Genomic DNA, 54,347 nt, shown 5'->3' with positions numbered 1-54,347 from the left:
AGGGTTGGGGAGGGGTGAATTTATACGAATCCACATTTTGCCCCAGCAAAGTAACCTCGCGGTAGCCTTCGTTAAACAGGTCGGTACATTCTTTTACAATAGATATGGCATCGCGGCTACGTTCGCGGCCACGGGTAAACGGCACCACGCAAAACGAACACATATTATCGCAACCGCGCATAATTGATACAAAGGCATTAATACCGTTTGTATTTAGCCTTACCGGGCTAATATCGGCGTAAGTTTCCTCGCGGGATAGCAATACATTAACCGAACGCTGTCCTCCATCAGCTTGCTCTATCAGGTTTGGTAAATCGCGGTAGGCATCGGGGCCTACTACCAGGTCTACCAGTTTTTCTTCTTCTAAAAATTTTGCTTTCAGGCGTTCGGCCATACAGCCTAATACCCCTACCACCATACCGGGGTTACGCTGCTTGGCAACTTTAAACTCTTTAAGGCGGTTACGCACGCGCACCTCCGCATTTTCGCGGATAGAGCAGGTGTTAATAAAAATGGCATCAGCAATTGTATAATCATTGGTAGTTTCGAAACCCTGATCTAATAAAATAGATGCTACGATCTCGCTATCAGAGAAATTCATGGCACAGCCATAGCTTTCAATGTATAGTTTACGTCCGTTTTTTGTAACAGCAGTCTCCAGCATTAAAGCCTCGCCCTGCCTGCCCTCATCATGCGCTTTATCCGGAAGTACCAAATCCATCATCAGTATTATCAATTAAAAATGTTTGCAAAAATACATAAAAAACAAATACACAATGACAGTTTGTCAGCTTTTAACAAAATGATGATTATACAGTTGCCTACAAAGCTGATTGATAAATTAATAAAAGATATTTATGAGTGTGATTGCTATTTACCTACAAACAAACGTTATTAGTAAACAAGCCGTTAATAATAAACCAGTATTACCAATGTAAGGGATAAATTTCCTAAGTTTAAAGAGGCGCGAACAGGCATCGCGGAAAATGTAAAAAAGTAAAAAGATAAGCCGCTAAAACGGGCTAACAAAAAAGTAAACCAGGAATAATTAATGGCGTTAAAGTTTTTAAAGTGCACATGGCACAAAGTATTATTTTTCTCGCTGCTCGTCATTACAATTTTGGTTTTAATAGCCGCCATGCTGGTCAACAGGTATTGGTCGCCCATATTGTCAGACAAGTTAAAGAGTACTGTTACCAACAGTACCGATAGCCTGTACCAGGTTAACTTTGATGATGCGCAGTTACACGTATTAAAAGGCCAGATTGTTATCTATAATATTACCCTAAAGCCCGACACTGCCGTATACCTGGCCCTTAAAAAAGCGCACCTGGCACCTAATAACCTGTATGAGCTGCATGTAAAAAAACTAATCTTAAAGCAGATCCACCCATTCAGCCTTTATTTTAAGCACAAGTTAGATATTGGCGAAATTGTACTGAGCGCACCCTCACTGCGGGTATCTTACCAGCTTAACCACGCCAAAGACACTGTAATTAAAGATAAGCGCACGCTGTATCAGCAGATATCAAAATCGTTAAAAATGATCCACATTGGCAAGGTGATGCTTAACGATGTAAAGCTGCGGTACGAAAACCACAAGGGGCCAAAGGTTGCCGTATCTGAACTGAATGACCTCAACTTAAATGCAATTGACCTGCTGATTGATTCGGCTACGCAGTTTGATAAAAGCCGCTTTTTATATTGCCGCGAAATGAATGCCGAGCTTAATAACTATATCGGGCAATCTGCAAATGGGCTGTATAAGTACAAGGCCAAACAGCTTACTTTCTCTACCCGTACATCGCAGCTTAATGCCTACGATTGTTCGTTAATAGCCACCCGCGATCCCGACGAGTTTTTTGAACACACCTACAGAGACCGGTTTGTATCGCACCTCGACTCGTTGCAACTCAATAATTTCGATTTCGAAATTTATAATAAATATCACACGGTAAACGCTTCGAATCTCATTTTAACCAACGGCGCTATCAATATCTTCGGCAACCCACGCACTGACCCCAGAGGTTTAAAAACTGACAAGATCCGCACATTCCCTAATGTTGCTATTTTCTTTTTGCCCGATATTAAAATTGATACCGTTAGCCTGCACGGTATAAACGCGAGCTACGAAGAGTATAACCTTAAAACTAAACGAGCAGGCATCATAAAGTTTAACCGGGTAAAAGGGCATCTTTATAATGTTACCAATGATTCTGCAGCATTGGTAAAAAACAACATTTGTAAAATACAGCTCAATACCTTGTTTATGAACAAGGGAAGCCTGGATGTTGATTTTAACTTTAACCTTACTGATAAATTACACTCGTATAGCTACAATGGCAAACTGGGCAGCATGAACCTGCCTGCTATTAACCCTGCTGCTAAACCACTGGCATCAGTACTCATTACATCGGGCAGGCTAAACAGTTTATCTTTTGACATGCATGGCAACAGTGATGGTGCCACCGGCAAGGTTACCTTATTGTATCACGATTTAAAAGTACAACTACTAAAGGCCGATACCACTAAACTTAAAATGCGGCACATGACCATTGCCTCGTTTTTTGCCAATGCGCTTATTATTAAACACAACAATCCCGATAATGACAATGCCCAGCCACGGTCAATCCCGGTAGTTTATCAGCGCCCTGTTGAATATCCATTCTTTAAAACCGCATGGCATACCTTGCTAGCCGGCATTAAACCAAGTTTTGGGCTTGATGATGCTTCGCAAAAAAACATGAAAGCCCGTTTAGACCAACACAAACAAAATGTGATTGAACGCAAACAGAAAAAGGCAATCCGCATGCAAAAAAAGGAAATGAAGCGCCAATTAAAAGAAGCTTCTAAAAAGGCAAATAATTAATTGCTGAGTAAAACGCTTCCCCTCAATCCAAAAAAGCAGTTAACCAACGCAACTGTTTATCATTTTTTACGTCTTATATAAAATTACGAATATCGCATTATGAAAAAATTTGCTTTTACTTTATTATCAGCCATAGCATTTATGGCTTCAGCACTACATGTTTCGGCCCAGGCTGTAACCGAGCAAACACGCGATGTTGCCGGCTATAGCGGTGTTTCAATTGCAGGCCCGTTTAAGGTACGTGTTATATTGGGCAATAAAGAAGGTGTTAAACTAAGCGTTGATGCCGAATATATTGACAAGGTAGAAACCGTAGTTGATAACGGCTCATTAACGGTGCGTTTTAAAAGGCCCGGCTTTAGTTTAAAAAGAGAAGACTATCATGTTAAAACAGCCGACGTTACTATTTATGCCCGCACATTGTCTTCGATAGCCAACGCCGGTTCCGGCAATACAACTGTTGAAGGTACCGTTACCGCCAGCGATTTTAAAGCTATCCTAAGCGGTTCTGGCACGATTACTATCCCTACTGCAAAGGTTAGCAACGAACTTACTACCAGGTTAAGCGGTTCGGGCAGTATTGATATCAGCGGAAGCGCTGCTTCGGTAAGTGCTTTTATCAGCGGCTCGGGAGAAATTAAAGCCAAGAACTTCAGTACACAAACTGCTTCAATTACTATTAGTGGTTCTGGCAATGTTTATATCAAAGCCGACAAGTCTATTAACGCAACCTTAGTGGGTGCAGGTAATGTGTATTATAGCGGCAATGCCGAAGTTACTAAACACAAAGTAGGCTCTGGCAGCGTACAAAAAATGTAATCAGCTTAAAATTCAAATCAAAGCATCGCCGGTAACGGCGGTGCTTTTTTATTGCAGCAATAGTTTTAGGTTGATACCAAAGTTGCTAAAAGCGGTATTAAATGACTGCGATGTATAAGGCTTGGTAATATTAGAATCGTAAAAGATGCTCATATTAAACCGCTGATTGATCACATAATCAATAGACGGCCTGTAGGTAATATTCTGCGCACCCGACGATATTTCGGCACTTACAATATCGGCGCGGTATATCAGCGTTTTGTTATCGCGCACTGCAATATCCAGCTTAAAGTTAACATCATTATTGGGCTTCATATTACTAAACAAACCAAACGGGAACCTGAAATTACGGGTACGGTAGCCAAAGCCAAACACCACAATATTTTCGTTTTGCTGGGCCAGCTGGCTGTTAAGCAGGCTTAGGCTTAAGGTACGGCTTTTACGGTATTCGAAATTGGTGGTTACATTGTTTTTAAACCTGATATCGACCCCCAGCAAAGGCACAAACTGTTCAAATATAGTAACCTGCGAAAATTGGTAGAACGGTAAAAAGTCGTTGTTTACATCGCGGGCAAAAGAAGCGCCATTTTGCTCTTTGTATTGCAGTAACGTGTTATAACTGTTTACGGTAAATGTGGCCCTGTAGCCGTTTCGCAGATCGAACGAATCAAACAGTTCCTGGAAAAAAGGCAATCGGCTTAAGCCATTATAGGTGATCTGCCAGTTGGGTATCGGTATGGCCGGGAAATTATTAAGGCTCACGCTGGATGCATTTTTACCCCCGTAAGCCGCAAGGAATGCCGGGATCAGTACATTTTGCTGGGTAGCGCTATAGCCATCGGCATACCCGTTTGTTTGCCCCTTAGAGTTTGGATTTGCCTGGGCAAGCCGCTGTGAAATAATAGCCCGGTTATCCAGCATTTTTTGGTATGGCTTTGATGTATTATCAACCCCGGATACCTTGGAGAATGCGGTAGCTATGGTCATGTATGATATGCTGTAATCGCCAGATGTAATTGGGCTTTGATTTTGAAAGCTATTGGTGGTTACATCGTATTTAAAATTACTTTGGTAAGTCCTATCCTGTGTTTTTAGAGCGGTAAGTTCTATCCGCAGATCTTTAAATGGCTCTATTACTGCCCTAAAGTGCATATCCTCATTAAGTGTGGTTACATAAAGCTGATTTTGTAACGTATCTGTAGAGATCCACCCGTTGGCTATTGCTTTGGTGCGCAAATCGGCCTGGCTGCCCAGCAAGAAACCGATGCCCGGCGCATTATAATTAAGATCCTGCCCTGCCAGGTTTGATTGCGGCAGATAGCCCGGTAAAAATGTACCTTCTGTACGGGTATAGGTACCGCTTATGTTTTTAATACTGGTTAAAACACCTATAAAGAAATCTGCTGCCGAACCGCCGCCCTTTTTATCCAGCTGATTATTGCCCGATTTGCGGATAAAACCAAACTTGTTATACAGCGTCATGAGGTTCAACGTTGGGTTAAACTGCACCGTACGCGAGTTTTGGATACTGTTACCCACATCATATGCCGAGCTGTTGAGCGCAAACTCGGGCTGGCTTTGCCAGTTAAAGTGTGTGCTGTAACGTGCCACCATGGTCATAAAATCTAAACCGGGTATTTTGTTAAACGGCACGTTGTAATTAAAGTTGAGCGTGTGGTTATAATTGGTGGTGCGCCCCAGTTTCAATAGGTTGTCCCATAGGGTATCGCGCTTAAGGCCGTTAACACGGCCGGCAGGTTCATCAACTACAGACAGGTTGGTAGCATCAATATCCATCTGCAGGTTTTTGGTCAGGTTCCAGCCTATGCCATATACGCGAGTTATCAGGAAGTTTTTATTAAACGTTGTAGGTATCGGGATATAATTATTCGGGTCGTTATTCCGCAGGGTATTCTCCGAGTAAAAACGATCGAAATTAATGGCAAGGTTTAATCTCGATGGCAGGATGCTAAAGTTAATATCCCTGAAAAGCGCCAGCATATTATTTTTGATCACCTTATCAAAAGGGCTGTAATATTTAGGCTGATTATTGTAATTATAGGCAAACGCTACGTGGTAAGTTTTTTCCAGGTCGTTTTGCGTGGTAAAATCATGATGCTCATATTGGCTGTATGATAACGTAGTATTAAAATTCTCAATGTCCCATAAATGGTTGGGTGCAGATGCTGTAGTTTTAGATTTATGTACATTGGTCAGGTTGATGCTTTTCCGTATGGTGTAATCCTGGCTCACACTTTTTATCGAGTCTCGTTCTTTCTGACTCGTTGCTGCGTCGAGCGAAGTTTTCAGTAAGATATCAGGCTGCGATGGGTCGTACTGCGGCATACTCATCTGTGAAGATACGTTTACGAAAACCGGGATATGGATCCCGCTCTTATCCGGAAAAAACTTGCCAAGCTCCATATTTGTGGCCACATCGTAAGCCTGGTTGTCACTCCTGCTCCTGTCGCTCACGCCTTGGTCTATTGTACCAAAGCCAACAGTACTCTTACTTCCGGCTACGGTAACATCAGCAAAATCGGCCAGCTTTGCATTTACCCTGGCTGTTGCTGCCCAACCGCCCCGCTGATCAAAATTGGTAAGCCTTAATTCATCAAACCATACAATGCCGGTTTTATCCATCCCATCGTCTGTAGTATTGGTATTACTTCCTTTATAGGGGTTCCGCACCCCAAGCATAATCGTTACCAGCCTGCTCAGATCCGGCTGGCCTTTAATAGTTACTTTATTTTTGCCGTCCATTAAGGTATAGGGCACTGTAAGTGGCCATGGCTGCCCGTTAAGCCTGGCATGGTTACGCGCCAGCTTAGCATTGGTTAAAAGGTCGAGCGCTATGTTCAAGCTGTTTACATCCGGCCATATCGCGTTGGGGTCGCTGGTATTGGCCAGTGTTACCTTTAGCGGAATTTCATATTCGTAATAGTTATCCTGGTAATCCACCCCCAGGCGGATAAAGGCGCTTAGGTCATTATCTTTAACCGAAGTGCCTTCGGCATGGATAAACATGTTAATGTTTTTGTACGATCGCAGGTCGGTACTAAACAATTTGTAGGCTGCCCGCGAGTAGCCATCCCGCAGGTTGGTTACCCCAACCGAAAGCGATTGCTCATTTAGCTGTGTATTGGTTTGCAAATTGTTGTAATCGCGCTGGCGGGTAATACCCGGCGGCACAACGTATGGTATAGGCGAGCGTGTACCGTTTTGTTCAATACTTACGGTAGTTACATCTAAATTCGAATTATCCAGCGGTGGGTTTACGATAGCCGGATCGGCAATTACATTTACATTGCTATTCTCAGAGTTAAAACTACGCCATTCGCCCCGTTCAAACTGTAAGCTGGCAAAACGTAAAACGGCAGTATCGGCAAAGTTGGTCATAAACATCCGCACAAAACGGATACTTTTAAAATCTTCGATATTACCGGTTTTAGAAGTGTAATTAGCAATAGGGATTTTAAACTGATACCAGGTAACAGCTTGTGTAGTACCATTAGCCAGCTTTACCTGCGATGTAATTTTGTCATTAATAAAGTTTTGCCCAACCGTTAAATCCTGCGGGCGCATGGATACTTTGTACTGAAAGTATTCATCATCCTGGCTCATGTCATTATCCCGGTTAATGTCCTCACCGTCTGGCAGTGAAGTAGAAGCCGATGTTTCCAGGCCCAGATCGGCCTTTGATTGCTCTGCCGTTTTAGAGTTACCCTCTGTATTATTGTACTTGCTGTAACGCTGCAATATCCCCGCATTGGTTTGGTCGAGCTGCGGGCCGCGATAATATACATAATTATCAGACGATGGATCGGCGGTTACAGCCGCAGCCGCTGTGGCTGTTAAAGCACCTTTTACCTGTTGTACAAATGGCGCAAACTTTCTTTGCTCATCAACGTCATTCATACCATCCAAACCCACATCCTGCAACTTTCGCGAATTTGGGTCGTTATCAAAAGCATTGATAACCGGCTGTAAACGTGGTACACGGCCCCAGGTGGTTTCGTCAACTGTACTTAGATCGCCGTTTACAGGCAAGCCGTTTTCTAAACCTTTACGGCCATCCTTCAAAATATCTTCAGATATACTACCCAGGTTAAAATACAGATCGCCACCGGCAGAGTGCGGTTTGTAAATAAAAGGATCCATCACCCAAAATGAAATATAGGCTACGTTAAGCGATTCAAAATCATTGGTCTCTATTTTGCGGAACATGCCCCCCCAGCGACTCTGCGGGTTTTGCAAAGTACCATTGCTGTTTATCCCTGTTGTGGTATAGTTATACGGGCCACGTATGGTAGGATAAAAGGCAAGATCGAGCGTTGGCAAAATAAGCGGGGTGCCGGTTACCGATTGTTTGTAAGGAAAAACCTCTGTTTGCAATACCTCACGTACATAATGGTTTGATAGTTCGGCCCTGGTATTGCCTGTTAATACTGTGCTGGTATTGGTATAAAATATAGGGTCTATATTATAAAACGCGAGCAAGGCGCGGTTATAACCATAACTTAAATCATTGAAGCTTTGCGACTCGGGAAACATTTGCGGCGTTCCCGAAATTTGCCAGCTAATTGCACTTTTAATATCAATAACCGAGGTGCTGTTTTCAAAATCATCCAGATAGGATGTCCCCTTTTTTGAACCTGCAAAGTTTAGTGCGCTCGGGCTACCGGGTAATAATTGGGCAAATTCGCCGTTAAATGTAACAGATGATGGCGCCTTGGTATTAATGCCGGGTATTTTATCTACCAGCCGCGTTAACATCCGCGAGGCCGAACTATAATTAGCATCCATACCCCAAATGGTATTAGATATCGACTCCTGGCCAACAATCTCCTTTTGTGTAATGGGCTGCTCTGTAAGGTGCATAATAGTACCGCCTAGCCTCAGGTTATTATTCATTTTATAATCCAGGCGGGTACCGTACAGGGTTTTTTGCTGCACCCCAAACAGCTCATTGTTTTCTACCGTTACATTGATGGGTTGCCCCGATTGCAGCAATGCCGTATTAATAATACGGATCCGGCCGCTGTTATAATCTACGCTAAAGTCGGTTCCTTCTGTCAGCTTTAAACTACCGGCTGTTACAATTACCGAGCCCTGCGGAATATTTAAGGCATTAAGCTGATACTCTGAACCACCCTGCGATGAGTAAGTACCCTGGATAACATACCTGTTTAAATTGGGAAAAAACTGTTGTGCAATGGTTTTGGTAGAGTCATATATAGGCTGATAGGTATACCGGCTGATGAGATCTGTTTCACCCGGCGCAAACTGCCTGGCCAGGTCAGAACCAAAAGGCTCTACTACCGGGAACATGATCCGCCCGTTTTGCGAATCGATAGTGATGCCCTCTAAAAAATCGAAATAGCCATCGGGTACCTTATCATTTTGCTGGTTTAAGTTATCAAGCCCGGCAAGCTGAATCCAGAGTTTGCTTTTGGTTTTGGTTCCCTCGTCCATTATTGGCTTTGCGATACCCGATTTTTCATCCAGGCGGGAAATCGTCACCTTAAAATTCTGAGGGCTGATCTGGTATGCACCAAGCGAATAGATGTTTTTCATCATCAGTTTCCAGGTGGGTAAACCCGTTTTTAACACTGTATTTTTTAACAACTTTACATATAGTGTTTTGGGGTTAACCGGGTCTACAGGCACATCTGTAGAAAACTCACCAACCTGGTACTCAACCCCGTTATAGGTGTAGCGATATGCTACAGCCAGTACCTCATCATTATTTAAGGGATAATTTAAGGAAATGTATCCCAACTGCGGATGCAGCGTAAATTCCTTATCTGTCAACTTCCGGGCATAAGTAAGCTTGGCGTAGTTATCTGTAGCCCCGCTCGACTGAAAGTACTGTGCAATGGCGCTAGAACTGGTGTATTTTGGGTTACCCGGTAAAGTGCTTATATTTTTTAACAGGTTATTAGATTGCTGCGTAAAATTATTGCTCAGGAAACCGGCCGGTAAACCCGAGCCGCCCGCCCCGCTTACTAAATTAGTATTATACGGCTTGTTTTCGGCCAAATCCAGGAAAGCCATGATATCGCGCGAGTCTGTTGTGGTACTGCTGCGATTTGTTGTCCACACCTCAATTTTAGTAATGTTTACGTTAGAGCTGATAATGGGAATATTAGCCAGCGCCTTGTTATAATTATCTCTAAAAAACTGGGCTAAAAAGTAGTGCTTGTTCGCCTCATAATCTGCGGGGGTAAGTTTAAAATTACCCTGTTGCGCCCCATTGGTTATGGTAATGGTTTTTGATTGCGACCGTTGTTGTGAAAAAATACTGGTTACATCGAGGTTACCAAACTTCAGTTTAGTTTTTACACCAAACAGGGCCTGCGTACCTGTAATAAGCGAGGTATTTAGCGGCATGCTTACCGTACCCGCCTCAATTTTCTGAATGATCTCATCGGCATGGCCGGTATAGTCTAGCTTAACCTGGTTATCAAACTGAAACTGAGCATCGGTATTGTAATTGGTAGAGATTTTTAATTTATCGCCAATATTACCCACCACGTTCATCTGGATCTTTTGATCGAAATTAAAATTGAACACACTGCGCTGCTTGGTATTAAGCAGCGGGTTCTGGTTACTGTTAACCTGGCCTGCAAAAATCATTTCGGCCGATCCCTGCGGGCGGATATCAATTACTGAACTGCCAAATATTTGCTCAAAGGTTCTGCTCCGGATGTTTATTTGCGGTATAAAACCCGGCTGCTGTGAAGCATAGGCATAGTTATCAGACAACTGCTGGAAATACTGCCGCTGGTTTTGCCGCTGCATTAAGTCGAGGTATTGTGTGAAGGTTAGGTATTGCGGCGCTCTATAATACAGGTTACCAACCTTTTCAATCAATATATATCGGTTGGTTGCAGCGTCATAAGTAATGGTGCGCACCAGGTTTGGAGGGTCGGGTTCTAATACCCCCTCCAGCATACGGCTGTTGCGTGTACCTAATGGATACAATGATTGTTGTACGGTAACAGAATCTTTTCTGCGGGCCGGCGGGCGGGCAGGTTGTTTTGCAGCAGTGGTGTCTTTGAGGTTTACCGCTTGATTTTGCTGGGCAAAGGAGTTACTTGTGCCGCCAAAAGCAGCAATCAGAATAAAAAAAACTACAGCTTTGAGTGTAAGGTTTTTAATCAAGCGGTTAGTAAAAAGTTTCTTCTATAAATCTATAAATTTTTGAGGGCTGCTTTTATAAGCTGCTCCACATTTAGGTCTCCGGTTTGTTTTCTTATCTCACTGTCCAGTACTTTATCGGCTATATTACGTGCAAAACCCAGCATAATCAGTGCACTTAAGGCCTCATCTTTAACAGTATAATTTATCGGCACGTTTATCAAAGTATCCGGGCCGTCTTTTTTCAATTTATCCTGTAATTCCAATATCAGCCTTTGTGCCGATTTGGGCCCGATACCCTTTATACGTTGTATGGTTGATACATTGCCTTTTACAATAGCATCTTGTATCTCTTCGGGCGTAATGGATGATAACATCATCCTTGCTGTATTTGGCCCGATACCCGAAACCGAGATCAGGTGCAAAAACAACCTTCGCTCGCCTTCGTCGGCAAAACCATACAGGGTGTGCGCATCCTCTTTTACGTGCAACCATGTATAAAGTTTAAAGCTGTTCAGAGCTCCAAGTTTTGCGTACGTATTAACCGAAATATTGATGTGGTAGCCTATACCACCCACATCAATAATTGCATACGCCGGCGATTTAAACACCATTTTACCTTCAATGTAATCAAACATTTATCTACAGCTAATATAAATTAAAAAGCAATCTGGCTTATTGTTCATTTTGTTCTTTTTGCTGCGCATCCAATACGGCAATAGTAACCATGTTTACTATTTCGCGTACCGAACTGCCCAACTGCAGCACATGTACCGGCTTGCTTAAGCCCAGCAAGATGGGGCCAACCGCCTCGGCTCCGCCAAGCTCCTGCAATAATTTATAGGCAATATTACCCGACTCGAGATTAGGGAATATTAATGTATTGGCCGGTGTACCGTTAAGGGTTGAAAAAGGGAAGTTATCGCTTAATAATGCCGAGTTGATAGCAAAGTTGGCCTGCATCTCGCCATCCACTATCATATCGGGATATTTCTCGTGTAAGATCTTTACCGCTTCGCGTGATTTTTCTGGAATGATGCCATCATTTGAGCCAAAGTTGGAGTATGATAAAAGCGCAACCCGCGGCTGAATATTAAACTGTTTTACAGACCGCTCTACCAGTACCGTTATATCCACCAGCTCTTCAACAGTTGGGTTTACGTTTACTGTAGTATCGCCAAAAAACACAGGGCCTTTTGGGGTTATCATCATATACATACCAGCCACACGGCTTACACCGGGCTCGGTACCTATAATTTGCAGGGCAGGTTTAACGGTGCTGCCGTAACTCTTTGTTAAACCGGAGATCAGCGCATCCGCTTCGCCAAATTGCACCATGCAGGCACCATAATAGTTACGGTCCCACATCATTTTGCGGGCTTCGTATAGCGTAATACCCCGGCGCTGGCGCTTGTTGTATAAGTAATTGGCATACTCCTCCACACAAGGCGCATTTTCCTTACGCGGATCAATCATGCGAACGTCGCCCAGTTCAAGCTCCGTCTCCTCCATAATCTTTTTAATCTTGTCGATGTTACCCAACAATATCGGCGTAGCTATACCCTCATCTTTAACAATTTGGGCGGCCTTTAGTATTTTATAATTATCGGCCTCGGCAAACACCACACGTTTAGGATGTTCTTTGGCTTTAATAGATATGTTACGTAATATACGGTCGTCTTTACCAATTCGGCTTCTTAGTTCTTCGGCATAAGCATCCCAATCGGTAATCACTTTACGAGCCACACCGGATGCTACTGCTGCTTTGGCAACTGCAATAGATACCTCGGTGATCAGGCGCTGATCCATCGGTTTAGGAATAATATAATCCCTGCCAAATTTTAAGTTTTTGGCATTATAAGCCAGGTTTACCGCTTCGGGTACCGGTTTTTTAGTCAGCTCGGCAATGGCAATGGCCGCCGCCTGCTTCATCTCCTCGTTAATGGCAGTAGCCCTTACATCTAACGCACCACGGAAAATGTATGGGAAACCCAGTACGTTATTTACCTGGTTAGGAAAATCGGAGCGGCCGGTTGCCATAATCAAATCATCGCGAGTGGCAATGGCACTTTCGTAATCAATTTCGGGCTCGGGATTGGCCATGGCAAACACAATAGGGTTTGGTGCCATGCTACGCACCATATCCGGCTTAACCACATTACCGGCAGAAAGGCCTACAAATACGTCGGCGTCTTTCATGGCATCGGCAAGCGTTTTAACATCGGTACGGCTGGTGGCAAACTGCTGGCGCATCGCGTCCAGGTCGGTACGGCTTTGGTCTAATACCCCATTGATATCAAACATTACCATATTCTCTGGCTTAACACCCAGCGACAGGTACATTTTTGAGCAGCTAACCGCGGCAGCACCTGCCCCGTTAACTACCATTTTAATTTCGCTTAGCTTTTTTCCCTGCAATTCGCAGGCATTCATTAAGGCTGCGCCAGAAATAATGGCTGTACCGTGCTGATCATCGTGCATTACCGGGATGTTCATCTCGGCTTTTAAACGGCGCTCTATTTCAAAACAGGTTGGCGCCGAAATATCTTCGAGGTTAATACCGCCGAAGGTTGGCTCCAGGGCCTTTACAATATTTACAAATTCATCTACAGTGGTAGCATTGATCTCCAAATCGAACACATCGATATCGGCATAGATTTTAAACAGCAGGCCTTTACCTTCCATTACCGGCTTACTGGCCTCGGGGCCAATATTGCCTAAACCCAATACCGCAGTACCGTTGCTTATTACAGCTACAAGGTTACCCTTGGCAGTATATTTATAAACATCGTCAACGTTTTTAGCAATTTCTAAACAGGGTTGCGCAACACCCGGCGAGTAAGCCATGGTTAAATCCCGTTGCGAATTGGTTGGTTTGGTAGGCACTACCTGTATTTTGCCAGGGCGCCCTTTAGAGTGATAATTTAGGGCGTCGAGGTTTCTGTTCGTTTTATTCATCTTCTCAAATTCAGGTCGTAAAATTACAATTCTTTTTCAACTGTAAGCTACAATACCAACACGCAATACAAGGATAATGCGCCTTGGTATTTAATGAATTACAAAGAAAATTTAAGACTATAAACCCGCGGCTATGGCTGGTTTAGAAACTTTTGAAGCCATGGCAGCGCCGGCAGCACCGTCCTGGTTCAGCTTTAAAGTTTGGCCGGGTACCGCTTTGTTAATATGCAGGTGATTCCATGCTTTAAGATCGCTCAGGTCGACCCCAAATTTATCGGCAATACCGGCTAAGGTTTCTCCTTTTCTAACAGTATGAAAGGCAGGTATCGCATCTATGGCACCGGCATCTACCTCTTGCGTGGCAAATACAGGGGTAGCCGGCACAGTAAGCGAGTTACCGTTTAGCGCATCATAAAAAGCGCTGAATTTTTCTTTAGGGATTTGCGGAATAATAAGCCTGCGGGGCACAGCTGCAGTACCGTTAATTACCAGTTTACGGTATGACGGATTTAACAGTGCCAATTGCTCTGTACTGATATCCAGCACGCGCGACACATTACCCAGCGACACAAACTTGTTGACCATAACAGTATCGGTTTGCATAGGCATGGTGCATACTTGCGGCGTTATTTTATGCTGTTCGTAATAATTCATTACATAGGCCACGGCAATATAAGCCGGTACATAGCCACGGGTTTCTACAGGCAGGTACTGGCGGATAGACCAATAATCCATCGCGTTGGCTTTTTGTATGGCACGCTCTACGCTACCTTTACCGCAGTTGTAAGCCGCAATAGCCAACAGCCAATCGCCAAACTCCTGGTAGGCATCCTTGATGTAGGCAGCAGCAGCATAGCTGGCCTGGATAGGGTCGCGGCGATCGTCGACATAGTTGTTGATGCTTAAACCATAAGTACGCGCCGTGGTAGACATAAACTGCCAAGGGCCGGTTGCACCCACACGGGATACCGCATTAGGATTCAATGCCGACTCGACAATGGAAAGGAATTTAATTTCTTCGGGGATTCCCGCGTCGCGGAAAGCTTTTTCGTAAATAGGGAAATAATATTTAGCCAGGCCCATAATCCGGCCCATCTCTTCGCGGCGGTTTGGGCCGGTATAATTATCTATATAGGTTTGTACAAATTCGTTATAATCCAGCGGCACTTCTTTTTGTATGGCACCTAAACGGTTTTTCATAAAGCCGCCCTGGCTGCTGGCAAGCTGACTAGCAGGAAGCAGCGCCACTAAAGTATCGCGCCTAAACTGACTAACCTGAAACGTTTTAGAAACGATAGAGGAATCTGAATGCAGGCGCGGACCTGGTGCAGCAAGCGTTAATCTTGATAATAATAGGAGCGCAACAACAGTATAAAATCTCATCATTAAAATTGTTTAAATACCTGTGTGCTAAGGCTAAAATTGGATTTACTAAATTAATAACTTTAACTTATATTTAAAAGTTTTTTGAGAAATTTAACAATTCCTGCTCATCAAACCTTTTGGCTACCAGTTGCAAACCAAATGGTAAGCCGGTAGTGTTTTTTACCGGTAACGAAATAGCCGGCATGCCCGAAAGCGATGCCTGTACGGTAAATATATCGGCCAGGTAAGATACCACAGGGTCTTTCTCTTCTCTGCCTATCTTAAACGCTGGTTCGGGCGCAGTAGGTGTTAATATAAAGTCATACTTGTTCAGTATCTCTTCCGTTTTTTCCCTAATAAGCCTGCGCATTTTCTGTGCCTTGGTATAATAAGCATCATAATAGCCCGCGCTTAATATAAATGTGCCCAGCATAATGCGCCTTTTTACCTCGACACCAAAACCCTCTGAACGCGAAAGTTTATAGGTCGACATCATATCTACCGCCTTTGGGCTGCGATAACCATAATGCACCCCATCATACCGGGCCAGGTTTGATGAAGCCTCGGCCATTGTAAGGATGTAATAAGTTGGCACCACATAATCCAGGTATTCAAAAGAAACCGGCTCTACAATATTGCCTGCCGCCTTTAAATCGGCTATGGTTTTTAATAAGGCGTCTTTAATCTGCGGGTCTAGCCCCGGCCGCTCCACTGCTTCGCGCAGGTAAGCTACTTTTTTGGGTGATGTTGTGGTTTTAAGTTCGGTACTGTATGCGGGTATAGCTTGCTTGGAAAGTGTGCTGTCGTAAGCATCTGTACCTGCCATTATTTCTAACAACAGGGCTGCATCTTCTACAGAATGGGTAATACTGCCCACCTGGTCAAAAGATGAGGCATAGGCAATAATACCATGGCGTGAAATACGGCCATAAGTAGGTTTAAAACCTATCATACCGCAAAACGAAGCCGGTTGCCTAACCGAGCCGCCCGTATCCGTACCGATGGCCGCATGGCACATGCCGGCCTGCACACTTACTGCCGAGCCGCCTGATGACCCACCCGGAACACGGCTTTCGTCGGCATGGTTTTTTACCACACCGTAGTAAGAGCTTTCGTTTGATGCCCCCATGGCAAACTCATCGCAGTTGCAACGGCCTATAATAATGGCATCTTCTGCCAACAAGCGTTCTACAATGGTTGAGGAGTATATGGCCGTATAATTATCCAGTATTTTGGATGATGCGGTTGCTTTATGGCCTTTATAAAGAATATTATCTTTAATACTGATTACCATGCCGGCTAATTTACCGGCGGTACCTGCTTTTAGTTTCGCGTCCGTTTCAACAGCGCGCGCAAGTGCTTCGTCTGCAAAAACTTCATTAAACGCGTTTAAATGTGTATTGATCTCTATTTGTGCCAGGTAGTTTTTTACCAGGCCTTCTACAGTGATATCCCCATTCAGCAGTCCGTTCTTTATTTCACTTAAAGAAGTATAAGTTTTAGCCATGGGCTAAAAATAAAAAAACTTATTAGTTGAAAGCATATTTCAACCAATAAGTTTACTAAACCGGTATACAAACCAGCGGTTATTGAAGAATACGAACGTAATTAAACGTTGGTTTTTTCTTCAGGTCTGCTGCTGGTAGTAGATGTCGGTTCTGAATGATCGCCGTTTGTAGCGTCTTTAAATTCTCTTACGCCTTTACCTAAACCTTTCATAAGTTCAGGAATTTTCTTTCCACCGAAAAGAATCAAAACTACGATGATAATCAGAATGATTTCTGGTGCGCCTAATCCACCCATGATAATTTAATTTATATGATTAATGTTATATTCTAGTACCTTAACTTTTTTTCTCTTCAGCCTTTGGTTCTTCACTTACGTGCGAAAGGTTGATATGGTTTTCTGCAACATGTGTAACTTCTGTGTGTGCTGGAGTTACCAGGTGCGACAGGTCTGCATAGCTTTCGCTTACAGGCACTGCATCGTTGTGCTGATTAATTGTAGCAAGTGCGCCCTCATGATGCTCTTCTAACTGATGTACTTCATCCGGATGTGTATCTCCGTGCACTGCAGGTGCAGCAAACGGATCCAAAAGCGGTGCGGTATTAGCCACAACCGGCAAATCTTTATCAGGTTCTGGAGCTACAGCAGGTGTATTCTTTTCTTCAAAGTTATTGATCTGGTTATGCAGCTCACGTTTAACGCCTTCAGAGGCATCTTTAAAATCGCGGATACCTTTACCCAATCCCCTGGCAATTTGCGGCAATTTCTCGCCACCAAAAAGCAGCAACGCCACAAACATAATCAGTATCATCTCGGATGTACCGATATTTAAAAATAATAATACAGGGTGTAACATATTAATGAATGAATTTACAAATATAGACAATTTAAGTATTACAAAGTTTAATATAAATTATTGAGAGGCAAGCCATAACTTAGGATTTACCGCATTTTGCCCTTTGTATAATTCAAAGTGCACCTGCGTTTCGCCGGTAGCTCCATCTGTGGCTACTGTACCCAGATTTTGCTTGATACCAATTTTTTCTCCTTTAGATACACTTACGGATTTTAGGTTAGCGTAGGCTGTAAAATATTCACCGTGCCTTACTACAACGAGATAAGTACCACTGATATTGTTTACACTGGTAACCTCGCCAGAGAAAATTGCCCTTACAGCAGCTCCTGCACTTGTACGAATATCCACACCCGGATTATCTGTTTTTATCCCTTCAATATAGGTTAAACCAAACTCTTGGGTAATTACCCCATTGGCAACCGGCCAAGGCAAACGGCCTTTATTACCCAGAAAGTCGTTAGATAGTTTGGCAAACTCTGGCGTTGCGTTCAGCAACTCGCTATTGGTTGATGCTTTAGCAGCAACAGGGGCTTCTTTTGGTGCTGAACCCGGGTTAGCAGCATTGGCTCTCGCCCTTTCGGCGGCGGCACGGGCGGCGGCGGCACGGGCTTCGGCCTCAGCTTTTCTACGTGCTTCTTCTACCTCTCTGCGGATAGCAACCCTGATCTGCGATTCTATTTTTGCCTTTTGCTGCTGGGCATCTCTGAGCTGTTGTTTTAGTTCGCCCTGGTGTTTAGAGAGGTCACTTATTACTTCCAGCTGACTATTCTTTTCTTTACCAAGCGTTTGTTTTTCCTTTTCCTGGTCTTTTAACAGATTATTCTGCTCATCTTTTGTACGGTCGAGCTGGTTAATCTTCACTTTTAACTCGTGCTGTGTACCTTGTATAGATTCGGCCTGGCGCTGGCGGTAGGTACCAAATTGCTGCAGGTAGGTTAAGCGTTTATAAGCCTGGTTAAAATCCTGCGAAGCAAAAACAAACATCAGTTTATTATAAGCGCTTTGGTTATGGTAGGCAAAAACGATCATGGCAGCGTACTCCTTCTTTAACTGATCCAGCTGGCTTTGCAGGGAGTGTACGTTGTTGGTATTCTCATTAATCTGGTTACCCAATAGGCGCACTTCGGTATTCAGGCCGTTTATTTTTTCTTCGCGCAGGCTTATCTGTGCCTTTAAAATATTGAGCTGTTTGAGGGTAGTTTTTTTATTTTTAGCAGTTTCCTGGTACTCATCATTCAGTTGCTGCAGCTCTTCGTTCAGTTTGTCGCGCTTGCGCTTTAGTTCTGCACTGCTTTGTGCAAAGGCATTTACTGCCGTTAAAGCAAGTACGCAAAAGAATAGATATCTTAAAAATTTCATCAAACCAAAAATACAATTTTAATCTACCAGAGAAAATCTCTTTGGTACGCTAAACGGAAATTCGAGCGGAAGATCAAAATCTGCCTTCGAATAATTAAGATCGGCCTGGATATTTTTATCCTTTACCTTGGATGTAAACGAGATCTGAGACGGAATTACCCGGTTTGTGGCCTGTATAAAATTGCCATAATTGATTTGTAACGATTGTGCCGCTTCCTGATTGCTTAAGCTAGTACTGCTCACTTTAAGGTCGGGGCCAACGGTAAGCTGATAGATCAGATCCTGCAGGGTACCATTCAGTATAATGTTGCCGTTTGATGGCTGCAGGGTAGTGTTATCATTCAATGTTTCGGGGATAGCGTTACCCACCAGTAATGATTCTACCGTTTTATAGTTTACCTGCCTGCTGGCATAGGTATAAATATAGCTGAAAGGCTTTTTTAGATAGGCGCCCTGTAAACGGTTCATCACCAATATACTATCGGGGGTTATTAAAGCTCGGGCTACCTCTATACCTGCAATAGCGGTAATAGACACCCATATTTTTTGACCTTTAAGAATGCGGATATTCAGGGTAACATCATTGCTATTGCCGTTAATGTTAAGCTTGGTTTTTGCTTTGCCAGAGAAGGTATTAAAGTTTACCTGTTTGGCACGTATAGCCACCAGCTTTTTGCGGGTTGCGCTTGCGGCATCATCTGCATGTGCACCAGCGCTATCAACCGCTGTACGGGTAACCAGCTTTTTTTTAGCATGGCAGCCTGCCATTATAATTAAACTGCCTAATAGCAGGATACTATTCGATATATTTTTTCTCATTTATTTTCCGCTCTAAAACTGTAGACTGCCCTCCATATGCCTTGGCCTTTTTCCAGTTTTCTACAGCAGCCTCTACGTTACCTAAGTAAAACATTATATCGCCATAATGTTCTACCTGTACGGCATTATGATCTTTATCACTCACCAAAGCCTTCTCCATCCACACTTTAGCTTCGGCGTATTTTTTTTGCTTAAATAATATCCATGCGTAAGTATCCTGGAAAGATGCGGTAGATGGTTGCAGCTCGTTAGAATGCTTTGACATTTGCCCGGCCTTATCCAAGGCTACTCCTCTTATCGAAAGATAGTAGGCATAGTTATTTAACGTATAAGCGTTATCGGGATTGTAGCTTAATGATTTATCGTACGATTCATCAGATTGTTTCTCATTTTTCATTTCATGATAGCAATCGCCCAGGGCCGAATAACTTTGCGAAAGTAAGTCCTTATCCTGAACTTCTAATGAAGTTACATTTTTAATATAGCCCAGGGCCTTGTTGTAATTCTTTTTCTGCATCCATGATACCCCCACCAGGTAATTCATCCAAGCCTGGTTAGGAAACAATGAAAGAGCGTTTTCGCCATCTTTAATGGCAGCATTCAAATCGTTATCGCCAAGCTCTATTCTTACCAATTGCTCATGCACGGCATAAACCTGGTCATTTAGTGCCAATGATTTTTGGTATTGCACCCTGGCTTCTTTGTACAATTGGTTTTGCACAAGCATATCGCCAAACAAGGCAAACGCACGAGACTCTGTTGGGTGGGCAACGGTAACTATCCGGCTCAGCTCCAACGCACTTGATTTGGCATTAGGGTCCGGAAATTTGGGCAAATAGCTTAAAATGATCCGTAGCTTTTGGTCAACACCCAAAGCAGGGATAGCAAAGGCCATCTTTAATTGGTTAAAGCTGGCTTCATAACTTTTTTTATTGCGGTAGATGTCGGCCAGCTCCAGATGTACGTATCCATTCTGCGGGTCAATTTTCTCGGCTTTCTGAAAAGTACTTAGTGCTTCATCAATCAGCCCGTTAGAATTGTATACCTCGCCCAACATCAAATAATACTTCACCTGGCCGGGGTTGGCCGCCATAGCTTCTTTTAAACTGGCGGCAGCTTTATCAATCTTGCCCTGCATCAGGTAAATTTTCTGCCTTTTAATGAGCAGTTCATCTGTGGGCCCGCTAATTTTTTCCAGCTGGTCATAAATAGCCAGTGCCTCGTCATACTTTTTATCAATAGACAATGCATTAGCCTTATCCATATAATAATCCGGGTTATCCGGATTAAGCCTGATAAGCTGGGTAAATACGTTTTCGAGTTTAACAATACTATTACTCTTCTCGTAACTGGCTGCAAGGCCCGCCCAGTACCATTCGTTATCGGGTTTAAGGGTGGTGGCCCTTTCTAATAATTGTTCGGCAGTTGGCTCGTCTTTGGCTAATTTTTTAAGGTTGGCCAGCTCGTACATGGCTGCATCATTACCGGCATCAATTTGTAATATGCGGGTAAACAGCTCTGTGGCCAGGGTAAAGTTTTCAATTGTTTTTTCGCGCAGGGCCGTAAAATACAACTGCTTTACCATCAGGCTATCGGTTGATGTCATTACCTTGGGCCTGGGCTGCGCCACAGCACCTTTATCGGTATTTTGTGCCAGGCACAGGGCCGGTACAAAAGCAATTCCAATCAACGTCAGCTTTAAGTTCATGGCTTTAGTTTACACCAGTGTGGCCGTATCCGCCTGCACCACGGGTGGTATCATTTAATATTTCGGCCTCTTCCCAGCTTACTTTTTCGTGGCGGGCCACAATCATCTGGGCAATACGGTCGCCGGTATTAATTTCAAATGCTTCGGTAGACAGGTTGACCAGTAAAACTTTAATCTCTCCGCGATAATCGGCATCAATGGTACCGGGTGAATTTACAATGCTGATACCATGCTTATAAGCCAGCCCGCTGCGCGGCCTGATCTGCGCTTCGAAGCTTTCCGGTAGTTCGATATACAAACCGGTAGGGATTAACTTACGTTCCATAGGTTGCAGCACAATAGGCGCTTCCAGGTCGGCACGCAGATCCATACCTGCCGAATGAATGGTCTCGTAACCCGGCAGCTGATTTTTTGACTTATTGATAATTTTTACGATCATTTTCTACTCAATATACTTTTAATACCCTTACGCTCGCTGAAGAATGTGACTCCTAAAAATAGGATCAGTAATATATTCCCGATAAAAAGATTGCGTTTAAACACCACAAATGATAACACAACCAAAATTATTGATGCGATAATATACGCCAGATTTTTTTTAAGGTTATACGGTATCGGATAATTTTTTTGCCCCCATATGTACGACAGGATCATCATGCTGGCATAAGCTATTAATGATGCCCATGCAGATGCCATGTAACTGTATCGCGGAATAAAAATAACGTTAATTATAATAGTTATTATAGCACCTATACCAGATATGTACAAACCATACTTAGTTTGGTCTGAAAGTTTATACCAAACTGACAAATTCATATAAATACCCAAACTTACATAGCCGAATAGCAGTGGCGGTACCACATCTAACCCTACCCAATACGACCGGTTATTGACATAATGTTTCAGTATTTCTATATTGGCAATTACGGCAACAAACATTACGCACATGGTAATTACAAAATAGTCCATTATACGTGCATAAGTATGCCCCGCGTTTTTATTTTTTGCGTGGCTGAAAAAGAATGGCTCGGCACCCATGCGAAAAGCCTGGTTAAAGAGGCTTAAAAATATAGAGATCCGTGCGCAAGCCGAATAAACCCCCACTTCGTGCTCGCTGATATTGACAGGTAATAACTTACCTAATAAAATTTTATCTAAATTCTCGTTAACGATGTAAGACAGGTTAGCAACAAGCATGGGCCAGCTGTATACCAGCATCTCCTTAAACATATCACCGTCAACCTGTAAACTTATTTTACGCAGTTCGGGCAGCAACATAACCAGGGTAATAACGCTGGCCACAAGGTTTGATACAAACACATAACCAACCCAGCCCTGCCTGTACCACTGGCTATACCATTGCCAGCCCGATAAATGGTGTGCAATTAAATAAGGGATGCCGAATATTAATACCAGGTTTAATATTACAGTTACTACAATATTAACTACCTTAATTACCCCATATCGCATGGGGCGGCCATCGGCGCGTAGCTTGGCAAAGGGAATAACACACCAGGCATCGAGCACCAAGATGCCTATAAAGTATTTGATATAAGTTTCAAAATCGCCTTGCGGGGTATCGTTACCAATTTTTATTAACCCTGCTATGGCATGTGTAAACGGCAGGGTAATTAATAAAAAGAAGCCCGTTATAATGATGATAGCCCAGAAGCCGTTGTTGTAAACCTGTTGCTTTTTATCGGCATACTTGTTTAAGTACCTAAAAAAAGTGGTTTCCATACCAAATGACAGCACTGCCTGAATAATAGAGGCATAGCTAAACATGGTACTAAAAATACTATAAACCTTGGGTAAATAGGCCCTGGTATAAAGCGGAGTAAGTATAGCACTTAACAAGCGCTGTACAATAGTTGTTAAACCGTAAACAGCTGTTTGGCCGACAAATTTCTTAGCAGTTGACAATACAAAAAAAGGTTAATGTAGCAGATTAAGCAGCCGGTGATTTTTTCACTACTTCAAAATTACGATAGTTTTTTAATTCTCCGTCGGTTGTGGTTACAGCGCTTACACGGGCAGCCTCGGGGCCTTTGTTGCACCAGTCTAAAAAGATCTCGAGCATCATGGCATCAGCCTCGGCGGCAATAAAAACATCACCATTATCCTGGTTCATAATAAAGCCTCTGATACCTAATTGATCTGCTACTGCTTTGGTTGAATGCCTGTAATACACGCCCTGTACTTTGCCCTGCACTACAATATCCAGATGTTTATTCATATGGGCACAAAAATACAGTTAATTAACCAAAATGAAATTTATGCTATCCTTTTAAGTTTTGTATCGGCAGTTATTTTAAAACCGTCTAAACCGGTAATTAAATTAAGGCCCGGTGTTTTGCCAACTTCAAGTGTTCCTTTTTCGTCATCAATGCCCAGGTATTCGGCACCGTTAATAGTTCCCCATTGCAGTAATTTATTAAGGGTAAGGCTTGGCACCTGGTCTTGCAGTAATTTCATTTCGGCCAACAGATCCAGCCCTGTATTTGAGGCCAGGCTATCTGTACCGAGGGTTATATTAAATCCCTGTTCAATAAACAGCTCTGTTTTTGGCAAATGCCCCTCTATATATATGTTAGCACCGGGGCAAAAGCACCAGTTTATAATCCGGTCAAACCGTTTAATAAAATAAATGTCTTTTAAATTGGTACATGTATTATGTACCAGCAATATTTTTTGCTTATTGCTAAGCAAAGGGATAATGGTTTGTAACGAGTTACGTGCCTGTGGTTTAAAATAACTAATATCTATCCCAAAACCATCGTATAAATCTAAAAACTTGCCGGTTTTGTAGCGGTAGAGCTTATTCTCATCCTCGCACTCCTGGTTATGGATACTAAGCAAATTGGCATGCGTGTCACTGTATTCGCGAATGAGCTTAAACAGTTCTTTAGAAACCGAATAAGGCGCATGCGGCACAATGGAAACGCTTTGTGGTTTAAACTGCTTTAGCAGTTCCAGCCCATTATCAAAAGCTGATTTAGCGTTTTGAGGCAAAAAAGTAAAAAGTTCTACAAACGTGTGGTAATGAAGCTTACTGTTTGCTTTTATTTCAATGGTAAGGCTGCTGTTCGATATATCGCCAACGGCAACAATACCATTTTCATACATCTCGGCATCGGCTTTAAGGGCCGCTTCGGCAGCTTCAGCGGGGTCAACATTTCGGTGCTGTTGTACCTGTTTAATAAACTCTACCAATCCGCCACCTTTGGCAATCTTATTTTTAAGATGCGATAATTCGAGATGGCAATGGGTATTAATGAAGCCCGGACATAAAATACCACTTAGCTGCTCAATAGGGGCATCAGAATGTGCTGGTTGGTTACCAATTGAGAGAATTTTTCCAAATTCATCAACAGTTACTATACCATTTTTAATAGGATCGGCATTAATAGAAAAAACGTAATCGGCTCTGTAACTTTTCATTTAAACAATAACTTACTATATCATCTCAACAACCTAAATGTAGTTCACAATCCCAACTAAATAAACACAATTAACTCTCAGTTGTTGTTTTTTAATTTTACAATTAAAGGATGAGTTTCAAAAATCAATTTTTTAAAATTCAGTACCTTTGTAATGTGAACAGCAATAAAAGTAAAATTGATATCCGAAGCCTTAGCTTAAATGCTCTGCAAGAGCACTTTGTAAAAATGGGCGAAAAAAGCTTCAGAGCCAAACAAGTTTATGAGTGGCTTTGGCAAAAATCGTGTATTTCATTCGAGGCGATGAGCAATATTTCAAAAGAACTTCGTCAAAAACTGGATGAGAATTTTACCATTAATAACGTAAAAATCAACAACTCACAGTTTAGTGCTGATAAAACTATAAAAAATTCTTTTATTTTACACGATACTCATTTAATTGAGGGTGTATTAATACCATCTGATGACCGGATGACAGCCTGTGTATCATCGCAAGTTGGATGCAGCCTTACCTGTAAGTTTTGTGCTACGGGATACATGGAGCGTAAACGTAACCTTAACCCCGACGAAATTTACGACCAGGTTGTGCTGATAGACCAGCAAGCAAAACAGAATTATAATGTACCGCTTACCAACATTGTGTATATGGGCATGGGCGAACCTTTGCTCAATTATGCCAACGTACTAAAATCGGTAGAAAGAATAACAGCCGAAGACGGGCTTAACATGTCGCCAAGGCGCATTACCATTTCTACTGCAGGCATTGCCAAAATGATTAAAAAACTAGGTGATGACCAGGTGAAATTTAACTTGGCATTATCGCTGCATGCGGCAAATGATATAAAGAGAAATGAAATTATGCCCATTAACGAGCAAAACTCTTTAGATGCACTGGCTGATGCGTTAAAATATTATTATGCCAAAACTAAAAATGCTGTTACCTACGAGTACATTGTTTTTGACAACTTTAATGACACGCTGCAAGATGCCGCCGAACTGGCTAAATTTTGCAAACACCTGCCATGTAAGGTTAACATTATTGAGTATAATCCCATTAGCTTTGCGGCATTCTTAAATGCAGATGGTGATAAGATTGAAACTTTTGCTGCTTATTTACGTAAGCAAGGCATAATAACCAATGTAAGGCGCAGCCGTGGGAAGGATATTGATGCTGCTTGCGGCCAGTTAGCCATAAAGGATAAAGAAAAAGCCGAAGCCGGTTAGACCTTTAGTAATATTTTTACCATTTTACCTATGAATTTAAACCGCGGCTATCTCGCGGATTTTTTGTCGTTACTTTTTCCGCAGTTGTGCGAGGCTTGTAACGAGAAATTATCCGGGCAGGAAAAACTGATTTGCACCAATTGCTTATATCACCTCCCATATACCAATTTCCATCAACAGGCAGATCATATTGTAGCACAGCAGTTTTGGGGTAAAATAGCATTAGAAGCCTCTTATGCCTTATTTTACTTTACTAAAGGCGGCAAAGTGCAGCGCCTTATGCACCACCTGAAGTATAAAAACAAACCACAAATAGGCACCCTGCTTGGCCAGATTGCCGGCAACCAGCTTGTTGTTAACGACAAATTAAAATCGGTTGACGTGATTATCCCTGTACCGCTGCACCCTTCGCGCATGCGTAAAAGAGGTTATAACCAAAGCGAACACTTTGCAAACGGGTTAGCCGAGCGGCTAAAGGCCATCGTATCTGCCAAAAACCTGGTACGTAGCAAAGCCACAGAAACGCAGACACAAAAGTCGAGGTATGCAAGGTTTGAGAATGTGAAATCTGTATTTGTAATAAAAAACCCGGAAGCATTAGCAGGTAAACACATTTTACTGGTTGATGATATTATGACCACAGGCTCCACCCTCGAATCGTGCGGGCAAATACTTTTGCAGATTGAAGGGGTTAAACTAAGTATTGCTACTATTGCTTACGCAGAATAGCTAAGCTATAAATTAGCTGCTCACTATGCCATAGCTATAACCAGCATTGTACCGATACGGAGACTGTTATAGATACCGGACCAGCATTAATCAGCACGAAAAATTAAAATAAAAAAAATCGAAAAAATACTGAAACCTTTATAACTGCTTGTTACGTATAAGTACACGGAGCGTTTATTAGATAGTTAAAGCAGGGATCATCGAAAGATATTCCTGCTTTTTTTATGCTTTAATTTATTGCTTTTGAAATTTGCTCAGCTTATCAAACAATTGCTTAGGGTCAAAGGGTTTTAACACATAATCATTCATCCCGGCTTCATGAATCTGGTTCATTTGATTATTAAGCATAGATGCCGTAAGCGCAATAATGGGTAATTGCTGAAAGTATGTATCCCGAAGTGCCCTAACTGCTTGCGCGGCTTCTAAACCACCCATTATGGGCATGTGGATATCCATCAACACAACATCGTAATTACGGTTGGCTGTAATCATATCTACCGCCTGTACGCCGTTTTCGGCAAAATCTGCAGTAGCTCCCCATTTTTTTAATACTTTATTAATTAGTAACCGGTTGATTTGGTTATCATCAACTACTAAGGCATGTAAATTTAATCCTGACTCCACTTGGTTGTTTTTAGCTGTGGCATCGTCCTTAACCTTATTAAGGGTTATTGCAAACCAGAAAGTAGTTCCCTGGCCAGGTACGCTGTCAACGTTTATTCTAGAATCGTGCAGTTCTACTAACCGCTTTGCTATCGGCAGCCCCAAACCGGTGCCGCCATAATTACGGGTAGTATCCGTTTCGGCCTGCTTAAAAGACTCAAATATAGTACTTAACTTGTTTTGTGCGATACCAATACCGGTATCTGTTATGCCAAACCTAATACGTACATCTTTTGCAGATTGTTCAATCACCTTTAACTCAACGGTAACGCCACCCGCATCAGTAAATTTAACAGCGTTACCTACCAAATTTAATAATATTTGCGTCAGCCTTGTTTTATCGCCTATTACCAGTTGCGGTACGGCATCATCAACAATCTCTTTCAAATAAATATCCTTACTGCCTGTTTTATATTGCATAGATGACATTACACCATGCACTATTTCTCTCAGGCTGATATTTACTTTCTCCAGCTCTACATTGCCGGTCTCTATCTTGGTAAAATCGAGCACATCGTTAATGAGCGTCAGCAGGTTTTCGGCAGAAAATTTAAGAATATTTAAATTTTCCATCTGCCCTTCAGACGGGTTATCCTCTATCAGCAAATGCGACATGCCAATAACTGCATTAAGCGGCGTGCGAATTTCGTGGCTCATTACCGAGATAAACATATCCTTGGCATTACTCAACTGCAGGGCTTCTTCCTTAGCCGAGATCAGTTCAATCTCTACCTTCTTTTTGGCCGTTATATCTATAATAACTTCAATATACTTTTCTATTTCTCCTTTATGGTCAAGTATTACCGAGTTAATTACCGAGATCCACACCGGCTGGCCGCCTTTGCGGTAAACCAGCAAATCAACCTCAAAAGATTGCTTATTTTTGGAGAGCTCGCGCGCTTTTTCAATAATAGTTACATCTGTAAGTTCGCCCTTAAGCACATCTCCCAAATGTTTTTCAGCAACATCATTAACAGTATAGCCCGTAATTTTGGTAAAGGCGCTGTTTACCCATTCTACCTGGCCCGCACTATCATTAATAACAATGCCGCTCAGTGTGTTACTGGCTACCAGCGATAACAGGTTTAGCTGCTCTTCTGCCTTTTTACGGGCTGTAATATCAACCGCAACCATTATTTGCCGCTCAACAGTACCTGCTTCATTAAAATAAGGGCTGTTCGATAAAAATACCCAAACCGGCGTTTTATCGCGGCGATACAACTGTACCTCAATTTCGTAAGGCGTATGGTTTTTCATCATCTCGGCAGCTGCCTGCAAAACTTCAAGGTCTGTTTCGGGGCCCAGTAATTCCTGCCCGAAAGATTTACCTTTCATTTCCGACAGTTTATACCCCGTTATCTTCTCCAGCGCCTCATTCATCCAAACTATATTGGCTTGGCTGTCCCTCAGTAAAATACCACTCGGCGATTTACTTGCCGCCGACGACAGAATTTCCAGTTCCTGCTCGGTGCGCTTACGGTCTGTTACATCATTAATTATCCTAATTTGCCGCTCTACCTCCCCGGCTTCATTACGAAGCACAGAGTTAATAATAGTGATCCATATTTGCGGCCCATCTTTCCGGTTAATTAAAAGATCGACTTCGTAAGACTGCCTTGTTTCAATTAAATGATCAAATTCTGTTACCGAAGCAGAATCAGGTAGTTTGCCCTTTAATACATCCCTTAAATGGCGGTTATATACATCATTGGCACTGTAACCCGTAATCTGTTCAAATCCGAGGTTAGTCCAAACAACCACATCGTCGGCATTACTGATTACTATACCATTATTAACCTTGCTGGCTACTAACGAAAGTAATTCCAGATCTTCGGTTATTTTCCTGTTTTCAGTAATATCCCTGCCGCTGGTATACCATTTATCGCCAAATGCTTTTACGCTCCAGCTAATCCACCTTAAATTGCCGCTATTAGTTATTATCGGCGTTTCTATTTCAAAGGCCTGCCCGTTGCCTGCATCACCGCGTATCAGCTTTAATAGTTCTACCCGCTTATCTTCCGGAAAAAAGTTCCAGATTGGCTGTCCAACAGCTTCTTCGGGCTGATAGCCGAGCGTGGTAGTTACGGCTTCATTAATGAGCAGGATGTTAAGTTCGTTATCGGTAATAATATGAACCTCTGGCGAACTGTTAAACAGATTATAAAATTCCTTGTGCCAAAGCAAGTTCTCTTCGAGCTCCTTTTTTTGCCTACGTAATACCAGATTAGAAATAACTTCAGTCGCCAGTGTTTTCAACGCATCGCGCTGCATATCAGTAAGTGCCCTGGGTTTGGTATCAAATACGCACAGCGAGCCTATAGAAAACCCTTGCGGGTCAACTAAAGGCGCACTGGCATAAAATCTTATATTAAGTTCGCCTGTTGTTACCAGGCTATCGGCAAAAAGATCACTTTTAGTAACGTCTGGTATTTCAACCAGGGTATCGCCCATAATGGTGTGCCTACAAAATGATTCTGCCCTTGGCGTTGACTGAAAATCTAAACCGCGTTTAGCTTTAAACCACTGCCTGTCCTCGTCAATAAATGAAATAAAAGCTGCAGGCACTTCACAAATATAAGAGGTTAACCGTACGATAGCATCATATTGCTCTTCGGGCAGGCTATCCATAATATCATAGGAGTGCAGGGCCTCTAATCTCTGTTTTTCATTGGCGGGAAGGGGGTGCCGATCAATCATTTCATTTTCTTAACTTATTTGTACAGCGGAAATTTCTCAGTAAGCAGGTGAACACTTTTACGAATTTTTTTAATGAAATGTTCCTTGTCGTGGTTAGTAATAACAGCGTCTATCAGGCCTACAATTTCTTCCATATGCTTTTCTTTGAAGCCCCTGGTGGTAATTGCTGCAGTACCTACACGTATACCGGATGTTACAAACGGCGATTTATCATCATAAGGCACCATGTTTTTATTTACGGTGATGTCTGCCTCGCCCAAAGCATTCTCAGCAGCTTTGCCTGTAATGTTTTTATTGCGCAGGTCTATCAATACCAGGTGGTTATCGGTACCGCCGGATACGATGTTATAGCCCAGCTTGATAAATGCCTCGGCCATAGCTGCACCATTCTTTTTAACCTGCAATATGTATTTCATATAGTTATCGCTCAATGCTTCGCCAAAGGCAATCGCTTTTGCAGCAATAATATGCTCTAACGGGCCACCCTGAGTACCCGGAAAAACGGCTGCATCTAAAAGTTGCGACATCATTTTCACTTCGCCTTTAGGTGTTTTTAGTCCCCATGGGTTTTCAAAGTCGTTACCCATCATAATCATACCGCCACGTGGGCCGCGCAGGGTTTTGTGGGTGGTGGTAGTAACAATATGGCAATGCGGCAGCGGGTCTGTTAATAAACCGCGTGCAATTAAACCAGCCGGGTGCGAAATATCTGCCAGTACCAAAGCACCAACCTCATCTGCAACCTGGCGAATAAAAGCATAATCCCAATCGCGCGAGTATGCAGATGCACCGCAGATAATCATTTTAGGGCGTTGCTCTAAAGCTACAGCTCTTAGTTGTTCGTAATCTATGTAACCGGTATCGTGCTTAACACCATAAAAATGCGGTTCATATAATTTGCCAGAAAAATTAACCGGCGAACCATGCGTTAAGTGACCACCGTGCGACAGGTCGAACCCTAAAATTTTATCGCCGGGGTTTAAGCAAGCCAGCATAACTGCTGCATTTGCCTGTGCGCCAGAGTGTGGCTGCACATTAGCCCAAACCGCGTTAAAAAGCTGCTTTGCGCGTTCAATAGCAATGGTTTCAATTTCATCAACCACTTCGCAACCGCCATAATAGCGTTTGCCCGGCAAGCCCTCGGCATATTTGTTGGTTGCAACAGAACCTGCCGCTTCCATTACCTGCTTGCTAACAAAGTTTTCTGAAGCAATAAGCTCCAAACCTTTTTCTTGACGTTCCTGCTCTTCGTCAAGCAGGTTAAAGATTAATTTGTCTCTTTTCATAAAATTAAATAACAGCGTTCTTATTAGTTGAGCTCAGCTTGATCTGCGGCCGAAACCCAAAAATTGTTATAGCCCGTACCTACCTGAATTTGAACCAATTGCTGCTGCAGCATTTCCAATAAAGCTAAGAAATTATAAACAAATTGAACTTTGTTTTCTGAGATTTTGGAAATGGTTGCAAACTCCAGCCTTTTGTTAATAGCCAGTAATTCGGTCAGGGCCTGTTTTTGTTTTTCTATTGTGTATGGATATTGTACTACCGTATGTTTAACCGGCTCGGTGCGGGTAAGCCAGCGTTTTGATAACCTGTCATGCACCAGCATCAGTTTGTATAATGTTATAGCGCTTAACTCTTCGCCGGGCAGGGGCACTTCTTCTACCTGCTGCAAATCATGCAAAATATTGCCCCGTTTTTCCTGCATCAGTCTTACTTCTTCCAGGGGGCGCAGTTCTTCACATATTAGCTTGAATCTTTTATATTCTATTAGTTTTTGTATGAGATCTTCCTTAGGATCTACCTCGTTGCCCCCTTCGGCATCGTAACGCGGCAGCAGCATTTTGGCTTTGATACGCATCAGCGTTGCCGCTACGAAGATAAATTCGCTGGCCACTTCCATATTAAGGCTGGTCATTTGCTGTAGGTAGCTCAAAAAGTCGTCTGTAATGCGTGCTATGGGTATGTCACGAATCTCCAGTTCATCGCGCTCGATAAAAAACAGTAACAGGTCAAACGGTCCTTCAAACTGGGGTAATTTTATTTCGAAATGATCTTCGGACATAAAGCGCTCAAAAATAAGCTATTCAGATTTAAAAGTCGAACACAGATTGCATGAAACATTTTTTAACCTTCATTGTCAGTTATTTTAGGAAATATTTAGCTTACTTTGTAAGTTACAAAAGCGTAAAGGATTTAATGCAAGTACCCGCAGGCGACTTACTACAGAAAATTAACTCACCATCTGATTTAAAGCAATTTAGCGAAGATGAACTAGAGCAGGTGTGCCAGCAGCTGCGTCAATATATTGTTGACGAGGTGTCGGTAAACGGTGGCCATTTTGCCGCCAGCTTAGGTGTGGTAGAACTTACCGTTGCCTTACACTATGTTTTAAATACACCATACGACCAACTGGTTTGGGACGTAGGCCACCAAGCTTATGGCCACAAAATACTTACAGGCCGCAGGGATAACTTCCACACCAACCGTGTTTACGGTGGCTTAAGCGGTTTCCCTAAACGTACTGAAAGCGAGTACGATACTTTTGGCGTAGGCCACTCATCTACTTCTATTTCGGCTGCATTAGGTATGGCCGTTGCCTCGCATTATAAGGGCGAGAACGACCGCCAGCACGTTGCCGTTATTGGCGATGGTGCTATGACAGCCGGTATGGCTTTTGAAGCGCTGAACCATGCAGGCATCGAGAACACCAATATTTTAGTGATCCTGAACGACAACTGTATGTCAATTGACCCTAACGTTGGCGCACTAAAAGAATACCTGACTGACATCACCACGTCTAAGCCCTATAACCGCTTTAGAGATGATATCGCATTTGTATTAGGCAAACTATCGCAAGTTGGGCCCGATGCCTTTAAAATAGCCAAAAAACTAGAGAAAAGCATCAAAGGAACCTTGCTTAAACAGAGCAACTTCTTCGAGGCACTTCAATTCAGATACTTTGGCCCTACCGATGGCCACGATGTAAAACACCTGGTAAAAGTGATCCGCGATCTGACGCAGATTCCCGGGCCTAAAATTTTGCATTGTGTTACCATAAAGGGTAAAGGCTACGCACTTGCCGAAAAAGACCAGACCAAGTGGCACGCCCCTGGTTTATTTGATAAAATTACCGGCGAGATCAAGAAAACACAGTACGAAAAGCCACAACCTCCAAAATATCAGGATGTATTTGGCCATACCATTATTGAGCTTGCCGAACAAAACAGCAAAATTATGGGTATTACACCCGCCATGCCATCTGGCTCATCATTAAATTTAATGATGAAGGCCATGCCTAACCGTGCGTTTGACGTAGGTATTGCCGAACAGCATGCCGTTACTTTTAGCGCAGGTTTAGCTACACAAGGGCTGGTGCCTTTCTGTAACATCTACTCCAGTTTTATGCAGCGTGCTTACGACCAAGTGATCCATGATGTGGCTATCCAGAAACTAAACGTTGTTTTATGTTTAGACCGTGCCGGCCTTGCCGGTGCCGATGGCCCAACCCATCATGGCGCTTATGACCTGGCTTACATGCGCTGCATCCCGAACATGACGGTATCGGCCCCGATGAACGAGGAAGAATTGCGTAACCTGATGTACACGGCCCAACTGGAAGACAAAGGCCCCTTTGTGATCCGTTACCCGCGTGGTAATGGTGTAATGGTAGATTGGAAACGTCCGTTTAAAGAAATACCAGTAGGTAAAGGCCGCAAAATTTGTGATGGCGAAGAAGTTGCCATCTTAACCATTGGTGCTATAGGTAACGAAGCCGCAAAAGCTATCGCTGCCCTTAATACCGACAGCTACTACCCTGCCCATTATGATATGCGCTTTGTTAAACCGCTTGACGAAGCCCTGTTGCACGAAGTATTTACCAAGTACAGCAAAGTAATCACGGTTGAAGATGGCTGCCTTGAAGGCGGCATGGGAAGCGCCATATTAGAGTTTATGGCCGATAACAATTACAATGCACAGGTAGTACGTTTAGGTATCCCCGATAAATACATTGAGCACGGCGAACAACCCGAGCTTTGGGCCGAGTGTGGTTACGATGCCGCAACAATTGCCCAAAGGGTAAAAGATCTGGGGGCTAGACAAGGCGCGCATATTATTGCATCGTAAAAGAGAGTCAGGAAAATAGATATTCTCATGGTACTCGATTTGCGGGTGCCATTTTTTTGTCATTCAGAGCGCCAGCGAAGAATCTTCTGCGATTTGTAAGGTTACTTTGCAAAGTATAGAAGATTCTTCATTACATTCAGAATGACAAACTTTATAATTTACTTTAATCAATAACGCCTTTGTCATTCAGAGCGCCAGCGAAAAATCTTCTTCGATCTGTAAAGCTGCTTTACAAATTATAGAAGATTCTTCATTACATTCAGAATGACAAGTGGAGTTTTTTTAACTTAGGATATGCCTAATTACAACTTCTTCACATATATCCTCACGAGCTATAATAAAAGAGTATTATATACAGGCGTAACAAATGATCTTGATAGAAGGTTATTCGAGCATTACTTCGGGCTGGATCAGCCCAACAGTTTTACAAGTAAATACAAGTGTTATTATTTAGTATGGTTCGAAAGACATCAATATATCGACCATGCAATTCAAAGAGAGAAAGAGATAAAAGGCTGGATTCGCAATAAAAAGAATAAGCTAATTGAACTTGAAAACCCAAGTTGGAGGTTCTTAAATACGGAAATTATGGATTGGCCGCCTGTGAGATAATTAATTCTTATCATTCTGAATGTAATGAAGAATCTTTCTCGATAGAAATAGTTTATAACATACAGTACGAAGAAGATTCTCCGCTGCCGCTCTGAATGACAACCTGAGGCTCTCAATTCTCGACTCTCTACTGCAAAGCCTTCACCACCGTTTGCCCAAACCTTAGCGTGTTAACATCAAAGTTTAATGCTTCGAAACGGTCTTCGTCGATATCTATTACTACGCCGCGCTCATTGATGCCTTTGCCGCTAAATTCTATTTCGATGCCGAGATCTGCGAAGCCGGAGCGGATGAAATCCCGGAGCGTTTCGGGCTCTTCATCATTACTAACGGTAACAGTCTGGTCCAGGTCTTCTATAACCAGGCAATCGTGATTACCTGATGCAATTTTTTGGATAGTGGTTAAAATCCGGGCTTTCATTTTTACAAGTGTGACAGATCTGCACCATCCATAAAATCTTCGAGTTCGGCATACCATTCTGCACCGTATTTACGAATCAGCGGGCCTTTTAAAAACTCATGTACTTTTACCTTAAGCTCGTCACCAAATGAACATGCCGGGCTGCAAATACTCCAGCGGTCGTAGTTAAGCACATCAAACTCCGGGTATGCCGTAATACGGATGGGGTATAAATGGCACGAAATTGGTTTCTGCCAGGTAATGGCGCCTTGCTCATAAGCTTTTTCAATGGCACATTTGGTTATCCCATTTTCCCAGGTAACGTAAGCGCATTCTTTATTGGTATCTACACAAGGTGTGGTGTAGTCACCTTCAAAGTCGGTTACGTGTGTACCCTGGTCTTCTACCGCTTTTATGCCCTTGGCGGTCATATAGGGTTTCACCTTAGGATATATCTCTTTCAGCACGCCAAGCTCGTCATGGTTAAGCGGAGCGCCCGCGTCGCCTTCAATACAGCACGCGCCTTTGCACTTGCTTAGGTTACATACAAAATTTTCTCTTACTACATCCTCATGCAGTAATACACTTCCAACTTCTATCATTCTATTTCATTACTGCATTTAAAGGAAACTTAAGCCCCTTTGCATCGGTCAATTCCATGGTAAGGCTGCCAACTACCACTTCTACATGTGCCTTTACCGGTATGCGGTTATTATCGTCGGTTATCCAAAGGTACAACTTACTATTTTTACGAAAGATGTGCCCCGGTATAATGGTTGGGCTAAACTTTAAACAATTAAAAGTACCCAAAGCACACTTAACTTTTTCGCGGCCTATAAAAGTGATGCTCAGGGTTTGGATGCCATTATCTAAAAAATAACGCATATCAAACGTTTCGCCAATTTTTAGTTTTGACACATCCAGATTGCGGGCAAAGTAATAAGCCGACGGAAAGTCAAAAACCTTACCGTTGAAAGGATAAGTACCGCTATTGGCCGTTATTTTATCATCCCCATGGTTAAAGGCCACTTTATCGGTATGATGCCAACTGCCCTCGTGCCTGTTTTCGGTATATAAGTACGGCAGTAAGGTAGTTTTATCAATGTATGATTCGTACCGGTTACGAACCTTGTAAAAAACATCAAAGCTGCCAGCGGTGGCTCCATCCGCTATAATGTGGTAGGCAGGCTTCCCGTCAAATTTAACGTCGCTTTCTTCTATTTTCAGATGGGCCTCGGCAGCGGTAAAAATGCCGTACTTCATCCGGTAGTTTAGTAACTCGCCAGCTTTAAAGGCCGTATCTGCTAATTTATCGGGCATGGCAACCGGCTCGTTAAATGCCAGTAATATACAACCCGATAATAGTATAAAAACGAAAAAAGCCTTCCTCATTGATTAAACTTAGTCTTTTCTTTTATAAATAGGCACGGTAGAGCATGGCTCGCCAAACATCAAACTTTTAGCCAATGGCGTAAGTTTGCTGGTTAAAGCTACATAAGCAGCCACTGGTACCGGTGTATCGCCACAACCTTTTATTACCAAACGCTGGTCGCGGTATTGTTCAAAGTCTGTTTTCTCTATCTGGCGTTCAAATAGTTTCGATTCTACGGTGTCGGCATCACCAAACACAACCTCTTTGGCATAAGGTGCAATGCGGTTGGCCAGCAGCATAAATGCCCAGGCCGGTACAATGGCATCGGCACTGCACGTTATACCTACAATCTTGTCCTGGTATTGTGTCCAGTCGTGCCCTTTTACAAACTCACGAAAATCCTTTTCCCGTAATATCAATCCCTGGAAGAGATTACCGGCTATATCATAGATCACACGTTCGCCTGCCGGATAAAAATCAGCGGGGTCAAGTGTTACTAATCCGCTTTGGGCAACCTTATTCACAAAATTTTCCTGAATTTCCATAGCTCCTTAAATAAAAAAATCCGGAACAGGTATTATAACGCTGTTCCGGATACAAAATTACGGTATTTTATACTATAAGAATTTAGCTCTGTAATCTTTTACATTCGCCTTATCTTTCAGGGCATCAAAAACCTGGTTGTCGGCGCGTTGTAACATCGCCTGGCCAAGCTGTTGTTTCACAGTAACGGCATTGGTTAATGGTGCAGGGTTAATAAAGCTATTAAGCACATATACATAAACACCATGATCGCCCGCAATTGGTTTGCTTACCTTGTTGGGTTGTGAACCGAATATAGATCCGATCAGTTTATTTTCCTGAGCTATGCCTGGTAATACAGGGTTAGCAAAAACAATATTCTCTACAGGTACAACAGTTGCACCCGCTTTTTGAGCAACCTGATCTATTGAAGAAGCGCCATTAGCTGCTGCCTGTAATTTCTCGGTTAGCTGTTTTGCTTTTACAATATTTAACACCGCAGGCTGGATCTGTTTTTTAACAGCATCTAATGCTAAATAGCCTTCTAGCTTAATTTCGGTTACGCGTGGTACAATATATTGGGTACCTACTGTAAATGCTTTATCGGCAATATCACCCTTATCTGCTTTAAATACCCATTTAACTACTTCACGTGCGTTATCTAAACCTGGCAGGCCAGCTGCAATACCGGTAACATCCGGTGCGGTTTTAACTTCTAAACCTTCTTTTTTAGCTTGTGCATCAAAATTATCGCCGTTTGTTGCAGATAAGAAGGTTTGCGCCTTGCTAAATGCTTCAGACTGTGTTTTGCTGCTTGCCAATAATGGCCTGTCAACAGTAGCCACTTTAACCACTTTTGATGAACCTTTTTGATCTTCTATCTGTATAACGTGTACACCAAATTGGCTTGTTATCACTTTCAGGTCGCCTTTTTTACCGTTAAATACGGCATCATCAAAAACAGGCACCATTGCGCCACGGCCAAAGGTACCCAGCTCGCCATCTTTTTCGGCTGATGCTTTATCAATAGAATACATTTTTGCAAGGTCGCCAAATGACTTGCCGCCTTCAATCAGTTTCTTAATAGAATCTGCCTTGGCAATAGCTTTAGGCAAACCACCTTCAGTAGCTGGGTTAATTAAGATGTGGCGGGCCTTTACAGAATCCGGGCCAACTTGCTCATCAACCAGTTTTGATACTTTGTAGCTTCCGTTAGAAACATAAGGGCCGTATACAAAACCTTTAGGTGCATTAAACATTACAGAATCAATCTTTGGATCGAGCTGACCTTTATGTACAAAAGCAAGCGCTGCTTTGTTTACCGCATCGATAGCATTGATTTGCACAAAAAGCGAATCATTAGTGCTTGCTTTAAAATCAGCAGCCAATTTATCGGCCTGTAATTTAATTGCAGCAGTATCTTCTTTAGATGGTGCTGCGTTAAAGCTTACATATTTAAAGGTTCTTAACTCTTGTGGGTTTTTAAATGATGATTTGTGCTCATCATAATAAGCCTGATAATCACCATCGCTGATGGTAACCTTGCTATCTGGTACAGCAGCATAAGGAAGCGTTACATATTTAAAGTTAGCCAGCTTATTTTTTGCTTCATAGTCATCAGTAGCTTCCAGCGAGTTTACATATAAACCGTTATGAACGATGGCCAAATATTTTTCCATTTTTTTGGCATCGATACGTGCCGCCACAAAATCTGCCCATTGCGCGCGCATCGGGTCTGATGCAGGTGCATTTTGCATATTGTTTAAAAACTGGTTAAGCTGCGCACGATCTAACTGACCTGTTTGCGGATTAGTAAAGTTACGGGCAACCTCAGGATCTGGGTTGGTACCGCTAATCATACTCTTTGTTTCATCAGCACCTACTACAACGCCAACTTTCTCAACCTCTTTTTTGAAGATGATCTGGCTTAAGTATTGGTTCCAGGTAATGTTTTGTACATAGCTGGTTAACTGCGGCGTAAGGTTTTGGCCAAACTGCTGCTGATATTGCTTTGTATTTTGATCTAACCTGGCACTAAATGCCTCATAATTAATTTTCTCGCCAGATATCTCACCCACTGTGGTTTGATCGCCTGTGAAAAAAGACTTGCCATACTGCACTACTTCCCCCGCAATAAACGCAAAAAGTGCCAAACCGATAATAACGACAACTATCGTCCCCATCCGGTTGCGCAAAAAACTCATTAAACCCATATACCTATTTACTTTATTATAATAATTTCTGCTTTTTATCAGTTAAAAGAGCGCGCAAGATACAATTTTTACTAAAATTTTACATCACAAAATTTTAGTGCTAAAAAACAATGTTTTATTGCGAAATGTTTTGCTTTACATTGAACTTCCCATTGGTGTTTGGAATGTCCCATGGATCAAATCTTTCATTGGTAACCAATGACGATCCGTGTATAATGCTGCCATCTTTTGTAGTTATGGTAACCGGCTTTTGAGAGGTAACTTTGTGCGTGGCCTGGTCGTATATCAACTGCTCTGATTTAAAAACGCTGCCTTGTGCATTATTGGCCACCACGTTTTTATCCATTTCTATCAGCTTTTCATTTTCTTTAAAAATGGCATAGTCTGATCTGACGGTGCTTGTTACCACCTGGTTACTATCTAAAAACGTAATTTTCACGCTTTTAGTCATCTCATAATAAGGCGTTTTTGTAGTATAGTGTATCAACAACGGGGTTTCCATCTTGAATTTCACATGTGCCGAATCGCTAAATAATGCCGTAACACCGGTGGTTCGCTCGGCAGGTACGTCGGTTTCTTTTGAAGAAATTTCGTGAATCTTTTTCAGATCGTTCTCGCAGGCACATAACAGGGTCGTGGCAAGCATTAGCGGCCAAATAAAAAGCTTAACCGTGTACCTAAACCTGTAAAGCATTAACAGCTGTGATTAATCGAACTTGTATTTACGGAACCACTTATCATTAAGTGTAAAACCTAAGCGAAAGTTGTAGAATTTTTCCTGTATAAGACTGTTAGCCAATGTACCACGCTGACCAATTTCGGCAGAGAAGTTTATTTTATAGAAACTTAAGCCGTTTTGGTTAGGTGCCAGCGGGAAACCAAAACCAAACGTTACCGCTTTTTGATTAATGTTGGTGTTGCTCACATTTACATAAGTTTTTTCGTAATTGAAACCTAAGCGGTAATCAATTGCTGCAAAGTAATTGTGCAACTGGTTGGCGTTTGGCGTAATCTGGCCACCAACGTTAAATGTCTGGGTATTTTGCAGCCCCTGGTTTACACCGGCAATACTTAACTGCGACCAGTTACCTATGCTATAATCTGCACCTATTAAAAACTTGCTGTCTCTTTGAAAAGAGATACCGAAGTGGTTAATCAATGGCAGTTTTATTTTTCCGTTGCTCGATACATTATTAACAATAGTATCAGCAGCTGTACTTTCATCGCCTGTTGTAAAATTTTTCTGGTACTGGCTTGCCACAAACTTATTTTTGGTGTTAAGATTGGTTGACGCAGAGCCAGAATAACCAAAAGTAAGGTGATCCCCTTCTTTAAGGTCGAACGAGAACTGTGTACCAAAATCATAGTTAACACCACCAACCTGGTTGCTTTCTTCCAGGCGTGTGTTAAGCGCACCATATAATGTAGGAGTTTCTACAGATCGATATTGCTGCAGGTTACCAAATATGTAAGAAACATTACCACCCAAATGAATGTGCTTGCCCAAAGTAAAGCCGTAACCTAAGTAAGCTTTAGATAAACCGCCATCGCCGTTGTAAATATTGTTAATGGCATTGGTATCAGATGGCAGGCTTGTGCCATAGTTTGATTTGGTTTGTACAAAATTATAACCCATTTCTGAGTAAGGTTGTAAACCAAAGCTCAAGGCCGAACTTTTGGTTACCGGTATACCAAATGCAATATGGCTTAACCTGAAGTTACCATTGCTTTGCGACTCGGACCCGGTTTGTTTAAGGGTAACAAAGCTGCTGTAAACACCAACATCAATAGTAGTGAAATTGATAAAGCTGTACGAAGCCGGGTTTTGTGAGTTGATGTTATTGTAACCGTTTATGCGGTTAATAGCGGTAGAGATACCACCCATTGCAGCAGTTTGCGGCAAAAGGCCATCGGCCAGTGAACCTAAACCATATCTTGAATAAGGGGAACTAGTAGTAGCAGTTGATTGGGCCATAACCACTGCAGAAGCAGACACAGCCACCAGAAATAGTACTATAAAACGGATATATTTAATCATTATGTTCTTTAATAACTGCGTTTAAACCCCGTAAAACAAGGTAAGGTTCAATTTTTATATAGGGGGCAAAGATGCTATTTTTCAATAGAGTATCCAAAAAAATACCGTCGCCCCCGGTTAATATAATGTTGAGGTGAGGCTGCTGCTTTTGATAGCTTTTTACAAACCCTTCTACCTCGTATTTTATGCCATTTTGCACTCCCGAAACCATGGCCGATATGGTATCGTTGCCAAAGCTGCCGTTAAATGTTTCGTCTTTGTTCACCAACGGTAAACCGGCTGTATAATTGTGCATAGCCTTGTAGCGCATGCTTAATCCCGGCGAAATACTGCCGCCTGCATAATTTGTACCGGCATCTACATAATCATAAGTAATGCAGGTGCCTGCATCAATTACCAAACTTGCCTTACCCGGGTATATGGCTGCTGCACCAGCTACGGCGGCAAGCCTATCCAGCCCAAGCGTTTGTGGTGTACGGTAATGGTTGTGCACCGATTTTGCCATCTGGTAATTAAACAGATATAATTTGGTTGCCTTACTGATTTGCTGCTGCCAGTCGTGATCTTTTTTCACCGATGATGCAATAACTTTGTCTATTTGGTAGCTGGCAATAATATGGTTAATAGTACTTGCGTCTGCTACCTCCTGCCGGTCAAACCATACCATTTCCTGATCATTAAAAACGGCCAGCTTTGTTTGCGTATTACCGATATCAATAACCAGGTTGGGCATTAAGCTTTAACCAATGACAGTATAGATTCAAAAATCACTAATCCGTGCTGGTTGCCTACCAATGTTTCTGCAGCACGCTCGGGGTGAGGCATTAAGCCAAACACGTTACGGGTTGGGTTACAAACACCAGCAATATTCTGGATAGAACCGTTAAAGTTAGCTGCATCGGTTACGTTACCGTTCTCGTCGCAATATCTAAACAATACCTGGTCGTTATCGTTCAAAGCCTTAAGGGTATCTTCATCGGCAAAGTAGTTACCTTCGCCATGGGCTACCGGTATCTTTAATGCCTGGTTAAGATCGGCCTGTGCTGTAAGCATTGAGTTATTAGTCTCGGGCTTTAAGTAAATATTGTTACAAACAAACTTACGGTTGTTATTGTGCAGCAACACGCCCGGCAATAAATGGGCCTCAACCAGTATCTGGAATCCGTTACAGATACCCATTACATAGCCGCCGTTAGCAGCAAACTTTACCACCTCCTGCATAATTGGCGAAAACCGCGCAATTGCACCAGAGCGCAGGTAATCTCCAAAAGAGAAACCGCCTGGTAAAACAATAAATTCGGCACCTTGCAAATCATGGTCTTTATGCCATAACCTAACAACCTGCTGACCTAATACATGCTCCAATACATAAATGATATCCTCATCGCAGTTGGAGCCCGGGAAAATGACTACGCCAAACTTCATGTTACAAAACTAATACAACACCTTGAACCTGAACGAATGTAAAAGTTAAAAAGTGTTAAACTGGAAATAAATTATACTGGAAACCAGCAACAAAAACAAAATTTCATAAAACCAGCGCTTGGTTGCATACAAAAAGTAGTAAGCAAAAAACACCGCTGTGGGCACTGCACATAATAAAAAGTGGCTTAACCTAAACTCGGCCTTCACATAAAAGGCCAGTGCGCTTATTATAAAAAGCAGCAGTAACAACTGGTACGATTTACGCACCTGCACGTAACTTTTATAGAAAACCTGCCTTACTTTAAAGAAACATAGTATAAAAATAACCGCTACAGGCACTAAAATAAGGTAGCTGTACTGGTTAATATGAATACTGTTAGGAAACCGCGTGCCCAACGGCAACCAAATAGTATAAAAAGTACTGAGCCTGTTATTGAGGTAATAATACACCGCCAGAAAGAAAAACACGGTTACGTAGCCGAACAAGCTGGCCATCCAATCGCGGATATCAAAGGGGCGAAAAAGCAGGAGCGCTATCCATACGATCAATATGAGATAAATAAAAGGCAGGTAAATAAGCGACCCTACGGCTACCATCATACCCAAATCATATGCGGTTGATTTGGCATCGTTGGTTTTATAAAGTCCAAACAATTTAAATAGCATCCACAAGATCAAAAAATTGCAGATGAGCGGCGGGCTCAGGATCAAAAAAGGCGTAAATAAGCTCGAGGCTACAACAAACATCAGCCCCGGTAAAAAGCTGGGCTTGCCCAAAAGATTGTAAAAGTTAATGAGATAATTAAGCAGCAGCGCCTGTGCAAATACCAGCACTGCGGCCAGCAAAATATTAGCCGAAGGCGAAAAATAGTTTTCGTAAGCTACCGGTACCAGCGTACGGGTAAAAGGTTCAACAAAAATAAAATCGAGGTGATCTGGTGCTTTGATAATGTAACCCAGGCGCATAACAAGCAATACTAAAGCCAGCCATATAACATTAAACGGGTTGTATATTCTGAAAAGATTGATCATTTATGAACGCTGGCACAAAGATACCACAAAAACCGCTTATGCTAAAATCGGTTGTGGCCGGGCGTACTGTTTTACCATGTTGTCAACTATTTGCGCAGTCTCATCTTTAAAATCTACCACAATCTTTTTGTCGTCGGCTATCCAGCTTTGCAGGTGTGCGTTAAAATGATTATCAATGTGATGCACCACCGGTACTCCTAGTTTAGAAGCAGCCAAGGCATTGCACTGCTGCTCATACTGCCCCCGCATGGGTATCATCATTACCTTTTTGCCTAAATAAAGCGCTTCGGCCGGGCCCTCGAAACCACCGCCGGTAAGCAAACCCGCGCAACTGGCCATACTTTGGTTAAAGCCATCGTTACTTACAGGCAGCACGGTTACGTTACCTTCTCTCAAGGGTATTTTTTGACGTTTAGAGAAAATCTGCCACTCCACATCATTCACTTTGTTAAGCTGCTTGATCAATGTTTTGTCATCATAAGCCGGCAGGTAAACCGTGTAATGGCCCTTATCTGAAATCTCCAATGCACGGATTTCACTTCGGATTACCGGGGTATGAATAAAACTATCATAAGCCTCAAAGTGGAAGCCAATATGATACGTGGTGGGCGAATAATATTTCAAAAGCCATTCGGCATAATTCCACCTGGATGGACGGGGTGTTTTGGGCGACACAAACGAGCACTGGTGACTTAACGATACCGACGGGGTCTTTTGCAGCTTACAGGCCCAGGCGCTTACCGGTTCAAAATCATTCACAATCAAATCATATTGTTGCAACGGCAGGCTGTGCATATCTTTCCAGAGTTGCGGCAGATTCATGATTTTATAGGTTGCCCATTTATCAACCCCACCATGAGTGCCGAATACAAAACTGAAACCGTGGTATTGGTATTTAAGCGGCTGCGATAAGGACACTTCGGCCTGGGTGCCGCTCACCAGCAGGTCAACCTCGCCATACCGCTGCAACAGCGGCACAATTTCGCGGGCACGGCTAATGTGTCCGTTACCTGTACCCTGTATGGCAAATAATATTTTCATGATTAAACCGGCTGTTGAAGCAAATATAGCGCGCTTTTATTCATAAAGCGTTTAACCGGCTTCTTGTTTAAATCTTTCTAAAAGATTTTTCACATCCAGTTTGTCGTCCAGGTCTTCGGCATCTGTCTTATCATCTTCATCCGGTTCGGTGGTAAAATCGGCAGGCAGGTATTTAAAAATCTCCCATTTACCATCATTGTACTCTAATGCGGTAAGGCTCTCTACCCAGTCGCCGCTGTTGAGGTAAAGCACAGTACCGGGGTTGTCAGTAGCCGTTATTGTCCTAATCTCGGCATGGTGAATATGCCCGCATATTACGTAATCGTATTTTTTATCTATTGCCAGGTCGGCAGCGGTTTGCTCAAAGTGATTGATAAACTTTACCGCATCTTTAAATTTGCCTTTTATTTTTTGCGAGAAACTCATTTTTTGGCGGCCCATAGCAGTAAGCAGCCAGTTGGTCATGCTGTTGATTATAATTAAAGTATCATAGCCAACTGCACCCAGCTTGGCCAGCCATTTAGAGTGCTGCATGGTAACGTCAAATACATCGCCGTGAAAGATCCATGCTTTTTTGCCATCGAGATTTAGCACAACTTTATTCATAAGCTGAAAGGTGCCGAGGTTAAAATCAGCAAACTTACGCAGCATCTCATCGTGGTTACCAGTGAGGTAATAAACAGGCACACCCTCGGTAACAAATTTAAGAATGCGGCGCACCACTTTCATATGGCTTTCTGGCCAGTATGATTTACTAAACTGCCATATATCAATGATATCGCCGTTTAATACAAGAACCTTGGGTTTGATGCTTTTGAGGTATTTGAGCAATTCTTTAGCGTGGCAGCCGTATGTGCCCAAATGGACATCAGATATAACCACGATATCAACTTCGCGTTTTGCCATTAATTAAGCGTATAATTCAAGGCCGGGTTTTACCAGCTGTACGATGTTATACTAGCGAGGTGTTAAAGTTCGTCTTCCTCTTCGTCAACCATTAATTCATAAGGGCTAACGTATAAGATGGCTAACAACAGCACCAGGCCGGTTACGATTAAATAAGCAATGTTGAAACTCATTTTAACCTTTTATTAGTGACAAAGTTAAGTTACTGAAATTATCTTACTGTTAAGACGGTATTAAATATCAGGATGTTACAGTTGGTGAAAACTATTTATTATCCCGCATACCGAATTTCAATTTCAGAGTTGTTTGCCTGTTTGTGTATACGATAGACTGAAGGAATAGTTGGAAGTTTAGCCTGGGTTAGTTTTTATTTCATCCACACCAAAGTTAGAAACTTGCCGTAGCGTGGGGAAAACTTGCAGTAACTAAGAAGATTCTTCCTTCGTCAGAATGACAAAAGAGATCAATGTAAAACTAAAACTCTTTTACTTCCTGTACAGGTTGCGACGGAACATTTTCGTCAAAGCTCTTTTTGATCCGCTCCAGTTGTTTTAAGTGATGCTCGGTATGTATGCGGGTAAACTTTAGCCATTGTTCGGCATTGAGCATACCCAGCCGTGGGTGTTTAATTTTATAATCCTGGGGGGCGTTGCGCAATACTTCCATCACACTATCCAGGCGGCTGCGCACCCTGATTAGTAAGTTACGGGCTTCCTCTTTACTGATCTTTTTAGATGCCGAAACATACATTTCCGGCATTTTAGCACGGGGAAGAATGCCCGTAAGCAAAACAAACCTCCCAAAGAGATTGGTTCCTTTAGCTGTTAGTACCCCTGTTTTACGGGCGCATTTTTCTGCAGCAATCAGCGAACTAAAGTCTGATTGCAAAATATGTGAGTAAACTTCGGCATAGCTCCAGCCGCCAATAGGCGGCGTTTCGCCAAACCGGCTATCTGTTATATCGTCCAGCCAGCTACGGTATTTATCCAGCGCCTCCTCTATCCGTTTCCGTTGTTGATTTATTTTCACTTTGCCAGGGGTATCTGCAATTATTAACAAACATGGCCCCTGCAAGTTTTCATTGATTAATAAATAGAGGCTTTAGGAATATCATTAATGGCAAAATACGTTATAAATCCACGCTATAAAATCAGCCAATTTTAATCTTTAAATGTAGCTCCGTCGGTATAAACAGACTGTTGGTCTATCCCTTTTTTTGTTTCTGTTTGTATTTGCTTTTTTTACAGAAAATCAAACACCCAAAAACTAAAAAGGCATATTATTCATAACAGCTGTACTCAATCTTTCATTCAAAAACAGCAGGCAATATGCTTAATAAATTAAGGGCCTTTATAGGCCGCAACAAATACGAAATTCTGGTAGTTAGCTTTGTGCTGTTAATATTTGGCGACATGCCGCGCAGTATGGTATTTTCTATCATCCTGCTGCCCCTGCAAAATATGGTAGTTGCCCTGTTTGTATTTTTCGACGAGAAGAAGTTACGCTACACCATTGGCAGTATGATTGGGTTAACCATCGCCATTTCATTATTTAACTGCTGCTACTTTACCCGTTTGGGCGCAGGCATTATACTCGTCATTTACTTCCTGTATTTTATCTTAATATCGCTAAAAGTATATCAGAAAATTTTTACTGCCCGCCGGGTATCAGCCGAGATGATGGCAACAGTGCTTTGCGGCTTTATACTACTTTGCCTGGCCGGGGCCATTTTGTTTATCACTATCGAAGTAAACATGCCTCATTCTTACTCAAACGTGGGTTTGGGCACAGTTCGTTTCTCTAACTTGTCGTATTTCAGTTTCACCACCCTGCTTACCATTGGCTATGGCGATATTGTACCATTAACCCTTACCGCCAAAAGGTCTGTAATGCTAATGGGGCTTACCGGGCATATCTATACCGTATTTTTAACCGGCATTATTATCGGAAAGTATATACAGGCAGAGCAAAGACATAATATTGCGTAGATACACAATACCTGTTTTTAAAAGCCCGGTCTTTCATTTCGGCAGGCACAAAGTGTTGTGCCTCTACCACAACCTGCTTTGTCTTAATTCTCTATTCTGGACCCTTTTTCTATAACATCCCCATCAACTCGCTCAAACTCCTGATCTCTATTTCAACCACATCTAGTTTCGGCAAACCGGCGGGATTAAAATATATGGCGTCTATACCAAAGTTTAGCGCACCCATTATATCGGCCTCTATACTGTCGCCAATCATCACGCTTTCGTACTTTTCTGCTCCTGCCAGTTGGAGGGCATGTTCAAAAATGGCCTTATCGGGTTTGTTTACGCCTACAATTTCAGAGATGATCACATTATCGAAGTATTGGGCCAGGTTGGTATTGCTTACCTTCATCTCGGTAGATTCGCGGAAACCATTCGAGATCAGGTGCAGGGTATACTTGCCTTTTAAATACGCCAGCGTTTCGTGCGCACCGGGGAAAAGATTGAGTTTGGTGGGGCCCAAACGTACATAATCATCTTCAAATTCAGCAGGTATCACATCGGGGTGCAAGCCCAGGTCGAGGAAAGTTTGTTTAAAACGCATTTCGCGCAGGGTATCTTTGCTAATGCGGCCCATGTGATATTCGGCCCAAAGGCGGTGGTTATGTGCGGTATAAGTCTCGATGAAACGGTCGGCCGAATGCAGACCGAGGTCTTTTAACTGATACTGATGGTAAAGCTCGTGCAAGGTTTCTTCAGCATTTTTATCAAAATCCCAAATGGTATGGTCGAGGTCAAAGAAGAGGTGGCGGTAGTTATTCATGTTGTAGATGTGCGGATATGCAAATATGCGGATGATATCTGGATGCCCGAAGTTCGAATTCGCTTTAGTGCCAAATTCTTGTCATTAAAATTACTTTTATGCCAGCAAAAGTGGAACATGAGCTTAATCAGAATTTCATAATAACTAATTAATTACAAGGAATTTAACATCAATTAGCAACTTAAAAAATGACTTTTATGTTTGCAAAATGGAACAAGTGGCACATGTGGAATGTTCCACTCATTTGCCACTGAGATAATTTGAGGATAAAGAGTTAAACGTTGATAATTGTGAATCAACAAATTATAATGATTGTTTTTTCATAAACAAATCAACAAACTAAGTTATTAACAGATAAAATATTTATCCAAAGTAATTTTTGCTAAATCAATTAGCTTTCCCTTTTAGTTATTGTATTTTTGATATAATGGATTTTAAACTAAGTTCACAATACGTTCCCTCCGGCGATCAGCCCGAAGCCATTAAACAATTGGTTACTGGTGTAGAGGCCGGCGAAAACTACCAGACCCTTTTAGGCGTTACCGGCTCGGGCAAAACGTTTACCATAGCCAATGTTATAGAGCAAACCCAGAAACCTACCCTGGTACTTAGCCATAACAAAACGCTTGCTGCACAACTTTATGGTGAGTTTAAACAGTTTTTTCCGGAGAATGCGGTTAACTATTTCGTTTCCTACTACGATTATTACCAGCCGGAGGCTTTTATACCTACCACCAATACCTATATAGAAAAAGACCTGCAAATTAACGAGGAAATCGAAAAGCTGCGTTTGCGTACCACCTCGTCATTAATGTCGGGCCGCAGGGATGTCATCGTGGTATCGTCAATCTCCTGCATCTATGGTATGGGGAACCCGGAGGATTTTTCGAACTCGGTATTTAAGTTTGCCGTGGGTACCCGCGTAAGCCGTAATGCATTTTTGCACCGCCTGGTCGAGATATTGTACTCCCGCACCACAGCCGATTTTAAACGCGGTACTTTCCGTGTAAAAGGCGATACTGTTGATATTTACCCCGCCTACCTGGATTATGCCTACCGCGTATCCTTTTATGGCGACGATATAGAAGAGCTGAGCAGCTTTGACCCAGCCAATGGTAAAACCATTGAGAAAATGCCGAACATGGTACTTTTCCCGGCCAACTTATATGTAGCACCGCGCGACAGGTTTACCAAATCTATCTGGGCCATACAGGAAGAACTGGAAATGCGTAAAAAGCAGTTCATAGATGATCAGCGCTTTTTAGAAGCCAAGCGATTGGAAGAAAGGGTTAACTACGACCTGGAAATGATTCGCGAACTGGGCTATTGCTCGGGTATCGAAAATTATTCCCGATTCTTCGACGGCCGGCAGCCGGGTGCGCGCCCTTTCTGCTTGCTGGATTATTTCCCGGATGATTACCTGATGGTGATTGATGAGAGCCACGTAACCGTACCGCAGATCCGCGCCATGTATGGCGGCGATAGGTCGCGTAAAATCTCATTGGTCGAATATGGTTTCCGCCTGCCTGCAGCGCTGGATAACCGCCCGCTTAACTTCCAGGAGTTTGAAAAGCTGGCTCCGCAGACCATTTACGTAAGTGCAACGCCGGGTGATTTTGAACTGGAAAAATCTGAAGGGGTGGTGATAGAACAGGTGATCAGGCCAACAGGTTTGTTAGATCCTGAAATTGAGATTCGCCCGATTATTAACCAGGTAGATGACCTACTTGATGAAGTGGACAAAACCATTAAAATGGGCGACCGGGTACTGGTAACTACGCTCACCAAACGGATGTCGGAAGAGTTGGCCAAGTACATGGATCGCCTCGGCATTAAGTGCCGCTACATTCACTCTGAGGTAAAAACCATGGAGCGGGTGGAAATTTTAAGAGGACTGCGCCTTGGTGAGTTTGACGTACTCATAGGGATCAACCTACTACGCGAGGGGCTTGATTTACCCGAAGTGTCTTTGGTTGCTATTCTGGATGCTGACAAAGAAGGTTTCCTTCGATCTGAACGTTCCTTGATCCAGACCATTGGCCGCGCCGCCCGTAACGACAGAGGCCGGGTTATTATGTATGCTGATAAAATTACCGACAGCATGCAGATTACGATGGATGAAACCACCCGACGCAGGGAAAAACAGGTGGCTTACAATACCGAACATGGCATTACGCCGAAAACGGTAGGCAAATCGCGCGAATCTATTATGGAGCAAACCTCGGTGATGGACTTTAAAGGCGGTGTACAAAGGCCTTATATTGAAGAAGAAAACATTGTAAGCATGGCCGCCGACCCAATTGTACAATACATGAGCAAAGGCGACCTGAAAAAGGCGATAGACAATACCAAGAAAGAAATGCTTGCCGCTGCCAAGGATATGGACTTTTTACAAGCCGCCAAACTGCGCGATGAAATGTTTGCTTTGGAAAAGAAACTGAGCGAAAAATAATGCTATAATTTGTTAATGAGGTAATTTGGTAATACTTAACACCTCATTAACAAATCATCGAATAGCTAATTGCTAAATTAGTGTCAGCAAATTGCAGCTCTGTAACAACTCGCTACATTTTGCGTTCAACATTATATACTTATATTTGTAAAGCTAAATTTTAAGATATGCTTTTGATCCGTTTTCTGATCATTTCTATATGTATCCTGTACATCCTGCGTAGTTTGGTGCGTTGGTTTCTGCCTATGCTTTTTCAGGGCATGGTAAATAAGGCGCAACAACAACAAAATGCGCAGCAACAATACAAACAGCCAAAACCTACCGGTGCAATTAAGGTAGATTATATGCCCCCGGCTCAAAAAGGCGCCATTCCAGATTCTGAAGGTGAATTTGTTGACTACGAAGAGGTTAAATAACCCTCATTAATGATACCCGAAGAATTATTTAAACGCCGCCACTACGGCACCCCGGTATTACTTACCCTGCTAATAGCAAACAGTATAGTTTTGTTTCTTATTGTACCTGCGTTTGTATCATGCAGGCACATCAGCTGGGCGTTTTGGGTAGGCTTCGCCGGGCTGGCTAGTTATAATTTTTTTACTGTACGCCGCAACCGCGAAGAATTTAATAAGGTGACAATCATTGCCTACGCTATCAGCATAGCCACTTTTGCTGCTATGTTTACCTATTACGCAGTGTTTAACTGTTAACTATCCCTTAAAAAACTTATCGTTCCTAATCTCGCTCAAATTTCTATTTTTGGGGATAAATTATTTTTTAAACACGAATGGGCAATTGGTTTAAGCGAAATGGGACACATTTCGCCATTATTGGAATTTTTATAGCAATCTGTTTCTTTTATTTTACGCCGGCTTTCCAGGGTAAAACACTTGGTCAGAATGACGTAACACGCGCGCAATCCACTCAGAAAGAGATTATGGATTACCGCGACAAAGACACTACCATTTTATGGACCAACCAGATTTTAGGCGGTATGCCCGCTTTTCAAATTTGGGCACCCTATCCAAATAACATCACAACGCATGTTATAGGTGGCTTAAAAGCAATATTTCCAAGCCCTATTGATACCGTATTATTATTTTTATTAGGGGCTTACCTTTTATTTTGCGTTTTAAAACTTAATCCCTGGCTGGCAGCAGCCGGCGCTATTGCAGTTACATTCTCTTCGTATAATATTATATTATTGGTTGCAGGGCATGCTAACCAAGCTTATGCTATCGCCTTTTTTGCGCCTATATTGGCAGGTATTATATTAACCCTGCGCGGTAAATATTTTATGGGTGCCACACTCACGGCTTTGTTTTTAGCCATAGAGATTCGTGCCAACCATATCCAGATGACCTATTACCTGCTATTAGCCATTTTAGTATTGATAATATTTGAAGTGTTTAATGCCGTAAAAACTAAAACCTTACCATCATTTGCAAAGGCCTTAGCTTACCTGGGTGTTGCCACCTTGCTTGCTCTGGCTGTAAATGCGTCAACCCTTTGGAGTACAGCCGAATACAGTAATGACACTATCCGTGGAAAATCAAACTTAACCAAATCATCAGTAAAAGAACCTGGAAACGGTTTGGATAAAGACTATGCTTATGAATGGAGCGAGGGCGTAGGCGAAACTTTTACCATCCTGGTGCCTAATCTTTATGGTGGCGGCTCCGGGCTTGCTGCACTGGATAATAATTCTGCCGTGGTAAAAGCTTTTGTCTCTAAGGGTATTCCGGAAGAGCAGGCAGTTGGCTATGTACAACAACTCGCGGGCATCGGTATATCAACCTATTGGGGCGACAAGCAATTTACAGAGGGCCCATTCTATTTTGGTGCCATTGTATGTTTTCTGTTTGTATTGGGCTTATTTATTGTTAAAAACCGTTTAAAATGGTGGTTACTGGCCGCTGTTGTATTAAGCGTGTTGCTATCATATGGCCGTAACTTCGCCTTCTTCTCAGACTTGTTCTTTAACTACTTCCCGCTGTACAATAAGTTTAGAGCGGTAGAATCGATAATGGTTATTGCGGCGCTATGTTTCCCAATTATGGCCTTCTTAGCTGTTAACGAGATTATAGTAACCAAAGACCGGACAGAGATTTTCAAAAAGCTTAAAATTGCTTTATATATTGTTGGTGGCTTTACGCTAATACTTGCTGTAATGCCAGATCTGTTTTTCTCGTTTAAGTCGGTACAACACCAGCAAATTATCCAATATTTAGCTCAGGCGCTTAAAGGTGATAATGATTTTGCTAATTCAATAGGCAATGCCATTGTACAAGACCGTATAGGCCTTGCACGTGCGGATGCGATCCGTTCACTAATCCTTATCCTGATTACTTTCGGGCTACTTTGGGCATTCATTAAACAAAAGCTTAATGCAACAGTACTGTCTTTAATACTATTGGCTGTTACGTTAATTGATATGTGGCAGATAGACAAACGCTACCTGAAAGATGAGAGCTTTGTTGCGAAAGCTGATATTCAAAAGCCACAGCCACGTGAAGTTGACCAAATTATTTTGCGCGATAAAGACCCCGATTTCCGCGTGATAGATTTAACACAACCATTGAAACAAGATGCAATTACGCCTTATTTCTATAAGTCAATAGGTGGTTATTCTGCAGCGCGTTTAAAACGTTATGACGAATTGCTGGATAACCAGATGAGCAAAAGTGTTAACCAGGATGTATTAGACATGTTGAACACCAAATACATCATCAATGCCGACCAAAAATCGCAAACTTTAAGCATGCAGGCTAATGCTACGGCTTGCGGCCATGCGTGGTTTGTAAAAAGCGTGCGTTATGTAGATAATGCCGATCAGGAAATGCAGGTGATTAGCAGCTTTGCACCCAAAGATGAAGCCATTGTAGACAAAAAGTTCCGCAGTGTAATTGACGAAAAACAAACTTCGGTTGATCCATCTGCCAATATCACTTTAACCAGTTACTCACCAGATCATTTGGTTTATCAAAGTGGCTCTACTGCTACCATGATTGCTGTATTCTCTGAAATTTATTACGATAAAGGATGGAAGATGCTGATTGATGGTGTTGAGAAACCCTATTTCCGTGCCGATTATATATTACGTGCCGCACAAATACCGGTAGGTAACCACAAGATCGAGTTTATCTTTCACCCGGCATCATACTATACCGGCGAAGGTATTTCTTTAGCAGGATCAATATTACTGGTATTAGCTTTGGGTGGTGTAGTTTATACGGAAACCAAGAAGAAACCTGTTAA

43 protein-coding genes are annotated in these 54,347 nt (G+C 42.5%); 11 read left to right on the top strand and 32 right to left on the bottom strand.

Annotation, left to right across the window (positions count from 1 at the left end; translation table 11 throughout):
- Window positions 1-724: radical SAM protein (locus tag RG47T_RS26915; protein ID WP_253187553.1), on the bottom strand; the 724-nt coding region annotated here is incomplete at its 3' end.
- A gap of 327 nt (window positions 725-1,051) precedes the next feature.
- Between RG47T_RS26915 and RG47T_RS24265 the strand changes: the two genes are divergently transcribed.
- Window positions 1,052-2,869, top strand: a complete 1,818-nt coding sequence (locus tag RG47T_RS24265) for an AsmA family protein (RefSeq protein WP_139235662.1) — start codon at window positions 1,052-1,054, stop codon at window positions 2,867-2,869.
- 99 nt (window positions 2,870-2,968) lie between these two features.
- The gene (locus RG47T_RS24260) at window positions 2,969-3,688 is read left to right on the top strand and encodes a head GIN domain-containing protein (protein WP_074492632.1); all 720 of its coding nucleotides are present in this window, start codon (window positions 2,969-2,971) and stop codon (window positions 3,686-3,688) included.
- Between the two features lie 48 nt (window positions 3,689-3,736).
- Here RG47T_RS24260 and sov read toward each other — a convergent pair whose 3' ends face one another.
- The 14 genes from sov to RG47T_RS24190 all read right to left on the bottom strand — a co-directional run bounded on the left by sov (window position 3,737) and on the right by RG47T_RS24190 (window position 24,843).
- On the bottom strand, window positions 3,737-10,855 hold the full coding sequence (gene sov, locus RG47T_RS24255) for a T9SS outer membrane translocon Sov/SprA (RefSeq protein WP_245770793.1): 7,119 nt from the start codon (window positions 10,853-10,855) through the stop codon (window positions 3,737-3,739).
- Window positions 10,856-10,884: 29 nt separating this feature from the next.
- The gene (ruvA, locus tag RG47T_RS24250) at window positions 10,885-11,469 is read right to left on the bottom strand and encodes a Holliday junction branch migration protein RuvA (protein ID WP_074492630.1); all 585 of its coding nucleotides are present in this window, start codon (window positions 11,467-11,469) and stop codon (window positions 10,885-10,887) included.
- Window positions 11,470-11,506: 37 nt separating this feature from the next.
- Window positions 11,507-13,789: an NADP-dependent malic enzyme gene (locus tag RG47T_RS24245; protein ID WP_074492628.1), complete on the bottom strand. Its 2,283-nt coding sequence runs from the start codon at window positions 13,787-13,789 to the stop codon at window positions 11,507-11,509.
- 117 nt (window positions 13,790-13,906) lie between these two features.
- Window positions 13,907-15,175 carry a lytic transglycosylase domain-containing protein gene (locus tag RG47T_RS24240; protein ID WP_083627513.1) on the bottom strand — a complete coding sequence of 423 codons (1,269 nt, stop codon included), beginning with the start codon at window positions 15,173-15,175 and terminating at the stop codon, window positions 13,907-13,909.
- A gap of 70 nt (window positions 15,176-15,245) precedes the next feature.
- Complete coding sequence (gatA, locus tag RG47T_RS24235) at window positions 15,246-16,661, bottom strand: Asp-tRNA(Asn)/Glu-tRNA(Gln) amidotransferase subunit GatA (RefSeq protein WP_074492624.1); 1,416 nt, start codon at window positions 16,659-16,661, stop codon at window positions 15,246-15,248.
- A 101-nt stretch (window positions 16,662-16,762) separates the two neighbouring features.
- Entirely contained in the window at window positions 16,763-16,957 is a 195-nt protein-coding gene (tatA, locus tag RG47T_RS24230) for a twin-arginine translocase TatA/TatE family subunit (protein WP_074492622.1), read from the bottom strand.
- A 40-nt stretch (window positions 16,958-16,997) separates the two neighbouring features.
- Entirely contained in the window at window positions 16,998-17,516 is a 519-nt protein-coding gene (locus RG47T_RS25605) for a Sec-independent protein translocase subunit TatA/TatB (RefSeq protein WP_083627512.1), read from the bottom strand.
- Between the two features lie 57 nt (window positions 17,517-17,573).
- On the bottom strand, window positions 17,574-18,875 hold the full coding sequence (locus RG47T_RS24220; RefSeq protein ID WP_074492621.1) for a murein hydrolase activator EnvC family protein: 1,302 nt from the start codon (window positions 18,873-18,875) through the stop codon (window positions 17,574-17,576).
- 18 nt (window positions 18,876-18,893) lie between these two features.
- Window positions 18,894-19,694 carry a lipoprotein insertase outer membrane protein LolB1 gene (gene lolB1 / locus RG47T_RS24215; protein WP_074492619.1) on the bottom strand — a complete coding sequence of 267 codons (801 nt, stop codon included), beginning with the start codon at window positions 19,692-19,694 and terminating at the stop codon, window positions 18,894-18,896.
- Window positions 19,672-21,402 carry a tetratricopeptide repeat protein gene (locus RG47T_RS24210; RefSeq protein WP_074492617.1) on the bottom strand — a complete coding sequence of 577 codons (1,731 nt, stop codon included), beginning with the start codon at window positions 21,400-21,402 and terminating at the stop codon, window positions 19,672-19,674. Before RG47T_RS24210 ends, lolB1 begins: the two co-directional genes overlap by 23 nt.
- A gap of 4 nt (window positions 21,403-21,406) precedes the next feature.
- Complete coding sequence (gene dut, locus RG47T_RS24205; protein ID WP_074492615.1) at window positions 21,407-21,841, bottom strand: dUTP diphosphatase; 435 nt, start codon at window positions 21,839-21,841, stop codon at window positions 21,407-21,409.
- Entirely contained in the window at window positions 21,838-23,325 is a 1,488-nt protein-coding gene (locus tag RG47T_RS24200) for an oligosaccharide flippase family protein (RefSeq protein WP_074492613.1), read from the bottom strand. The genes dut and RG47T_RS24200 overlap by 4 nt, the downstream gene beginning before the upstream one ends.
- A 25-nt stretch (window positions 23,326-23,350) precedes the next feature.
- Window positions 23,351-23,638, bottom strand: coding sequence for an acylphosphatase (locus RG47T_RS24195; protein ID WP_074492610.1), 288 nt, complete (start codon window positions 23,636-23,638; stop codon window positions 23,351-23,353).
- Between the two features lie 38 nt (window positions 23,639-23,676).
- Window positions 23,677-24,843 (bottom strand): amidohydrolase family protein, encoded by a 1,167-nt coding sequence (locus RG47T_RS24190; RefSeq protein ID WP_074492608.1) that lies wholly within the window; start codon window positions 24,841-24,843, stop codon window positions 23,677-23,679.
- A 110-nt stretch (window positions 24,844-24,953) separates the two neighbouring features.
- Between RG47T_RS24190 and rlmN the strand changes: the two genes are divergently transcribed.
- The gene (gene rlmN, locus RG47T_RS24185) at window positions 24,954-26,066 is read left to right on the top strand and encodes a dual-specificity RNA methyltransferase RlmN (protein WP_074492607.1); all 1,113 of its coding nucleotides are present in this window, start codon (window positions 24,954-24,956) and stop codon (window positions 26,064-26,066) included.
- A gap of 30 nt (window positions 26,067-26,096) precedes the next feature.
- A complete protein-coding gene (locus RG47T_RS24180) occupies window positions 26,097-26,795 on the top strand; it encodes a ComF family protein (RefSeq protein ID WP_074492606.1) in 699 nt (232 codons plus the stop codon).
- Between the two features lie 234 nt (window positions 26,796-27,029).
- On the opposite strand, the gene RG47T_RS24175 is transcribed toward RG47T_RS24180, so the two are convergent.
- From RG47T_RS24175 to RG47T_RS24165, 3 genes are read right to left on the bottom strand one after another with little or no spacing between them, the layout of a single operon-like run.
- Window positions 27,030-30,155 carry a PAS domain S-box protein gene (locus RG47T_RS24175; RefSeq protein ID WP_074492605.1) on the bottom strand — a complete coding sequence of 1,042 codons (3,126 nt, stop codon included), beginning with the start codon at window positions 30,153-30,155 and terminating at the stop codon, window positions 27,030-27,032.
- 14 nt (window positions 30,156-30,169) lie between these two features.
- Window positions 30,170-31,441: a serine hydroxymethyltransferase gene (glyA, locus tag RG47T_RS24170; RefSeq protein WP_074492603.1), complete on the bottom strand. Its 1,272-nt coding sequence runs from the start codon at window positions 31,439-31,441 to the stop codon at window positions 30,170-30,172.
- A 23-nt stretch (window positions 31,442-31,464) separates the two neighbouring features.
- Window positions 31,465-32,220, bottom strand: a complete 756-nt coding sequence (locus RG47T_RS24165) for a segregation and condensation protein A (protein ID WP_074492601.1) — start codon at window positions 32,218-32,220, stop codon at window positions 31,465-31,467.
- Between the two features lie 134 nt (window positions 32,221-32,354).
- On the opposite strand from RG47T_RS24165, the gene dxs reads away from it, so the two are divergent.
- On the top strand, window positions 32,355-34,283 hold the full coding sequence (gene dxs / locus RG47T_RS24160; protein ID WP_074493738.1) for a 1-deoxy-D-xylulose-5-phosphate synthase: 1,929 nt from the start codon (window positions 32,355-32,357) through the stop codon (window positions 34,281-34,283).
- A 294-nt stretch (window positions 34,284-34,577) separates the two neighbouring features.
- The gene (locus RG47T_RS24155) at window positions 34,578-34,895 is read left to right on the top strand and encodes a GIY-YIG nuclease family protein (protein ID WP_074492599.1); all 318 of its coding nucleotides are present in this window, start codon (window positions 34,578-34,580) and stop codon (window positions 34,893-34,895) included.
- Window positions 34,896-35,022: 127 nt separating this feature from the next.
- On the opposite strand, the gene RG47T_RS24150 is transcribed toward RG47T_RS24155, so the two are convergent.
- The 13 genes from RG47T_RS24150 to RG47T_RS24090 all read right to left on the bottom strand — a co-directional run bounded on the left by RG47T_RS24150 (window position 35,023) and on the right by RG47T_RS24090 (window position 46,873).
- Entirely contained in the window at window positions 35,023-35,316 is a 294-nt protein-coding gene (locus tag RG47T_RS24150) for a hypothetical protein (RefSeq protein ID WP_074492596.1), read from the bottom strand.
- A 2-nt stretch (window positions 35,317-35,318) separates the two neighbouring features.
- Entirely contained in the window at window positions 35,319-35,897 is a 579-nt protein-coding gene (locus RG47T_RS24145) for a DUF3109 family protein (protein ID WP_074492594.1), read from the bottom strand.
- Window position 35,898: 1 nt separating this feature from the next.
- Window positions 35,899-36,687, bottom strand: a complete 789-nt coding sequence (locus tag RG47T_RS24140) for a DUF3108 domain-containing protein (protein ID WP_074492592.1) — start codon at window positions 36,685-36,687, stop codon at window positions 35,899-35,901.
- A gap of 9 nt (window positions 36,688-36,696) precedes the next feature.
- A complete protein-coding gene (locus RG47T_RS24135) occupies window positions 36,697-37,212 on the bottom strand; it encodes a DUF2480 family protein (RefSeq protein ID WP_074492589.1) in 516 nt (171 codons plus the stop codon).
- Window positions 37,213-37,284: 72 nt separating this feature from the next.
- Window positions 37,285-39,393: a peptidylprolyl isomerase gene (locus RG47T_RS24130; protein ID WP_245770794.1), complete on the bottom strand. Its 2,109-nt coding sequence runs from the start codon at window positions 39,391-39,393 to the stop codon at window positions 37,285-37,287.
- A 124-nt stretch (window positions 39,394-39,517) separates the two neighbouring features.
- Complete coding sequence (gene lptC, locus RG47T_RS24125; RefSeq protein WP_074493736.1) at window positions 39,518-40,048, bottom strand: LPS export ABC transporter periplasmic protein LptC; 531 nt, start codon at window positions 40,046-40,048, stop codon at window positions 39,518-39,520.
- Window positions 40,049-40,108: 60 nt separating this feature from the next.
- Window positions 40,109-41,440 (bottom strand): BamG family beta-barrel-assembly machinery protein, encoded by a 1,332-nt coding sequence (gene bamG / locus RG47T_RS24120; RefSeq protein ID WP_074492585.1) that lies wholly within the window; start codon window positions 41,438-41,440, stop codon window positions 40,109-40,111.
- Window positions 41,433-42,173: a type III pantothenate kinase gene (locus RG47T_RS24115; RefSeq protein ID WP_074492582.1), complete on the bottom strand. Its 741-nt coding sequence runs from the start codon at window positions 42,171-42,173 to the stop codon at window positions 41,433-41,435. The genes bamG and RG47T_RS24115 overlap by 8 nt, the downstream gene beginning before the upstream one ends.
- A complete protein-coding gene (gene purQ, locus RG47T_RS24110; protein ID WP_074492580.1) occupies window positions 42,173-42,865 on the bottom strand; it encodes a phosphoribosylformylglycinamidine synthase subunit PurQ in 693 nt (230 codons plus the stop codon). Before purQ ends, RG47T_RS24115 begins: the two co-directional genes overlap by 1 nt.
- Window positions 42,866-42,910: 45 nt before the next feature.
- Window positions 42,911-43,897 carry a DUF6427 family protein gene (locus tag RG47T_RS24105; protein ID WP_074492578.1) on the bottom strand — a complete coding sequence of 329 codons (987 nt, stop codon included), beginning with the start codon at window positions 43,895-43,897 and terminating at the stop codon, window positions 42,911-42,913.
- A 36-nt stretch (window positions 43,898-43,933) separates the two neighbouring features.
- On the bottom strand, window positions 43,934-44,938 hold the full coding sequence (locus RG47T_RS24100) for a glycosyltransferase family protein (protein ID WP_074492575.1): 1,005 nt from the start codon (window positions 44,936-44,938) through the stop codon (window positions 43,934-43,936).
- 51 nt (window positions 44,939-44,989) lie between these two features.
- Window positions 44,990-45,844: a UDP-2,3-diacylglucosamine diphosphatase gene (locus RG47T_RS24095; protein ID WP_074492573.1), complete on the bottom strand. Its 855-nt coding sequence runs from the start codon at window positions 45,842-45,844 to the stop codon at window positions 44,990-44,992.
- Window positions 45,845-46,318: 474 nt separating this feature from the next.
- Window positions 46,319-46,873, bottom strand: a complete 555-nt coding sequence (locus RG47T_RS24090; protein WP_171972595.1) for a DinB family protein — start codon at window positions 46,871-46,873, stop codon at window positions 46,319-46,321.
- A gap of 299 nt (window positions 46,874-47,172) precedes the next feature.
- Between RG47T_RS24090 and RG47T_RS24085 the strand changes: the two genes are divergently transcribed.
- Entirely contained in the window at window positions 47,173-47,832 is a 660-nt protein-coding gene (locus RG47T_RS24085; RefSeq protein WP_074492568.1) for an ion channel, read from the top strand.
- A gap of 109 nt (window positions 47,833-47,941) precedes the next feature.
- On the opposite strand, the gene RG47T_RS24080 is transcribed toward RG47T_RS24085, so the two are convergent.
- The gene (locus RG47T_RS24080) at window positions 47,942-48,637 is read right to left on the bottom strand and encodes a YjjG family noncanonical pyrimidine nucleotidase (RefSeq protein WP_074492566.1); all 696 of its coding nucleotides are present in this window, start codon (window positions 48,635-48,637) and stop codon (window positions 47,942-47,944) included.
- Between the two features lie 427 nt (window positions 48,638-49,064).
- On the opposite strand from RG47T_RS24080, the gene uvrB reads away from it, so the two are divergent.
- The 4 genes from uvrB to RG47T_RS24060 form a co-directional block, all read left to right on the top strand.
- Window positions 49,065-51,089 (top strand): excinuclease ABC subunit UvrB, encoded by a 2,025-nt coding sequence (gene uvrB / locus RG47T_RS24075; protein ID WP_074492564.1) that lies wholly within the window; start codon window positions 49,065-49,067, stop codon window positions 51,087-51,089.
- Window positions 51,090-51,256: 167 nt separating this feature from the next.
- Window positions 51,257-51,505, top strand: a complete 249-nt coding sequence (locus RG47T_RS24070) for a DUF4834 family protein (protein WP_074492561.1) — start codon at window positions 51,257-51,259, stop codon at window positions 51,503-51,505.
- Between the two features lie 9 nt (window positions 51,506-51,514).
- Complete coding sequence (locus RG47T_RS24065) at window positions 51,515-51,799, top strand: hypothetical protein (RefSeq protein ID WP_074492559.1); 285 nt, start codon at window positions 51,515-51,517, stop codon at window positions 51,797-51,799.
- Between the two features lie 77 nt (window positions 51,800-51,876).
- The coding region (locus RG47T_RS24060) for a hypothetical protein (RefSeq protein ID WP_139302441.1) at window positions 51,877-54,347 on the top strand (2,471 nt) is incomplete at its 3' end.

The sequence above is a fragment of the Mucilaginibacter polytrichastri genome, from assembly GCF_001911425.1.
GTDB classification, from domain to species: domain Bacteria; phylum Bacteroidota; class Bacteroidia; order Sphingobacteriales; family Sphingobacteriaceae; genus Mucilaginibacter; species Mucilaginibacter polytrichastri.
This window is presented reverse-complemented; position numbering and strand designations above follow the sequence as displayed.

Excerpts from the sequence above, each read along its gene's own strand:
- RG47T_RS24265 (WP_139235662.1), top strand. The coding sequence starts at position 1,052 with ATGGCGTTAAAGTTTTTAAAGTGCACATGGCACAAAGTATTATTTTTC.
- RG47T_RS24260 (WP_074492632.1), top strand. The coding sequence starts at position 2,969 with ATGAAAAAATTTGCTTTTACTTTATTATCAGCCATAGCATTTATGGCT.
- ruvA (WP_074492630.1), bottom strand. The coding sequence starts at position 11,469 with ATGTTTGATTACATTGAAGGTAAAATGGTGTTTAAATCGCCGGCGTAT.
- RG47T_RS24245 (WP_074492628.1), bottom strand. The coding sequence starts at position 13,789 with ATGAATAAAACGAACAGAAACCTCGACGCCCTAAATTATCACTCTAAA.
- RG47T_RS24240 (WP_083627513.1), bottom strand. The coding sequence starts at position 15,175 with ATGATGAGATTTTATACTGTTGTTGCGCTCCTATTATTATCAAGATTA.
- gatA (WP_074492624.1), bottom strand. The coding sequence starts at position 16,661 with ATGGCTAAAACTTATACTTCTTTAAGTGAAATAAAGAACGGACTGCTG.
- tatA (WP_074492622.1), bottom strand. The coding sequence starts at position 16,957 with ATGGGTGGATTAGGCGCACCAGAAATCATTCTGATTATCATCGTAGTT.
- RG47T_RS25605 (WP_083627512.1), bottom strand. The coding sequence starts at position 17,516 with ATGTTACACCCTGTATTATTATTTTTAAATATCGGTACATCCGAGATG.
- RG47T_RS24220 (WP_074492621.1), bottom strand. The coding sequence starts at position 18,875 with ATGAAATTTTTAAGATATCTATTCTTTTGCGTACTTGCTTTAACGGCA.
- lolB1 (WP_074492619.1), bottom strand. The coding sequence starts at position 19,694 with ATGAGAAAAAATATATCGAATAGTATCCTGCTATTAGGCAGTTTAATT.
- RG47T_RS24210 (WP_074492617.1), bottom strand. The coding sequence starts at position 21,402 with ATGAACTTAAAGCTGACGTTGATTGGAATTGCTTTTGTACCGGCCCTG.
- dut (WP_074492615.1), bottom strand. The coding sequence starts at position 21,841 with ATGATCGTAAAAATTATCAATAAGTCAAAAAATCAGCTGCCGGGTTAC.
- RG47T_RS24195 (WP_074492610.1), bottom strand. The coding sequence starts at position 23,638 with ATGAATAAACATCTGGATATTGTAGTGCAGGGCAAAGTACAGGGCGTG.
- RG47T_RS24190 (WP_074492608.1), bottom strand. The coding sequence starts at position 24,843 with ATGAAAAGTTACAGAGCCGATTACGTTTTTTCTATTAATGCCGATCCT.
- rlmN (WP_074492607.1), top strand. The coding sequence starts at position 24,954 with ATGAGTTTCAAAAATCAATTTTTTAAAATTCAGTACCTTTGTAATGTG.
- RG47T_RS24180 (WP_074492606.1), top strand. The coding sequence starts at position 26,097 with ATGAATTTAAACCGCGGCTATCTCGCGGATTTTTTGTCGTTACTTTTT.
- RG47T_RS24175 (WP_074492605.1), bottom strand. The coding sequence starts at position 30,155 with ATGATTGATCGGCACCCCCTTCCCGCCAATGAAAAACAGAGATTAGAG.
- glyA (WP_074492603.1), bottom strand. The coding sequence starts at position 31,441 with ATGAAAAGAGACAAATTAATCTTTAACCTGCTTGACGAAGAGCAGGAA.
- RG47T_RS24165 (WP_074492601.1), bottom strand. The coding sequence starts at position 32,220 with ATGTCCGAAGATCATTTCGAAATAAAATTACCCCAGTTTGAAGGACCG.
- dxs (WP_074493738.1), top strand. The coding sequence starts at position 32,355 with ATGCAAGTACCCGCAGGCGACTTACTACAGAAAATTAACTCACCATCT.
- RG47T_RS24155 (WP_074492599.1), top strand. The coding sequence starts at position 34,578 with ATGCCTAATTACAACTTCTTCACATATATCCTCACGAGCTATAATAAA.
- RG47T_RS24150 (WP_074492596.1), bottom strand. The coding sequence starts at position 35,316 with ATGAAAGCCCGGATTTTAACCACTATCCAAAAAATTGCATCAGGTAAT.
- RG47T_RS24145 (WP_074492594.1), bottom strand. The coding sequence starts at position 35,897 with ATGATAGAAGTTGGAAGTGTATTACTGCATGAGGATGTAGTAAGAGAA.
- RG47T_RS24140 (WP_074492592.1), bottom strand. The coding sequence starts at position 36,687 with ATGAGGAAGGCTTTTTTCGTTTTTATACTATTATCGGGTTGTATATTA.
- RG47T_RS24135 (WP_074492589.1), bottom strand. The coding sequence starts at position 37,212 with ATGGAAATTCAGGAAAATTTTGTGAATAAGGTTGCCCAAAGCGGATTA.
- RG47T_RS24130 (WP_245770794.1), bottom strand. The coding sequence starts at position 39,393 with ATGAGTTTTTTGCGCAACCGGATGGGGACGATAGTTGTCGTTATTATC.
- lptC (WP_074493736.1), bottom strand. The coding sequence starts at position 40,048 with ATGCTTGCCACGACCCTGTTATGTGCCTGCGAGAACGATCTGAAAAAG.
- bamG (WP_074492585.1), bottom strand. The coding sequence starts at position 41,440 with ATGATTAAATATATCCGTTTTATAGTACTATTTCTGGTGGCTGTGTCT.
- RG47T_RS24115 (WP_074492582.1), bottom strand. The coding sequence starts at position 42,173 with ATGCCCAACCTGGTTATTGATATCGGTAATACGCAAACAAAGCTGGCC.
- purQ (WP_074492580.1), bottom strand. The coding sequence starts at position 42,865 with ATGAAGTTTGGCGTAGTCATTTTCCCGGGCTCCAACTGCGATGAGGAT.
- RG47T_RS24105 (WP_074492578.1), bottom strand. The coding sequence starts at position 43,897 with ATGATCAATCTTTTCAGAATATACAACCCGTTTAATGTTATATGGCTG.
- RG47T_RS24100 (WP_074492575.1), bottom strand. The coding sequence starts at position 44,938 with ATGAAAATATTATTTGCCATACAGGGTACAGGTAACGGACACATTAGC.
- RG47T_RS24095 (WP_074492573.1), bottom strand. The coding sequence starts at position 45,844 with ATGGCAAAACGCGAAGTTGATATCGTGGTTATATCTGATGTCCATTTG.
- RG47T_RS24085 (WP_074492568.1), top strand. The coding sequence starts at position 47,173 with ATGCTTAATAAATTAAGGGCCTTTATAGGCCGCAACAAATACGAAATT.
- RG47T_RS24080 (WP_074492566.1), bottom strand. The coding sequence starts at position 48,637 with ATGAATAACTACCGCCACCTCTTCTTTGACCTCGACCATACCATTTGG.
- uvrB (WP_074492564.1), top strand. The coding sequence starts at position 49,065 with ATGGATTTTAAACTAAGTTCACAATACGTTCCCTCCGGCGATCAGCCC.
- RG47T_RS24070 (WP_074492561.1), top strand. The coding sequence starts at position 51,257 with ATGCTTTTGATCCGTTTTCTGATCATTTCTATATGTATCCTGTACATC.
- RG47T_RS24065 (WP_074492559.1), top strand. The coding sequence starts at position 51,515 with ATGATACCCGAAGAATTATTTAAACGCCGCCACTACGGCACCCCGGTA.